The organism is Candidatus Dormiibacterota bacterium (assembly GCA_035635555.1).
In the GTDB taxonomy this organism is placed as follows: domain Bacteria; phylum Acidobacteriota; class Polarisedimenticolia; order Gp22-AA2; family Gp22-AA2; genus Gp22-AA3.
In genome coordinates this window covers 1-57,671 of record DASQAT010000043.1, presented here as the reverse complement: position 1 = coordinate 57,671, position 57,671 = coordinate 1, and the positions used below count along the sequence as shown (strand labels likewise).

The 57,671-nt window shown below is 66.9% G+C and carries 45 protein-coding genes; 38 read left to right on the top strand and 7 right to left on the bottom strand.

Annotated features, from left to right (window positions below):
* Positions 1-4 precede the first annotated feature (4 nt).
* The 3 genes from VEW47_12275 to VEW47_12265 all read left to right on the top strand — a co-directional run bounded on the left by VEW47_12275 (position 5) and on the right by VEW47_12265 (position 5,000).
* A complete protein-coding gene (locus VEW47_12275; protein HYS05960.1) occupies positions 5-1,372 on the top strand; it encodes a lipopolysaccharide biosynthesis protein in 1,368 nt (455 codons plus the stop codon).
* 1,409 nt (positions 1,373-2,781) lie between these two features.
* Positions 2,782-3,876 carry a glycosyltransferase family 4 protein gene (locus tag VEW47_12270; protein ID HYS05959.1) on the top strand — a complete coding sequence of 365 codons (1,095 nt, stop codon included), beginning with the start codon at positions 2,782-2,784 and terminating at the stop codon, positions 3,874-3,876.
* A gap of 5 nt (positions 3,877-3,881) precedes the next feature.
* Positions 3,882-5,000 carry a glycosyltransferase family 4 protein gene (locus VEW47_12265; protein HYS05958.1) on the top strand — a complete coding sequence of 373 codons (1,119 nt, stop codon included), beginning with the start codon at positions 3,882-3,884 and terminating at the stop codon, positions 4,998-5,000.
* A gap of 226 nt (positions 5,001-5,226) precedes the next feature.
* Here VEW47_12265 and asnB read toward each other — a convergent pair whose 3' ends face one another.
* On the bottom strand, positions 5,227-7,224 hold the full coding sequence (gene asnB, locus VEW47_12260) for an asparagine synthase (glutamine-hydrolyzing) (protein HYS05957.1): 1,998 nt from the start codon (positions 7,222-7,224) through the stop codon (positions 5,227-5,229).
* Between the two features lie 48 nt (positions 7,225-7,272).
* Between asnB and VEW47_12255 the strand changes: the two genes are divergently transcribed.
* From VEW47_12255 to VEW47_12215, 9 genes are all read left to right on the top strand, one after another.
* Positions 7,273-8,571: a hypothetical protein gene (locus VEW47_12255; GenBank protein ID HYS05956.1), complete on the top strand. Its 1,299-nt coding sequence runs from the start codon at positions 7,273-7,275 to the stop codon at positions 8,569-8,571.
* Complete coding sequence (locus tag VEW47_12250) at positions 8,568-9,611, top strand: DUF354 domain-containing protein (GenBank protein HYS05955.1); 1,044 nt, start codon at positions 8,568-8,570, stop codon at positions 9,609-9,611. The genes VEW47_12255 and VEW47_12250 overlap by 4 nt, the downstream gene beginning before the upstream one ends.
* A gap of 136 nt (positions 9,612-9,747) precedes the next feature.
* Positions 9,748-10,113, top strand: a complete 366-nt coding sequence (locus VEW47_12245) for a response regulator (GenBank protein ID HYS05954.1) — start codon at positions 9,748-9,750, stop codon at positions 10,111-10,113.
* A gap of 9 nt (positions 10,114-10,122) precedes the next feature.
* Complete coding sequence (locus tag VEW47_12240; GenBank protein HYS05953.1) at positions 10,123-11,655, top strand: sugar transferase; 1,533 nt, start codon at positions 10,123-10,125, stop codon at positions 11,653-11,655.
* An 11-nt stretch (positions 11,656-11,666) separates the two neighbouring features.
* Complete coding sequence (locus tag VEW47_12235) at positions 11,667-12,689, top strand: Gfo/Idh/MocA family oxidoreductase (protein HYS05952.1); 1,023 nt, start codon at positions 11,667-11,669, stop codon at positions 12,687-12,689.
* 38 nt (positions 12,690-12,727) lie between these two features.
* The gene (locus VEW47_12230; GenBank protein HYS05951.1) at positions 12,728-13,378 is read left to right on the top strand and encodes an acyltransferase; all 651 of its coding nucleotides are present in this window, start codon (positions 12,728-12,730) and stop codon (positions 13,376-13,378) included.
* Between the two features lie 67 nt (positions 13,379-13,445).
* Positions 13,446-14,576 carry a nucleotidyltransferase family protein gene (locus VEW47_12225; protein ID HYS05950.1) on the top strand — a complete coding sequence of 377 codons (1,131 nt, stop codon included), beginning with the start codon at positions 13,446-13,448 and terminating at the stop codon, positions 14,574-14,576.
* On the top strand, positions 14,566-14,844 hold the full coding sequence (locus tag VEW47_12220; GenBank protein ID HYS05949.1) for a PqqD family protein: 279 nt from the start codon (positions 14,566-14,568) through the stop codon (positions 14,842-14,844). The genes VEW47_12225 and VEW47_12220 overlap by 11 nt, the downstream gene beginning before the upstream one ends.
* 2 nt (positions 14,845-14,846) lie before the next feature.
* Positions 14,847-15,227, top strand: a complete 381-nt coding sequence (locus VEW47_12215; GenBank protein HYS05948.1) for a lasso peptide biosynthesis B2 protein — start codon at positions 14,847-14,849, stop codon at positions 15,225-15,227.
* A gap of 1,343 nt (positions 15,228-16,570) precedes the next feature.
* On the opposite strand, the gene VEW47_12210 is transcribed toward VEW47_12215, so the two are convergent.
* Complete coding sequence (locus VEW47_12210) at positions 16,571-18,244, bottom strand: asparagine synthase-related protein (protein ID HYS05947.1); 1,674 nt, start codon at positions 18,242-18,244, stop codon at positions 16,571-16,573.
* Between the two features lie 244 nt (positions 18,245-18,488).
* Between VEW47_12210 and VEW47_12205 the strand changes: the two genes are divergently transcribed.
* The 17 genes from VEW47_12205 to VEW47_12125 all read left to right on the top strand — a co-directional run bounded on the left by VEW47_12205 (position 18,489) and on the right by VEW47_12125 (position 39,246).
* A complete protein-coding gene (locus VEW47_12205; protein ID HYS05946.1) occupies positions 18,489-20,573 on the top strand; it encodes an HNH endonuclease in 2,085 nt (694 codons plus the stop codon).
* A gap of 145 nt (positions 20,574-20,718) precedes the next feature.
* Positions 20,719-21,171, top strand: coding sequence for a response regulator (locus tag VEW47_12200; protein ID HYS05945.1), 453 nt, complete (start codon positions 20,719-20,721; stop codon positions 21,169-21,171).
* A 14-nt stretch (positions 21,172-21,185) separates the two neighbouring features.
* Positions 21,186-21,584, top strand: a complete 399-nt coding sequence (locus VEW47_12195) for a response regulator (GenBank protein HYS05944.1) — start codon at positions 21,186-21,188, stop codon at positions 21,582-21,584.
* Positions 21,585-21,662: 78 nt separating this feature from the next.
* Positions 21,663-23,198, top strand: coding sequence for an ATP-binding protein (locus tag VEW47_12190; GenBank protein HYS05943.1), 1,536 nt, complete (start codon positions 21,663-21,665; stop codon positions 23,196-23,198).
* Positions 23,179-24,855, top strand: coding sequence for a radical SAM protein (locus VEW47_12185; GenBank protein HYS05942.1), 1,677 nt, complete (start codon positions 23,179-23,181; stop codon positions 24,853-24,855). Before VEW47_12190 ends, VEW47_12185 begins: the two co-directional genes overlap by 20 nt.
* Positions 24,846-25,820, top strand: coding sequence for a DUF2334 domain-containing protein (locus tag VEW47_12180; protein HYS05941.1), 975 nt, complete (start codon positions 24,846-24,848; stop codon positions 25,818-25,820). Before VEW47_12185 ends, VEW47_12180 begins: the two co-directional genes overlap by 10 nt.
* Before the next feature lie 71 nt (positions 25,821-25,891).
* Positions 25,892-26,725, top strand: a complete 834-nt coding sequence (locus tag VEW47_12175; protein HYS05940.1) for a GNAT family N-acetyltransferase — start codon at positions 25,892-25,894, stop codon at positions 26,723-26,725.
* Entirely contained in the window at positions 26,722-28,128 is a 1,407-nt protein-coding gene (locus VEW47_12170) for a glycosyltransferase (protein HYS05939.1), read from the top strand. The genes VEW47_12175 and VEW47_12170 overlap by 4 nt, the downstream gene beginning before the upstream one ends.
* Positions 28,125-28,928, top strand: coding sequence for a class I SAM-dependent methyltransferase (locus VEW47_12165; GenBank protein HYS05938.1), 804 nt, complete (start codon positions 28,125-28,127; stop codon positions 28,926-28,928). Before VEW47_12170 ends, VEW47_12165 begins: the two co-directional genes overlap by 4 nt.
* Positions 28,925-30,175, top strand: coding sequence for a right-handed parallel beta-helix repeat-containing protein (locus tag VEW47_12160; protein ID HYS05937.1), 1,251 nt, complete (start codon positions 28,925-28,927; stop codon positions 30,173-30,175). The genes VEW47_12165 and VEW47_12160 overlap by 4 nt, the downstream gene beginning before the upstream one ends.
* On the top strand, positions 30,172-31,197 hold the full coding sequence (locus tag VEW47_12155; GenBank protein ID HYS05936.1) for a hypothetical protein: 1,026 nt from the start codon (positions 30,172-30,174) through the stop codon (positions 31,195-31,197). Before VEW47_12160 ends, VEW47_12155 begins: the two co-directional genes overlap by 4 nt.
* On the top strand, positions 31,191-31,997 hold the full coding sequence (locus tag VEW47_12150) for a hypothetical protein (GenBank protein ID HYS05935.1): 807 nt from the start codon (positions 31,191-31,193) through the stop codon (positions 31,995-31,997). Before VEW47_12155 ends, VEW47_12150 begins: the two co-directional genes overlap by 7 nt.
* Positions 31,987-34,236 (top strand): bifunctional diguanylate cyclase/phosphodiesterase, encoded by a 2,250-nt coding sequence (locus tag VEW47_12145; protein HYS05934.1) that lies wholly within the window; start codon positions 31,987-31,989, stop codon positions 34,234-34,236. The genes VEW47_12150 and VEW47_12145 overlap by 11 nt, the downstream gene beginning before the upstream one ends.
* 96 nt (positions 34,237-34,332) lie before the next feature.
* Entirely contained in the window at positions 34,333-35,526 is a 1,194-nt protein-coding gene (locus tag VEW47_12140; protein ID HYS05933.1) for a DegT/DnrJ/EryC1/StrS family aminotransferase, read from the top strand.
* Positions 35,523-36,647, top strand: a complete 1,125-nt coding sequence (gene wecB / locus VEW47_12135) for a UDP-N-acetylglucosamine 2-epimerase (non-hydrolyzing) (protein ID HYS05932.1) — start codon at positions 35,523-35,525, stop codon at positions 36,645-36,647. The genes VEW47_12140 and wecB overlap by 4 nt, the downstream gene beginning before the upstream one ends.
* Positions 36,648-36,757: 110 nt before the next feature.
* A complete protein-coding gene (locus VEW47_12130; protein ID HYS05931.1) occupies positions 36,758-38,533 on the top strand; it encodes a GAF domain-containing sensor histidine kinase in 1,776 nt (591 codons plus the stop codon).
* Positions 38,534-38,544: 11 nt separating this feature from the next.
* Positions 38,545-39,246: a response regulator transcription factor gene (locus VEW47_12125; GenBank protein ID HYS05930.1), complete on the top strand. Its 702-nt coding sequence runs from the start codon at positions 38,545-38,547 to the stop codon at positions 39,244-39,246.
* On the opposite strand, the gene VEW47_12120 is transcribed toward VEW47_12125, so the two are convergent.
* On the bottom strand, positions 39,243-40,709 hold the full coding sequence (locus VEW47_12120) for an HD domain-containing phosphohydrolase (GenBank protein HYS05929.1): 1,467 nt from the start codon (positions 40,707-40,709) through the stop codon (positions 39,243-39,245). The two genes, VEW47_12125 and VEW47_12120, sit on opposite strands and share 4 nt — an antisense overlap.
* Position 40,710: 1 nt before the next feature.
* Positions 40,711-42,951 carry a HEAT repeat domain-containing protein gene (locus tag VEW47_12115; GenBank protein ID HYS05928.1) on the bottom strand — a complete coding sequence of 747 codons (2,241 nt, stop codon included), beginning with the start codon at positions 42,949-42,951 and terminating at the stop codon, positions 40,711-40,713.
* Between the two features lie 555 nt (positions 42,952-43,506).
* On the opposite strand from VEW47_12115, the gene VEW47_12110 reads away from it, so the two are divergent.
* The 9 genes from VEW47_12110 (at position 43,507) to VEW47_12070 (ending at position 55,593) form a co-directional block, all read left to right on the top strand.
* A complete protein-coding gene (locus VEW47_12110; protein ID HYS05927.1) occupies positions 43,507-45,090 on the top strand; it encodes a putrescine aminotransferase in 1,584 nt (527 codons plus the stop codon).
* Positions 45,087-46,358, top strand: a complete 1,272-nt coding sequence (locus VEW47_12105; protein ID HYS05926.1) for an aminotransferase class III-fold pyridoxal phosphate-dependent enzyme — start codon at positions 45,087-45,089, stop codon at positions 46,356-46,358. The genes VEW47_12110 and VEW47_12105 overlap by 4 nt, the downstream gene beginning before the upstream one ends.
* A gap of 39 nt (positions 46,359-46,397) precedes the next feature.
* Positions 46,398-47,870, top strand: coding sequence for an aldehyde dehydrogenase family protein (locus VEW47_12100; protein HYS05925.1), 1,473 nt, complete (start codon positions 46,398-46,400; stop codon positions 47,868-47,870).
* 12 nt (positions 47,871-47,882) lie between these two features.
* A complete protein-coding gene (gene gabT, locus VEW47_12095) occupies positions 47,883-49,304 on the top strand; it encodes a 4-aminobutyrate--2-oxoglutarate transaminase (protein ID HYS05924.1) in 1,422 nt (473 codons plus the stop codon).
* A 25-nt stretch (positions 49,305-49,329) separates the two neighbouring features.
* Entirely contained in the window at positions 49,330-50,094 is a 765-nt protein-coding gene (locus VEW47_12090) for an enoyl-ACP reductase (protein HYS05923.1), read from the top strand.
* A gap of 44 nt (positions 50,095-50,138) precedes the next feature.
* Positions 50,139-51,047: an ABC transporter ATP-binding protein gene (locus VEW47_12085; protein ID HYS05922.1), complete on the top strand. Its 909-nt coding sequence runs from the start codon at positions 50,139-50,141 to the stop codon at positions 51,045-51,047.
* Positions 51,044-51,937 (top strand): ABC transporter permease subunit, encoded by an 894-nt coding sequence (locus VEW47_12080; GenBank protein ID HYS05921.1) that lies wholly within the window; start codon positions 51,044-51,046, stop codon positions 51,935-51,937. Before VEW47_12085 ends, VEW47_12080 begins: the two co-directional genes overlap by 4 nt.
* Before the next feature lie 49 nt (positions 51,938-51,986).
* Positions 51,987-53,207, top strand: a complete 1,221-nt coding sequence (locus VEW47_12075; protein ID HYS05920.1) for a hypothetical protein — start codon at positions 51,987-51,989, stop codon at positions 53,205-53,207.
* Between the two features lie 484 nt (positions 53,208-53,691).
* A complete protein-coding gene (locus VEW47_12070; GenBank protein HYS05919.1) occupies positions 53,692-55,593 on the top strand; it encodes a sigma 54-interacting transcriptional regulator in 1,902 nt (633 codons plus the stop codon).
* On the opposite strand, the gene VEW47_12065 is transcribed toward VEW47_12070, so the two are convergent.
* Genes VEW47_12065 through VEW47_12055 form a run of 3 tightly spaced genes read right to left on the bottom strand, consistent with a single transcriptional unit; the run spans position 55,583 to position 57,387 of the window.
* Positions 55,583-56,158: a hypothetical protein gene (locus VEW47_12065; GenBank protein HYS05918.1), complete on the bottom strand. Its 576-nt coding sequence runs from the start codon at positions 56,156-56,158 to the stop codon at positions 55,583-55,585. The genes VEW47_12070 and VEW47_12065 overlap by 11 nt on opposite strands.
* Positions 56,159-56,165: 7 nt before the next feature.
* Positions 56,166-56,726 carry a dCMP deaminase family protein gene (locus tag VEW47_12060; GenBank protein HYS05917.1) on the bottom strand — a complete coding sequence of 187 codons (561 nt, stop codon included), beginning with the start codon at positions 56,724-56,726 and terminating at the stop codon, positions 56,166-56,168.
* Positions 56,713-57,387 carry a peptidylprolyl isomerase gene (locus VEW47_12055; GenBank protein HYS05916.1) on the bottom strand — a complete coding sequence of 225 codons (675 nt, stop codon included), beginning with the start codon at positions 57,385-57,387 and terminating at the stop codon, positions 56,713-56,715. The genes VEW47_12060 and VEW47_12055 overlap by 14 nt, the downstream gene beginning before the upstream one ends.
* Positions 57,388-57,671 lie beyond the last annotated feature (284 nt).

The window sequence follows — 57,671 nt, the reverse complement described above, 5'->3', positions numbered from 1 at the left end:
TAGCTTGAGCTCACGACCAGATGACCTGGCGATTAAGTATCAGTCCGAGGTGAATATTCAGAATGCCCCACTGAATTCTTCACTCCACCAGACCTTCGCATGGACGCTGGGTGGCAATATCACCTACGCAGTCTGTCAGTGGGGTATTCTTGTCGTCCTTGCAAAGGTGGGCACCCCAGAGATGGTGGGGCAATTCGCCTTAGGCCTTGCAATCGCTGCCCCGATTCTGATGCTTGCAAATCTCCAGCTCCGTCCCCTCCAAGCGACCGATACGCAGAGCATGTTCGAATTCTCGGATTACCTTGGACTCCGCCTAATTACCGCGGTCTTGGCATTTTGCATGATCTGTTTCAGTGTGCTGATGTGCGGTTTGTCCCCTTCCACGGCAAGTGTCGTCCTGGTCGTAGGCATTGCGAAATGTATCGAATCGGTGAGCGACGCTCTGTATGGCCAGCTCCAGAAGGCTGACCGAATGGATCGGATAGCGATGTCGATGATGATGAAGGGGCCCTTGTCGCTCGCGGCGATGGCGGTTGTTGTGTGGTCAACCGGGCGAGTAGTGTGGGGTGCGACAGCGTTGGCCGCCGTATGGTCATTTCTCGGTGCTACGTTTGACTGGACATCCGCCACACACAGCCTGCGGCAGACGCACGTCAGGCCCATTGAGGTGGTGAAGGATCTAAGAAACGCTGACCGGCATGCAACAGCGACTCGGTTCTCTCTCCGTTGGCGACCACGCATACTTGTGGAACTTGTTCGCCTCGCTCTCCCAATGGGCGTCGCTATGATGCTTCTTGTGTTGGCGACGAATATTCCAAAGTATCTCGTTGAGCGTGATTTGGGAGAAGGCGCCCTTGGGTACTTTTCTGCATTAGCCTATCCGGGATATGGAATGTCCTTGCTCGTTGCTGCCCTGGGCCAGTCTGCCAGCGCTAGGTTGGCGAGGGCTTACGTGAGCGGAGGCAAAGCGTTCGGCCGGCTTCTGTTGATGCTGGCTACCATTACCTTGCTAGTTGGAGTCATTGCCGTTGGTGTAGTCATCGTGATGGGGCGCGACATTCTCTCAATGTTGTATCGTCCGGAGTACGCTCAATACTCGGGCGTGTTCGCCATTCTCATCGTGTCCACGGTCATCTGGTCGCTTGAGTCGATCCTGGGATACGCGGCAACTGCAAGTAGGGCGTATCTGGGGCAGGCGTGGGCGGGAGGCATTGCGGCGGGAGTGTCAATGATCTCAGGGATTGTCCTAGTCAGATCGTACGGGCTGCTTGGCGCGGCGTGGGCGACGGTAATTGGAGGCATTGCCGCGTTGGTAGCATTTCTAATTGTGGTTCTCAAGGCGACGCGGCGCCGAGCGTATCTGTGTCTGTGATCGCGTGGTCCTCGCGGCGCAGCCTGATCAAGTATGGACCGCTCTCAATCATTACGGGGACAATCATTGGTGCGTGCCTACTTAGCCTGCTTCTCGTGTTCGCAGGGGGTGAAATCGGCCTAGCGTGCGTAGGCCTCTGTGGCCTGTTGGTAGGACTGTTGCTTCTCCCCACGCACGTACGCATCGGCATCCCATTCACAGTTCTGCTCCTAGTGCCATTCGATCACATCTTGGCGACGGCGGGCGAATGGTTGGGGTGGCCGGTGCTCATGATCGGCTTGGCGTTGGCGATAGCAAGTGCTATCAGATGGCAGTCATTCCTCATTGTACCGAGAGACTGGGACATTCATGTCCTTCTGCTCTCAAAAGGCGTATCCGCTATCGCAAATATAGGAGCGGGTCAGATCAGAACGATGCTGTTCTGGCTTGCGGCAGGAGCTATTGTGATCTGGCTCCGGGCGGAAGAGCGCGGAGTTGGGTCGGTTCGGAATCAAATAATGCTTGCCATAGTCATTGCTGGCGCAGTTCAAGGGGTAGTCGCGATTCTGGAGGCACTTCAGATTGTCGACTTGCCTGGGCTGTTTGCTAGTTATGAACCAAACATTAGCGAACTCACGGGGACTTTCGGCATTCGTTCTGTCGGTCTGGCGGGGGATCCCCTCAGGTTGGGTACGTTAACGATGTTGAGTGGATTGGGGAGCTTTTCGCGATTGACCTCGGCGGGTCACCGCAAGTGGAGGAGAGGCCTTTATGCGGCAGCCTTGCTGTTATCCGTAACTGGGCTCATCCTCAGCGGAGCTCGCGGGTCATGGCTTGGTTTTGTTGTAGGAGCGTGTGGGATGACTGCAGCGCTCCTATCCAAGACGAGGCTTCGGAGGGCAATTTGGGGCCTGTTGGCAATTGTGACGATCGCCGCCGTGGTAGGAACTACGGACCTGGGGGCGAGGATCAGAGAGAGACTCTGGGGCAGCTCGGTGCATCCGGCGAGCGTGGAGCAACGACTTCAGGCGATGGAGGCTGTCGGCATGGTGTGGCGTCAGGCTCCAATTCTGGGTGTGGGACCTGGTGGCATGGGCGATGCGGTTCGGTCGGTTGGCTTGAGTGTTGTCAATATCGAGAATGAATATTTTATTGCACTGTTGGGTGGGGGAGCCGTGGGCCTCCTTGCATTGAGTACCCTGGTTGTTCGTAGAAGCGTTCTTGCGTGGTATCAAAGGAAACTCCCGTTCGGTCTTGAAACAATGGGGACCGTCGTGGCCCTCGTTGTCAACTTGAGCACTTACAACTTATTGTCGTGGTCCGCTGGGGCCTCCCTTCTCGTGGCAGTGTGTCTTCCCGCGACGTCGCTACTGAAGCGTTCCTCTGCTATTAAGACCCCCTAGTGCCGACTTGGTTATCAGGGGAGCGAGATGCAGCTTGCACTAGTCCTGTGGAGCGGGAATATCGGAGGTGCAGAGCAACTTACGATTCAACTTGCACGTCAGATGCGTGAGTTCAACTGTGATGCACGAGTCGTTTTCGTCTGCACACAGGAGCCGCTCGCAAGAGATCTCATCAAATGGGGCGTGCCCTTCTTGACCCTCGGGCTTTCGCGTGGCGTGAACGTCCTGTGCCGACCGCGAGCCTTTGCCCGTCTGGTCAACGAAGCAGGCATCGACGGCGCACTTCTGGATTCCGGCGGATATCTCGCGGCTGCCCTAAGGGTAGGAGGCTACAAGGGGAAGATAGTCGCGGTGGAACATGGGAGCATTATCCGTGACGAGGAATCGTGGGTTGTCAATCGGGCGTTTCGGCGTCTACTTCGCATGAGTGGGACATGGGCCATTGACGAGGAGGTTGCAGTCTCAGACTATGCCCTGAATCGACTCCTCGCACATTCGCACGCGGCGAAGGTTTCGCGGATCTACAACGGAGTCGACTTCAATGAATTCTCGCGAGGCGATCAGGGAATGCCTACGCATACCCGGCATGAGGGTGACCGAATCGTCCTTGGCCATGCGAGCCGATTGATTAACGAAAAAGGTGCACAGGACCTCATCATTGCCCTGAGTGATCTTCGCAGATCGTTCGACTGCGTCCTCACAATAGCAGGGGATGGTCCCATTCGCAAGGAACTCGAAGCGCTGACCGTGAGACTGGGGATTCAAGGTTCAGTTGAATTCCGAGGATGGGTAGACAAGATGCCAGAGTTCTGGCAGGGGTGTGATATCGCGGTAATCCCTTCCGTTTGCGAGGAGTCATTCGGGATGGTCGCGATCGAGGCGATGGCCTGTGGCAAGCCGGTAGTGGCGTCCGACAGCGGCGCGCTTCCGGAGATTGTTCTCCACGGCCGCACGGGTATCATCTATCCGAAGGGAAATGTCGCGGCGCTGGGTGATTCTGTGCGGGCGTACGTCTCGGACCGTGATCGGCGTCTCGCAGATGGCGGGGAGGGTCGGGCGCGGTGCGAGGCAATGTTCGACATCAGGCGATGTGCTACAGCATATTGTGAGTTGTTCAAGTGATAGGAATGGTCCTGGTCATCGCGCCGGATCTCAGAGCACGCGGCGGGATTTCAGCCGTAATGCGGGTGCTGAGTTCTGGTGGCCTTTTTGATGCCCGCAGGGGACCACACCCACGGGCGTGCGTCCCGAGCGTGGATGCTAGAGAGCCGAAGGAGACCTTCGAGGTGCGGCACTTTGCGTCAGCTCGCGACGGCTCATTGGCAGGAAAATTCTTGTTTAGTCTTTACCGGCTCGCGATCTTTGCCGTAACGCGACTTTCCAGGCCGAGTCTTGTTCACGTCCACACCTCGACAGGTGTGAGCTTTCTGCGAAAGAGCGCTTATGTGTGGTTGGCATCGCTCAAGGGTGCCCGGATTCTTCTCCACATACATCCTGGCGAGTTCTGGGATCAGCTTGAATCCGCGGGTGTGCTACGGCGAAGAGCTGTCATGTCGGCCCTAAGGAGGTCAGACGGAATAGTCGTGCTCACGGAGGTAATTGCGCGAAAGGCGCGCTCTGTTACAACTGGTGTGGAGATCTCGGTTCTTCCCAATGCCGTGAATCTTAAGGAACTGGCGATACATCCGCGTCCAGCACGAGAAGAGGCTCTAATTGCATTTCTCGGGTGGTATGTGAAAAGCAAAGGGGCCTTCGATCTATTGGAGGCTTTGGTAACGGTGCACATTCGATGTCCGGAAATGCGGGCGGTGTTCGGGGGATGGAAGGGTTCCTCGACGCTCAAGAACCGCGTTAGGACCTTGGGTCTCGCAGATGTGGTTGATATTCAGGGATGGCTTGGCCGGGATGAGGTGACTAGTCTCCTTTCACGTTGCACGGTCTTCGTTCTGCCCTCGTACACGGAAGGAGTGCCGATGGTGATCTTGGAGGCGATGGGATGTGGTGCGCCGATCGTGACGTGTCCGGTCGGCGGCATTCCGGATGTGGCAATCGAAGGACGTAACGCAGTGTATGTTAGACCTGGTGACATACAGGCGTTGGCTGAGACATTGCTCCACATTCTCAACGACGAGAAAGCGCGAACCGAAATGTCCCGCGCCAACCTGATGGATGCACGTCGATACGATGTGACCGTCGTCATCAAAGAACTACGCGGCAGGTACGAAAAGTACTTGGTTGGCAACTGAATCAGGCGTGAGGGCCAATTCGGGGACCGTAGTAGGTGTTTGCGGGACTTCTCTGGACCTTGTCCTCGCCAGACTCGGATGGGGGAGCGGTCGCCTGAAAGAGGCAATCGTCTTCAATTCCCGTGTTCAACGCGAGTGGTCGATTCTACCCATGAACGCTGTTTAGCAGGTGACCAAGCATCAGTGGCTCACGGTGTATCGGGATAGTGTTGACCTCGGAAGGTGTTCATACTTGTTTGCTGATTGTGTCTTCCAAGTCGGCGGGCGCGGCTCGGAAGGCCTGGAGATTCGTGTTGAAGGCTAACCTTGCTTGCTGCAGAGCTCTGCCGCCTTGGTCGATAAGCTCGCGAAACCACAACTCGCGGCAGAGAAGGTTCCAGATGAAGTGAGCGTTATCCTGGCGTCCGTGGCGGTCGGCATTGATTCGTGCCCAGACCGTTTCTGGACGATACAGGCCGCGGTCGCGGATTGCCTTGGGAGAGAGAAGGTCATCGACCATTTCGCGGAGGTCATTCCGAATCCATGCGCGCAGTGGGGCGCTGAAGGAAGCCTTCGATCTATTGACGACAGCACCCGGCAGCCATGGTCGAGTGACTTGCCGCAGAAGCGCTTTTTGTTGGGTGCCGCGAATCCGACATTGGTCGGGAAGGCGGAAGGCAAGTTCTACGATGCGATAATCTATCAGAGGAGCGCGAGCCTCGACGCCTGCGGCCATCGTTGCCTTGTCTACATATAGGAGGTTGTGATCCGGAAGAAATGTGGTTGTGTCAGAGAGGCACATTTGAGTTAGGTATGAAATATCACGATTATCAAAGGGGGCACGTCTGGCCGTGACCTCGGCGAGAGATTCGTAAGGCCGGTCCTGCGAGTCTGTGTAGAGCTCTGAATAATCCGCCGGAGATAGAGACAGATCGGAGCGGAGGAATCTTTCAACCGGAGGAAGCGAGGCGAAGCCTAGGAAGCGCTTGGCCCATCGCGCGACCCTGAAGCCAGTGGTGGGGCCGGCCACGGGAAGGCGGGTGGCTGCGCGCTCAATAACTGGTCTCATGCGGGATGGAAGGAATGTCTGGTAGCGTCCGGCCAAGATGCAGGCGTAGTGCTTTCGGTAGCCACCAAAGATCTCGTCCGCCCCCATTCCGTTGAGGAGGACGGGAATTCCGTTGCTTCGAGCTTCCTTTGCAATCACGAAAGTATTGATAGCTGCCGGGTCAAAGATGGGCTCATCGAGGTGCCAAATCATGTGTGGAAGGAGATCCAGTATCTTCGGGGCTATCTTGATCTCAGTATGAACGCACCCGAATCGATCGGCGACCAATCTAGCAAAACGATTGTCGTCGGGCATGGCTTCGAGACGACGATCCCCCTCTCTGAAGCTGATAGAGAAGGTGCGAACCGGGTGGGAAGTGAATCGACGCATCAGGGAGACGATCGTGGAAGAGTCGAGACCCCCGGACAACATTGCCCCGACCGGGACATCGGATGTCATCTGCAGCCGGACGGCATCAACAAGGAGGGAAACGAGCTCTTCCGCGGCGTCCTTTGGCTGGATCGGGTTCTCCGCTGGCCTGATTTGCCACCACTGTTTCAGGCTGACAGTACCATTCCTCCAGGTTAGGGATGTTCCCGGGGGAAGTTTGTGAATGTTCTTGAATCCAGTTCTAGGAGTCGTAGGGTAATGCCACGGATTATGAGAGACTTCTTGATCGGCCTCGATGGGGACACGACCGGTTGCGAGGATCGCCTTGATCTCGCTTGAGATGAAAAGCGTCCCGTGGGAATTGGTCCAGTACAACGGCTTGATCCCGAGGCGATCGCGCGACGCGAAGAGTACCCGTTCCTGTGTGTCCCAGATCGCGAAGGCGAACATGCCATTCAGGCGTTTGAGGCAATCGGGTCCCCATTCCTCGAAGCTGGCCAGCACTACCTCGGTATCGCTCTGGGATCGGAAGTTGTGACCCCGTGACTGGAGAATGGCGCGAATCTCTCGAAAATTGAAAACCTCGCCGTTATATGTGATCAAGAAGCGACCTGACGGGTCGGACATGGGTTGCGCGCCCGCTGGTGATAGGTCGAGGATAGAAAGGCGACGATTCCCCAGGCCGAAGCCTGAGCCGGATGGGCAAATCACCCCACTCCCATCGGGGCCGCGGTGTGCGAGAATCGCGGTCATGCCTCGGACTAGATCGGGATCAGACTCGCCAACGACTGCTACAATGCCGCACATGTCGTGATGCCCCCATGAGACGCGCGCACGCTTCCAGCATCGAATTTCATGTTTTCTGTGGACTGGTTCTATTTTGTCTATCCCAAAGGGCAGTCAAGTCTAATCGTGATGGTATTCAGTTTCAATGAGGGTGCAGGGGTGATTGCTACTCTGCGAGCGGCCGAGACGCGGGCAGGTTCGGGCTTTTCACGACAGGCGGAGATTATTGCCAAATTGAGACAGGGCTTCGCCGTCGCGTCGCGTAGTGGCTGGCGTGGCTTTGACCCATACGACGGGCTGCTCTCGCCGATTGTGCGTCTGCCCGTTGTTGGCCGCAGCCGTTCATTCAGGCTAGTGCTCACCCAGGTGGTAAAGCGATCCCCGGTCAACCTCAGACCGGTGCTCGGCATCAAGGAAGGACTTAATCCCAAGGCGTTGGCCCTGCTGCTTTCAGCGGCGGCAAGAACCGGGGAGGGGAGCGAACTTCGACCGTACGTACAGCCCCTCGCGGCCGCACTAGAAGAGTCGCAATCCGCGTTCCATCCCGGCATGAGCTGGGGATACAACTTTCCCTGGCAGGGACGATCCTTCTACCTCCCAGCAGGAACACCAACCGTGGTGGTGACCTCCTTCGCAGGGGAGGCGTTCCTAGATGCACATGCTGCCACAGGTGTGGGGCGCTATCTCGAGAATGCCCAGGAATCATGTGACTTTGTACTCCGCGGGTTGAATCGCACTCGGGACTCAACTGGTACGTGTCTCTCGTACTCACCACTAGATCGGAGCGTCGTTTACAACGCCAGCCTCTTGGGCGCGCGCCTTCTGCTCCTTACAGGACAGCGCGCCGGGCGCAAGGATCTCATCCGGGAAGCGTCGCCGCTGGTGGCGTATGCTTTGGCGAAGCAACGGCCCGACGGCGCTTGGATGTATGGTGAAGCTCGAAACCAGCAATGGGTAGATTCGTTCCATACTGGGTTCATTCTAAGGGCTCTGAACGCCTATCGGCGAATCACGAATGACGAGAGGACAGGAGAGGCGGTTCGGAAGGGCGGCGCGTTCTACTCGTCGAGTTTCTTTGGGAGCGCGGGTGAACCATACTTTGGATTGGGGAAGAAGTACCCGTTGGACATCCACAGTGCGGCCGAAGGAATCCTGACGTTCCTGGAGTTGCGCGATGTTGAGGCAACTTGCGAGGCTCAGGCCGCCGCCGTTGGTCGCTGGATGATAAGCAATCTGCTCGACGAGCATGGTCTTTTCCATTATCAGGTTCGGCGCACATACCTAGCAAAGATCCCATTCATGCGCTGGTCGCAAGCGTGGGGCATCCGTGCCCTAGCGGAATTGGTCCGTTGTGGGATTGAGCTGTGAAGGTCTGGATCGATCTGGCCAATTCCCCGCACGTTTTGTTTTTCGCTCCCATCCTCAAGGAGATGGAGAGGCGCGGGATCGAGGTGACCTGCACGGCGCGCGACTTCGCGCAGACGCTCGGTCTCGCGCGCATGCACGGGCTTCGGGTCGAGAGCATCGGCCGGCACGGCGGACGGTCGGCACTTGGGAAGACGCGGGAGATCGTGGCCAGGGCCGCGGCGCTGCGCCGCTTCGCCCGGAAGGCGCGGCCCGACATCGCCGTCAGCCACAATTCGTACGCGCAGGCTCTGGCGGCGCGCTCCCTCGGCATCCCGTTCGTCACGCTGATGGACTACGAGCACACGCCGGCCAACCACATCAGTTTCCGGATGGCCAGCCGGATCCTCCTGCCGCGCGCCGTGCCGGACGGGTCGGTGGCCCGCTACGGGGCGTCGTCCCGAAAAGTGAGGCGGTACGCGGGCTTCAAGGAACAGGTCTATCTTGAGGACTTTGAGCCCGAGGCCAGCGTTTTCGACGGTCTTCTGGCGGAAGACGTGGTGCGGGGCTGCGTCGTGGCGGTCGCGCGACCTCCGGCGGATTTCGCGATCTATCACCGCTTCAAGAATCCTCTCTTCGACCTCTGGCTCGATCGGGTGGGCCGGGATCCCGGCGTGCGAGTCGTGCTGCTGCCGCGCACCCGGGACCAGAGGGACCGGGCGCTCGCGCTCGGGCTTCCATCGGTGGTCGTCCCCGATCGGGAGATCGATGGCCCGAACCTCGTCTATCACGCCGATCTCGTCGTCAGCGCGGGTGGGACGATGAACCGGGAGGCAGCGGTGATGGGGGTTCCAACCTACAGCCTGTTCACGGGGCGACAGGCGGCAGTCGATACGGCGCTCGAAGCGCTGCACCGTCTCGTCTTCGTGCGCGGCGCCGAGGACCTCGGGGCGATCCGGATGGTCAAGAGCGCCGCTCGATCGAGACTTCGCAACCCGGAGCTGCGAGGGCAGATCGTGGCGGAGATCCTCGGCGCGGCCGTCCGCCTGGCCGCTGGCGATTGACAAGGCGGATCGGGCGCACCTATGATGCGCCTCGTTCGCTCTGGAGGTGGGTGTGGAGGCCTTCTCGCCAGAGCGGTGGCGTCTTAGACCTCAGGCCGCCGCGAGCAGCAAGTCCCTCGAAAGACCGAAGGCGCTCGTGGTCGATGCCGATGACGCGAGCCGTGCCTTCGCCGCCGAGGCGTTGAACTCGTTCGCCCCGGGCTTCGACGTGGCGACCGCGCGCGACTCCCGGCAGGCGCTGGCCTGGATCGACACCTTCCCTCCCGACCTGCTGGTGACCGATCTGGAGTTCGCCACGGACGGGGCGAGCGCCCTGCGCGAGAGGCTCCGGGCCGACGCGCGGACCCGCGCCTGCCGGGTCGTGGTGCTGTCGCTGTCTGCGGACGATCCGAGGATCGAGGGCGCCCGCCTCGAATCGGACGCCGTCCTCATCAAGCCGGTCGCCCTGCCGTTCCTCCTGGAAACCGTCCGGCGCGTGATGAGCCGCGACGAGTCCCACTAGGTACGCCGGATGTATTCGAAGGACATCTTCCTCGAACGGGCGCAGCAGGCCCTGCTGGACGGCGGGATCGTGTTCTCCACGTTCCTCGGGGCGGCCATCCTGCGGCACAGCGGCGTCATCCTTGACCCGGTGCCGGGGCACCACTTCGAGATCGGACCCTACCTCTTTCCGGCGACCCTGCTGGCGGTCATGTTCATCCTGCTGTTCCGCTACGAGAGGCTCTATTCGGGGCGCTTCGGGCGCTTCGCCGAGGCGTTCCGCATCGCGCGCGGAGCGGCCGGCGGCACGATGGCGGCGCTGGCGCTGACCTTCTTCTATCGCGGTCACTCGTACTCGCGCGCCACCGTCCTCATCTTCTACCCGCTCGTCGTAGCGGCGCTCGTCCTGACGCGCAACCTCTATCGCCGCTATCGGGCCGCCGTCCAGGCCAACCCCGCTGCGCGCCGGCGCGTCCTGATCGTCGGCTTCGGCCGTGTCGGGCAGCACCTCGGCGGCGTGCTCCTGGGGCGACCGTCGTACTATGAGCTCGTCGGATTCCTCGACGACGACCCCGGGAAGATCGGCGCCTCGCTGGAGGGCCGGCGCGTCCTGGGCACGACCGGCGACCTCGATCGCCTGGTGCGTGAGAACGGAGTCGACGAGATCATCATCGCGATCCCTTCGGCACGTCGCGAGCGGGTGATGGAGATCGTCGGCGCTTGCCTGCGCATCAAGGTGAAATGGAAGGTCGTGCCCGATCTCTACGACATGCTCCTCGAGCGGCTGACGTTCGACCAGGTCGGGGACCTGCCGCTGGCCGGTCTCCGCGGCCCGGCGATCGTCGGTTTCAACTGGGCGCTCAAGCGGGCCTTCGATCTCGGGCTCGCGTCGCTTCTTCTGCTGCTGGCGTCGCCGATCTTCCTGCTGGCGGCCGCGGCCATCAAGCTGACGTCTCGCGGACCGGTCTACTTCCGGCAGACGCGCGTGGGTCTGCGAGGCCGCACCTTCACCTTTCTCAAGTTCCGCTCGATGCGAGTCGGCAGCGACGCCGGCATCCACAAGGACTACACGAGCGACTGGATCTACGGACGGACCGGCGGGGGAGGGCGGGCGGTCCCGCGATCCGTCGGTGCCGCTGCGCTGGAGCCGACTCCCCAGGTCGCCGCGTCTCCTGTGGACGCCGCCGGCCGCTCGTCCGCCGTCGCCGCCGGCGTGCACAAGATCGTCCACGACCCGCGTGTGACGTTCGTCGGCGGCCTTCTCCGCCGCACGAGCCTCGACGAGCTGCCGCAGCTGTGGAACGTGCTGCGCGGCGACATGAGCCTGGTCGGCCCGCGTCCCGCGATCCCGTACGAGGTCGAGCGCTACACCGAGTGGCACAAGCGCCGCCTCGAGACGCTGCCGGGCATCACCGGTCTCTGGCAGGTCAGCGGGCGGAACGCGCTGTCGTTCGAGGAGATGGTCCGCCTGGACATCCAGTACATCGAGACCTGGTCCCTCGAGCAGGACATGAAGATCCTGCTCAAGACGCTGCCGGCCCTGTTGTTCGGCCGGGCCTACTGATCGGAGGAGCGGTGGCCGGTTCGATCCGGATCGGGGTGGTCGGCTGCGGCTACTGGGGCCCGAACCACGTCCGCGTCTTCTCGACGCTCGGTCGCCTGGGGGCGAAGATGATGGCCGCGGCCGATCGTTCGGAGGAGCGCCGCGCGCACGTCAGCGAGCTCTATCCCTGGCTCCGGATCGAGACCGAGGCCGAGACCGTCCTGCGGGACCCGGACCTGGACGCCGTGGTGATCGCGACACCGGTCCACACGCACTATCCCTTCGCCCGGATGGCGCTCGAGGCGGGCAAACACGTTCTGGTCGAGAAGCCCTTCGTCACCGAGGTCGAGCAGGCGCAGGAGCTGATCGCTCTGGCCCGCAAGCGTGGCCTCGTGCTCATGGCCGGCCACACTTTCGAGTACGCCGCGGCCGTCAACCGCATGCGCGAGATGCTGGCCGAGTCGGCGCTGGGCGAGATCCTCTACATCCGCAGCGAGCGCGTGAACCTGGGGCTGTTCCAGAAGGACATCAACGTCCTCTGGGATCTCGCGCCGCACGACGTCTCGATCCTGCTCTACGTGCTCGGGATGATGCCGACCCACGTCTCGGCGATCGGCAGCGCGCACGTCACGCAGGGGGTCGAGGACGTCGCGATCGTCACGCTGGAGTTCGGTCCCGCGCTGATGGCCAACCTGCTGGTGTCGTGGCTCGATCCCCGCAAGGTCCGTCAGATGACGCTGGTCGGCAATCGGCAGATGCTGGTCTACGACGATCTCTCGAGCAACGAGAAGCTGCGTCTGTACGACAGGGGAGTGGACGGACCGAAGCACTACGACTCGTTCGGCGAGTTCCACTATTCGTACCGCTACGGCGACATCGTCACGCCCATGCTGAAGGAGTCGGAGCCTCTGCGCGCCGAGTGCTCGCACTTCCTCGAGTGCATCGCGCGCGGCGCCTCTCCCCGCAGCAGCGGCGAGGTCGGGCTGAAGGTGACCCGCGTGCTGAGCGCGGCGCAGCGTTCACTGCGTAACGGCCAGGTGCGGGTCCCGGTGTGAGCACGAGGACACGGCCCAGGGGGAGCGCACGGCGAAAGGTGTCCTCGCGGCGCCGGCGCGGCGGGAACGGGAAATCGGCCACGCCGGGCGGCGCGTTCTACAAGCATCCGCTGGCGCTGGTGGAGACCGAGGCGATCGGCCCCGGGACGCGCGTCTGGGCCTGGGCGCACGTGATGTCCGGAGCGCGCGTCGGGGCCGACTGCAACATCGGCGAGCACTGCTTCGTCGAGAGCGGCGTCGTGCTGGGCGATCGCGTGACGGTCAAGAACGGTGTCGCGGTCTGGAACGGCGTCGTCGCGGAGGACGACGTCTTCCTGGGCCCGAACGCCGTGCTGACGAACGATCTCCGGCCGCGCAGCAAGGTCTATCGCGGCCCGGTGCAATCGACCCTCCTGAAGCGCGGCGCGTCGGTCGGCGCGAACGCCACGCTCCTCTGCGGCATCACGGTCGGGACCTGCGCCATGATCGGCGCGGGCGCCGTGGTGACCCGGAACGTGCCGCCCCACGCGCTCGTCGTGGGGAATCCCGGCCGCGTCGTCGGCCGCGTCTGCGAATGCGGAGCCCGCCTGAAGGGGCGCGGCGCGACCATGCGCTGCGCGGAGTGCTCTGGACGTTACCGGATTTCCGGTCACGCCGTCAGGCGTGTCGGACACAGGACTTCCGCCGCATCGTCACGATCCGAAGACTAGGGTCTCGACCCCTATTGACGCCCCCGCGCCTCGGCTCTACTCTCCCCTCAATCTGGGATCGTACATCGTGCTCAATACGACCGCACATCCGCGCACAGGTCATGACCTGCTGTTGGAGGTGCTGCGGACGCTCTTCGGCAAGGATGAGCGTCCGCCGGCTTGCGGGGAGGTCGCGCTTCCCGGGGAGAGGGAGATTGTCGATCTTCTTGCGCTGTCGAGGCGCCACGAGATAGCACCGCTGGTCGCGCGACAGTTATCGACGACGCAGGGGCTCCCGCACGCCGCCGTGCGGGCGGCGAGAGAGATTTACGAGCAGAACCTGGCGCGAAATCTCTTCCTCCGCGGCGAGACTGCGGATTGGATCGCGCGGTTCCGGCAGGCGGGGATTCCCTGCCAGGCGCTCAAGGGAGCCGCGTGGTCGCAGCTGCTGTTCGGAGACCTCGGGGCCCGGACCAGCGCCGACATCGATCTCCTGGTGCGCCCGCAACAGAGGGACGAGGCGATCGGGCTCGCGGCGCGCTGGGGATTCGAACCGTTTGACCCGGGCCGGCCCCTTCCCGATCCCGATGCGAAGGCGGTCCTCCTCGAGTCACGGGACGAAGCGGCCTGCTACACGCTCGACCTCCACTGGTACGTCGAGCTCCCGCGGCTCGTGCCACTGGACCACACGGTGTTCTGGAGCGGGCAGTGGGAGGAGGACGATCTCCCTCCCGACCTGGTCGGCCTCGTGCTCTGCCTGCACCTGTGGCGGCACGCCGTGACGCTGAAGACGCTCGTCGACTTCGCGGCGTACGTGGGTCGCTTCGACGAGCAGGTGCCCGAGGTGAGGCGCCGTCTGGCGGAGGCCCGCGCGGTCGACGGGCTGGATCTCGCCCTGATGCTGGCCCACCGGGCGCTCGGCGTCCGCTCGCGTTTCACGCCGGAGCGGCACCCCAAGGCGATTCTCCTTCCGTGGCTGGAGCGCTGTCTGCGTGTGCCGTTCTCCGACAGGGGAAGGTACTTCTCGTGGCTGGTCTTCCCGCTGCAGTTCGACGGGCTCGCATTGCCGGTGCGGCGCTGCGCCGCGCACGTCGTCCGGCCGGCTGCGCGCGACGGACGGCTGCACGTCGGCTCGCGGGCCCGGCGCGTCGCGGGTGTGGTCGCGCGGGTGGCGTTTTCGCGCGGGCGCCTCGCCGCCAGGAGAGACGATGGCCGCTGATATGCGGCGCTGGCGCATCGGCCGCGATGTGGCGTTCGAGTTCGTCGACGACGAAGCGGTGGCTCTCAATCTGAAGACAGGCGCCTACTACAGGCTCAATCCGACCGCCGCCCGCGCCTGGCGGCTTCTCGAGAAGAGCCCCGGCATGGATGCGCTCGTGGACGACCTCCTGGAGGAGATCGAGGTCGAGCGCGGGCGTCTGGAAGCCGACCTGGCGGAGCTCTTCGCCGATCTCGAGAGACACGGGCTGGCGATCCGGGAGACATGAAGGTGCCCTCCCGGACCGCGCTGACCATCCGGGCCCTGGCGTGGGTCGCGCGCGTCGAGTGGGGACGTCGCCGCCGCCCGTTCGGGGAGCTGCTCGAGCGGCTGGAGCGGCAGCCTCTGGGAAGGCCACGATCGATCTCGGCGCAGAGCGCGCTCGCCGCCGTAGGCCGCGCCTACGAGCTGACGCCGTTCCGCTCTTCGTGCCTCAAGGAGTCGCTGGCCGGCGTGGGTCTCCTGCGCAGCCTCGGGTACGAGGCGCGCCTGGCCATCGGGGTGAGAGGCGCCGGGACGCCGGTCGACGCGCACGCCTGGGTCGAGGTGGACGGAGCGCCGCTCGACCGCGGCGCCGCCGGTCATGTCGTCCTCAGGCGGGCGAGCCGCTGATCCACTCCGCGGGCCGCCGCGTCGACGTTGGTCCTCTCGCTGCGCTTGCGTCTGGTCTCCATTCGGGAACTCGTGTTTGAAGATTGCTCATGTGGCTCTGGCGCTGCTACGTCGAGGAGGGTGTTCGGCGCCCCTGGCGATCGGCGTACGCGCTCGATCCGCTTGCGTCGGACTACGTGCCCTTGCGCCGGCGCGAGGCGATGGATGGGTCCCGTCACCATCCCTGACAGTATCGAATCGATCTCTCCCGCCGCCGCGAGGACGTGTTCGAATCCCTGGCGTACGGACAGGCGCCATGCCGGAACTGACCGGGCGAGCGCCGCGCAGGCGCGCAAATGGCGGCGTCGCTCGGGTGGAGATTGCACCCTCCGGTCAAACGTGCTCTGGAGGAGCCCCAGCAGCGCCTCTGCGGCCGAGATTCGTGAGAGGCGAAAGGCCGGTCCTCGTTCGGTGAGCCGGGGGCCCAGGAGGAACAACAGGTGGAGTTGATTCATTCCTTCAGCGCAGCACCATTCGAATCGCCGCACGTCGAGGACCAGCTTGGATTCGCCCGGCTGGTTTCTGCGTGCGTGACGGAGAGCAGTCGCCACCGGTTCGGGCCAGCGGGCAGAGTGCGACGGGTCGACCCGGATGAGCGGGTTTCCCCCGTGACATGTGAAGATCTTTGCCCGCCGTCTGAACGGCACGATCTCGTCCGAGATTACCTCCATGCCGCGACAGGCACCGGCAAGAGTCAAGCTCGATTTGCCGGCCCCGGGCGGGCCCAGGATGGCTGCGCACCGTCCGCGCCGGGCGAGCCCCGCGGCATGCAGCAGGTGGTGGCCGCGTCTGGCGAGGAGCAGCGCGAGGCCGAGGTTCAGGATTTCGAGAGCGGCTGGATCGGTTCCGGGAGCGGTGTCGATTCGAATTCCGTTGCGATCGGAAACGCGCAGGAGCGCCTTGGCTTCCCAGAGGATCGAGCGCGTTGCTCGGGACCGCTTCCAGAAGAGCCGGCCGAGGGGCGGGGCCTGAGGCAGTGGACTGAATCCGCGCGCCGGCGGGATCAAGCCCACGCGGCGCCGCACCAACACCGCGCTGCGACTCGCAGCGCGGTCAGATCGCCGTTCTGCCAGAGAGACGCCGAAGACGGGGGAGGGGAGTCTCCAGTCCCTGCGGCGGCCGTTCAGAAGGTCTCGACCTAGAGCAGCCCGGAGCCGCTGAGCGCGTCCTTACCTGACCCTCCGAGCGCTTTCGTTCGCTCGAAGACAGAGCCCCCCAGTTCGACTCGCGGTGGAAGGTAGGGACGCTTGGCGTTTCGTCGTGTTGTGCTCGCACGCGTGCCGGAATCACGCTTCACGTTCTTGTCACGCGACTGTTGTTTCATCGGAGACCTCGTGAGTGACGTGCTTGTCGGAGCGTAGCATAAGCCAGCGCTCCAGGGCAACAAGCCTCCAGATCGCCATCCGATCGCTTGGACGGCCCGCGAGCAAATCAGCGATCATCGGGCGGGCGTGGCGCCAGTCGACATAAGGATCGAGCCAGACCGAGCCGCGCTCCGCGAGGGCGGCAAGGTGACGTCCGACATGGGTGCGCAGGGACCAGTCGAGATAGGGCACGTAGTTGGTCTTGTCGATCCTTCCGCGTGACGCGGGGGTCAGCATTTCGGCGAGGGCACGGCGCAGGAGGATCTTGGATTCTCCGGACCGGTAGCGCGTTTCGAGAGGTAGCGAGAGCACGAATCTCACCAGGTCTGGATCGAAGAAGGGGTGCCGGCCCTCCACTCCGTACATCCGCTCGAGGCAGCGAGTGACCTCGAGCGCCAGGCCGACGGACGGCGCCAGCGCACGATTCGCCTCGGATTCATGAAAGTCCGCCGCGGGCGGACGAGGCTGGAGCCGTTCCTCGAGCCCCGTGCGACGTGCGACATCCGGGCGAATCCAGGCAGGGACTCGTCGGCGGAGGCGTCTCACTCCTCCCGGCACGAGAGGCGTGACCGCCGAGCGCAAGAGCCGCCGGAGCGACAATTTGTGATGACGCTTCAAATTGACGAGTTCGCTCGTGAGGCGTCCCCAACGCAGATCATGCAAGAGCAAGGCGAGGTAGGCCGCCGATGGCGTAAAGAGGGCATCGGCGTCGTGTCCGTCGAGCAGGGCGACGAGTCCTTCCTCGCGGGCGGTCTCGAAGAGAATCGCTTCCAGGCCGAGGTTGACGGAGCAGGGCGGCTCGCCGAAGCGGAGAAGAAATTCCTCCAGTCCGTGCAGTGGCGATCGATCCTCGACGCGGACGGGACGCCAAGGGACGCCGTGCAGAGTGGCGGTCTGGCGCGCGCGCTCCCCCTCGTCGCACTGGCGGACCGCGTCGAAAACCATGGTGAGCGCGGCCCGGGGCGACTCCAGATCTTCCGGCGCTTCTCGTCCCAGCCGAGCGGCCATGCCCAGCACGGCCGACGAGTCGGGGCCTCCGCTAAGGAGAACACCCAGGGGTCCGGGGCCGGCGAGGGTGTCCGTGACAGCGCCACGAAAGAGTCGGCGGAACTCTTCGTCGAGGGCGCCGGGGTCGCGATCGCCTTGCCATGGTCCGGTCCAAGGAGTCCAGTAGCGCTCGATCCGCAGACCACCCGGGCCCGCAACCAGCCGTGAGGCTGCTGGGAGGCGGCGTATGCCTTGATGGAACGTTCGGTTTTCGGAGAGCACGCCGGTGACGACGTATTCGACCGCCGCAGCCTCGTCGAGAGGTGCAGCGGACGGGAGGTAATCCAGGATCGCGGGCAGCTCGCTTGATAGAACCAGGCGCCCCGGCACCTCGCGATAGTAGAGGGGTCTTGCCCCGTAATGATCCCTGTAGGCGTGCAGCTCCTCTCGGGTCCGGTTCCAGACTGCGCATGAGAAGCCACCCCTCCAGGAGGCGAGGGCCGGTTCCGCGCACGAGGCTGAACGCGGCCAACCGCGTAACTGAGGCAGTCCGTCGAGGGAAATGAATGTCTCGTCCGGGAATTCTTCAACTGTCACGATAGTGGAGGCTCGCACGACGTCGGCCACCGATCCATCCGTGCGCAGCCTTGCCTCGAGCATTGCGGCGAGCCTAGCACGGATCAGAGGTCAGTGGCTTTCGCTTCGAAGTGGAGGGCGATCCGACACCACGCGCGTGGTCCCGGGTCCCGCGAGGCGCGGCCTCCCTGACCGCTTGAACTTTTTGCAGACAGTTGTTGACTCCGGATTTTCTCTTATCCATACTTACACTGACCCGCGTCGACTCCCTTGGCCTCTTCGAAAGGAGGTCACGGTGCTCCGGCCAGGCGTCGATGCTTCCGCGATCCGTGCTCTCTCCACTCAGCAGCCGCCGGCCGCGACCTTGCAGCCCGCACCGGCCGGCGTGTCCCGCCTGCTCGCGGCGCATCTCCTCGAACGCACTCTCCTTCGTATCGGTCGTGCCGGCACGCTCGTCGATCGTCGTCTGGCGCCGGGCCTGCAGCGCCTGCGTTCGCAGCGGCTCTACCGTCTTCTGGGATATGTCCGTCTCGGCGACTACCTGACCGAGCGGCTCGGGATGAGCCTGCGTAGATGTCAATCGATCCTCCGTCTCGAGCGGATCGTCGAATCTCTCCCTGGCCTCGGGCTGGCGCTGCAGGCGGGCGAGGTGTCGCTCTCCAAGGTAGAATCGGTCGCCGGCGTCGCGACGGCGGAGTCGGAGGCCTTCTGGCTCGAGCGGGCCCGTAGTCTGACCGTCACCCTCCTGCGGGACGTGGTCCGTGCGGCGGGCGCCGGCGGCGACACGACTGCCGGGGCGGTGGCGCCCGCGGACGGGCAGGCTCCACCGGCCGGGGCGGCGGTCGCGTCCGCATCGGAGACCATCGAGCAGGACGAGCCGGGCCGTCTCCTGTCTCTCTCGGCGCCGGCGTCGGTCGTCGGCGTCTGGCACTGGACGCTGGATCTGGTGCGGCGGGTCGCCGGGCAGCAGGAGCCGGCCTGGCGCTGTGCCGAGTATTTGGCGGCCGAGTTCCTCTCCGGAGTGCCCGACGTCTCCTGTATCCAGCCGAAGGCTTCGGCATCGGGCCTCGCCCAGGCGTTCGACGCCGCGGTTGACGCCAAAGGTCCGCACGGCGCGACGGGGGAGGACAGGGGGAGAGGGGCGGAGCCGGACTCCGGCGTCGCCGGTCCGGATGCCTCGGAGCCGGCGGCGTGGATCGAGGCGTGCGACGCGGTGCGGGAGGCCCTCGCTTCGCTCGGCGCGGCGGCTGACCTCGAGGCGATCATGTCGGTGCCGCCGCCCGGCGGCGGGGACGACGAGGTCGACGCGTGGGATCTCGACGCGCTGCTCCGGAGGCTGGTGCGGCAGCGGCAATCGCTCGCTTGGCGGCAGGGGCGTCTCCTCGCGGCGTTCGCCTCATCGCGCCTGCACCGCGAGCTGGGGTTCGCCTCCCTCGACGACTGGATCGGCAACCGTCTTCCGATGTCACTCCGCCGCGCCCGCTATCTGATGGCGCTCGATCGGCGGCTGCGTGGTCTGCCGCTCGTGGCCGACGCCTACCGCCGCGGAATCGTCTCCTGGTGCCAGGCGCGACTCCTGGTGCGCGTCGTCTCTCCGGCCACCCAGAGTCGCTGGATACGCTACGCGCGTCAGGTGACGGTTCGCCGTCTCGAGGAGGCCGTCATCGTGTGCGAGGTCGAGGGCGCCGGAGCTGCACACGTCGGCGCGTCTCCGCTCCCGCCGGTCGATCCTTCACCGGGTGAAGTCGGCCGCGCGCCGGCCGATCCTGCATGCCTGCACACATCGGCGCCCGATCGACCCGGCGACACGCATCTGCACACGTCGGCGCCTCTGTCCGGTCCCGAGGGGTCGGTCGTGGCGTCGATCGGCCGGCAATCCTGGCGGCGGATCGCCTTCTGGGCCCCTCTGGATGTCGCGGCGCTCTGGGACAGCGCCCTGCGCGCGTGTCGCGCCGCCGCCGGGACGAGGCTCGACGACTGGGAGTGCTTCCTTCTCTTCGTCCGCGCGCTGCGCGACACCTGGGACAACGCGGACGACCCTCAATTCAAGAGGCGCTATCGGATCTTCGAGCGCGACGGCTGGCGCTGCAGGGTGCCCGGCTGCACCTCGCGTAGCGGCCTGAACGAGCACCACATCATTTTCCGGTCGCAGCAGGGGAGCGATGACGAGGACAACCTGGTCACGCTCTGTGTCGGTCACCACCAGGAGGGGCTGCACGCCCGCCACCTGAGCTGTTCCGGCCGGGCGCCGGACCATCTCTGTTGGGAGCTGGGCATCCGGCCGGGCGGCGAGCCGCTGGCGCGCTATTTCGGTGAGAGGGTCATGACGCGCGGACCGCGCGTCCCGCTGCCGGCTCGCGTGTCGGCCGGCGCCGCCTGAGCGATCGTTCTGAAGGGATCGCAGTTCTGAAATCTATCGTTAGTTGCATAGTCATATTACAAATTATGCATTGCTATTTTATCAAATATGCATATGTTATAAATTTACCCATTTGAATACAGAAGAGAGAGGAGCGAGAGAGACCATGACAATCCAGGCGTTGATTGAACCTTGGCTCCCGAAGGGCGTTCGAGTCCGTCGGGACCGGCCCCAGGCGCTCAGCCAGCAGCGGCGTCGCGTGCTCATTGTGGACGACGATCACGCTGTCGCGGAAGTCCTGTCTCTTGGCCTTGGCGTCCACGGTTATGACGTGGACATAGCCCGGACCTGCCGCGAGGCAGGGGAGAAGCTGGCGTCGAACCAGTATTCCTTCGTAGTTCTGGACCTCGCCCTCCCGGACAGCACCGGGATCCTCTTCTACTACCGGCTCAAGGCCCACTGGCCCGGCCTGGCTCGCCGCGTGGCCTTCCTCACCGCCGCGGCCGATCGCTATCCCGAGCTGGGCCTCATGAGGGAGGAAGGCTGTCCTGTCCTGCTGAAGCCCAGCCGGGTCTATGAGGTTGTGGCGGCCCTTCAGCAGATGGAGCTCGAGTCATGATCGGAGGAGAAACGATGGAACGAGACGCGACTCAATCCGAACGTCCGAGAAGGGTCCTGCTCGTCGACGACGAGTCGTCGATCCGGGACTGCCTCTCGGAATTTCTTCTGCACAAGGGATTCAAGGTGGACCCCGCCTCGGACTGCCTGGATGCCATCGTCGAGGCCATGACCAAGTCGCATGATTGTCTGGTCCTCGACCTGAATTTCCCGGACATCAACGGTGTTTTCCTGTTCCACCAGATCAAACGAATCAACCGGGAGCTCGCGGAACGCACGATCTTCATCACGGGGCTGGACGAGCGCCATCCGGTGCATCAGCGGGCGCTGGAGACGGGTGTCCCTGTCCTGGCCAAACCGTTCGATTTCACGCGTCTGTCCGACATTCTCGACGGCTACTGCGAGTCGACCTAGGTATTTCTACTCTCTGGCGGTCGCCTGATCCCGGCTCTATCTTGATCGCCTTGGGCGCAACCGCCCCAAGGAGAAGCCTTGGCAAGAGTATCGAAACCACGACATCGTCCAGTACCAGAGGCCTCGCTGGATGATGCCGCCATTCTGTCCCGGATTCTGGACTTGATGCGCGAGTGCGTCGTCGTGGCGGATGCATCGGGGCACATCGTGTACGTCAGCCGCGCGGCCGAGAACCTGCTGGGCTATCCGCCTGACGACCTGCTCGAGAAGCACCTCTCGACCCTGGGGCTCCATCTCGGTCAGCCCCGGCCGGTTCGAGCCGGAGAGATCGATCCGGAGACATCCGAACGGACCGCTCCCTTCAAGCGAAAGGACGGCCAGCAGATCTCCATCTCGGTCGCCTCGCACTCGCTTCCCTCGGCATCCGGAAACGGTCCGTACTTCGTCAGCATCCTGCGCGACGCGACCAGCGAGTGGCGTCTGAAAGAACAGCTGCTTCAGAGCGAGAAGATGTCGGCGCTGGGGCAGCTGGTCTCCGGAGTCGCGCACGACTTGAACAACCCTTTGACCAGCATCATGGGGTACGCGCAGCTCCTCAGCGCGCAGAACGGCGACCCCGGGTTCCGCCGGGCGCTCGAGGTCATCTCGTCCGAGTCGATGCGGGCCTCCCGAATCGTCAAGAACCTTCTGACCTTCGCCCGCAAGTCTCCGCCGGAGCGGATGTATCTGGGTCTGAATGGTCTGGTGCTGAAGACCCTCGAGCTCAAGGTGCACGACTTCCAGATGAACCACATCGCGCTCCAGACGGACCTCGAGCCGGGACTTCCCCTGACGCTCCTCGACTTCCATCAGATTCAGCAGGTCCTGCTCAATCTTCTCAACAACGCCGAGCAGGCGATGCGCTCGCAGAAGGATGCAGGCACGGTGCGCATCGTGACGCGGAATGCGGGGATCGGGATTCAGGTGACCATCGAGGACGACGGACCGGGAATTCCCCGCACCGCTTTGCAGAAGGTCTTCGAGCCGTTCTTCACGACCAAGCCGATCGGGATCGGCACCGGGCTCGGCCTGGCCATCTGCCACGGCATCATCGCCGAGCACGGGGGGACGATCTGCGCGCAGAACCGTCCCGAGGGGGGCGCGCGCTTCGTCATCGAGCTGCCGATCCTCAGGCCGGCCAAGGCGCCATCCGATGGCGAGGAGGTGAAGGGGTCCCCCAGTCCGGCGGCACGCGCCATCGATGTCCTGGTCGTCGACGATGATCCGGCGATTCAGGACATGCTCGTCGCCTTCCTGACCTTCGACGGCCACAAGGTCGACACGGCGACCTCGGCGGAGGTGGCGATGCAGAAGGTCGCGGCGCGGCGCTACGACCTCCTCCTGACCGATCTGCGGCTGGGCGGCATGACGGGTATCGAGTTCTACAAGCATCTGGACAAGCACGATCGGGCGATGGCCGAGCGGGTGGTCTTTATTACCGGTGACCTGGTGAATCCGGAAACTCTCGAATTTCTGGACTCTGTCGAGAACTCCTGCCTTTCGAAACCGTTCACCCTGGACGACCTGCGGACGATTCTCCACCGCCTCGATCACCATGTCCCCGATCAGCAATAGAGAGCCGCTCTCCCCTCGACCTGCGCCAGGTTTTCTGCTCGTAGGTCCCTACGATCCCACCGGCGGCGAATTCACCTTCCTGGCCCCGCCCCTGGGTGTGTGGCGGCTGGCCGGAACGCTGGAGGCAGCCGGGTTCGAGGTCCAGGTATTCGACCCGAATTGTGCCGGTGAGGCGCCGGAGAAGGCGCTCGAAAAACGGCTGCGGGCCCGTTCCTGGGACGTGCTGGGGTTCTCCACGACCGGCATGACGCTGCGCTACGACCTGGCCCTGGCGCATCTCGCCCGCAGGGTGCTGCCGGAGGCCCTGCTCGTCGCCGGCGGCATGGAGGCGACCTTCAAGCCGCGGGAGTTGTTCCGCCTGGCGCCGTTCGATCTCGTCGTGCTCGGAGAGGGGGAGGGCCCGCTGCTCGAGATCGGCCGCCGGCTGCGGGCGGGGAGCCTCCTGCACGGCATCCCTGGAACGGCATTCATGCGCGACGACGGAGATCTCGCGAGGCTGCCGCGCACCGCCATGGAACGCCCGGCGCTGCGCGACGCGATCTTCCGGATCCCCTATGAAAAGATGCCGTACCGCTCGTACTGGGACAAGCTGGAACGCTGCTACCGCGTCGGCGATCTGCCGTACAAGGCCGAGAGGGAAGCGCGCCTGGCGGAGATCCGCTCGGTCCGGCTGATCACCCTCAACTACTGCCCCATGGGATGCACCTTCTGCTCTTCGACCAATTTCCTGCACGCGGCGCAAGGGGGGACGGCGCGCATCGCCCGGCTCGAGGCGGAGGAATGCCTCGCCATGTTGCGCCGTATCGTCGCGGCCCAGCCCGGAGTGCGGACGGTCATCTTCCAGGACGACATCTTCGTATTCCGCCAGGACCAACGCATCCTGCCGCTGTGCGAGGCGATCCTGGCGGCCAAGCGATCCGGCGATCTCCCTGACGACCTTCAATTCATCAGCACCAATCGTGTCGACGCGATGAACCGTGAGCGGCTCACGGCCATGCGCCGGGCCGGATTCCGCGTCCTGGGCTTCGGCATAGAGAGCTTCTCGCTCGAGGTCCTGAAGGAATTCAACAAGGCACAGATCCACCCGCATGTCCGGGAGGTGCTCGCCACGGCCCTGGAGCTCGGGATAACGCCGTTCCTGGACATCATCCTGACTTCGCCGAGAAGCCGCCTGGACGATCTGGCGGAGACCATCCGGCAGGCCTTCCAATGGATGGTCGCCGGCTGCGAGGTGGGGATGTATCCCTACGTGATCCCGTTCTCGGGCGCCGTCATGGCTGGCGACCCGGAGCTTGTCCCGTGGACGGTCTTCACGCGCCAGAGCATCGCCGGCACCGGCATCTCCTGGGACCAGCCGGCGAAGATCCTGCCGATCGACCCGGAGGCGCGCGGGGTGATCGTGGCGATCGAAGCCGCCTTCGAGCTGCAGCGCCGGAGTCTTCAGAGGCATGCCGCGCACATGCCGTCGCGCCTGCGCTCGTTCCTGTGGATCCTGTGCGCGATGCGCGTCCTTTCCGAAGCGGGGCACTCCACTCCCGGAAGCGAAGAGATCGTGGACGAGCTTCTGGCGCACCTGCCCGGCGCCCCCACCGGCGCCGGAATGAAAACGCTCCGGGGCGCTCTCCTGTCGCCGCGCGAGGCGCTCGCATGTCCATGAGCATGCGGCCGCCGGCGCCGGACGCCGTTCGCTGGCTCCCTTCCGGGAAGACCGCCGCGGTCTGCTTCAGCGTCGATGACATCCATCCCTCGACCTCGACCGACCCGTACGAAGCGGGCGGCGACCTCGGGCGGGGAGCGCTGGGCCGTCTCGCCCGCCTTCTCGACAGGCATCCGAAGCTGCGGGCCACGCTGTTCGTCACGCCGGACTGGCGTCCGCTCGGCCTGCATCCGACCCGCCGGCTGCTGGCGCGGATTCCGATCGTGAGGCGGCGGATGCATCTCGCCCCGGTCCGCCCTAAAAACGAAATGCGGATCGATCGCTTCCCGGAGTTCGTCCGCTATCTGAGCGCCCTGCCCCGCGCGGAGGTGGCGCCGCACGGGCTGCATCACCTCCATCCCGGACAGCGCCTCACCGTCGAATTCCAGGAGCAGGACCGCGAGGAGTGCTGCGGCATGCTGCGGCGGGCGCTGGACATCTTCGATGCCGCCAGGCTGTCCTACGTGCGCGGCTTCCAGCCGCCGGGTTGGAATCTGACTCCGCCGCTCGCCGGGGCGCTGGGGGACCTCGGGTTCACGTTCGTCTGCTCGGCCCGCGATCTCACGACAGCGGCCACCCCGGAGGCGGTCACGCGCTCCTGCGCGCTGCGCGACTTTCCGCTGCTGCGCCCGGGCATCATGGACGACGGCCGGCTCGTGCACTTCACCCACAACTTCCAGGCGACGTCCCGGCTGGAGCGCGCCCTCAGCATCGTCGGGTGCCGCGGTCTGCTGGCGATCAAGGCGCACATCTTCAAGAGCGGGGGCGGGCACTCGATGCTGGACGGTCTGGACGACGCCTATTGCAACTATCTCGATCTCCTGTTCTCGGAGCTCGATCGACGTTTCGGGGAGGACCTGTGGTGGACCTCGTTCGGGCAGATCGCGGACCGGCTGCTGAGCCCGGAGCGGGCGCGGTCGAATTGAATCCGCCGGACCTGGACGATCGCTACCTCCGATCTCTCCGGGCCGGGTCCGGGTTGTGGTGGACGCGCTCGATGTACCGGTTCTACCTGCGGCGCGCCTTCGCGGGGCGGCCTCCCGACCTGCTGGTCATGCGCGAGGGAGGACGCATCGTGTCGGGCGTCGGGGTGAACTACCGGTCGGTCCGCCTGGCCGGCGGCGGGACGGTCGCCGCGGCGATCCTGACCGCCGGATGGACGGCCCCGAAGGCCCGGGGCCGCGGCCTGTTCAGCAGGCTGATCGAGTCCGCCATCGGCGTCGTCGCCCGCCGGGGCCGCGCTCTGGCCCTGGCGTTCGTGAGAGAGGACAACTCCAGCGGCCGTGTTCTCAGGAGGCTCGGAGCGCACATGCTGCCGACGTCTTACATCTCGTTCGAGCCTGCGAGCTCGCGGCTGCCGGCGATCGGTAAGACGCCCCGCGTGCGCTCCGTCCCGCCTGCAACGATCCAGTCCGCGGCCGCGCGCGAACCCGTAGAAAACGCGGCGTGCTTCGACTATCCGGGTCGTCTGGATTGGAGGGGGCAGTTCATCGAACGTCCCGACCCGGTGGAGACGCTCGCGATCGGCGACTGCGCGGCGATCGTCGAGCGGACCGGCGACACCGACCGGCTGCAGCTGCTGATCGGCCCGCCGGCGGAAAGACGGGCGGCACTGGAGGCCCTGGTCCTGCGCGCCCGGAGAGCCGATCGAGGCTTCCTCGCTTTCGCGCTCGAAGAGACGGCACCGGAGAGGACAGGGCCGCCGGGAATGACCAGCAAACCGGGCCACTTCGCCCTGCTCGTCACCGGCCGCGCGAAGCCGGCCGCCGCATCGCCGGGCAGCCCCTGGCGCGGCGTGGAGTGGCGGATCCAGCCGGGAGATCGAATGTGACGTCCCTGCCCGAAGTCCTGCGGCGGCGTGTCGTGCTGGGGTCCGGATGCGCGGCGCTCGTGCTGGCGATCGTCTGGGTCACTTCGTTCGCGGGGCCGCTCTATGCCGGCGTGTACTTTCTGGCCAACTTCATGCTGTTCGCCGATCTGTTCGATCTGATCGTGCGCCGCGTCCTGCTCCGCGTGCACACGGGACGGCCCCGCGGCGGTGCCTGCCCGACATCCGTGCCGGTCGGCATCGGCAGGTTCACCGATGCCCAGGTCGCACTTCACCTGAAAGGGTATGCGTTCCTGCTGGCCGTCCACGACATGGCCGACCAGGTGGAGGACTTCATCGAGGCGATGCTGCCGTTCAAGGACCGGGTCTGGATCATCGACGACGCCTCGACCGATTCGACGGCGCAGGTCCTGCTGCGCGCCGGGTTTCGCTGCGTGCGGGGCGCGCAGAACCAGAAGAAGCCGGGGGCCATCCGCCAGCTGCTGCGCCAGGTCGATCCGGCGGTGCGGACGGTCATCGTGATGGATCCCGACTGTCGCCTGGCGGACGACGTCCTCATGCTCGGCGGCCTGGAGCGCCGGATCTTCGAGTTCCAGCGCAGCGGCATGGCGGCGCTGACGCCGCGCATCCGCATCGTCGAGGCGGGGCTGCTGCCGACTCTGCAGGCCCTGGAGTACGGCCTGACGTTCTCCGTGCTGCGCAAGAGTCTGGGGGATCACTGCGTCACCTCCGGTCTGTCGATCTATCGGCGGGACGCCCTCGAGTCGGTGCTCGACAAGCACGATCTCACCGTTTACGCGGAGGACTTCGAGAACGCGATCATCCTTCTCTCCGGGAAGGAGCGCATCTACTACGACGAAAGGCTGGTCTTCGAGACGGTTCCCAAACGGACCTGGAGAGACCTGTTCTCGCAGCGCGTCGGCTGGTATTTCGGCCTGCTGCACGTCTACGCGACGCAGCTGCCGCGCATCCGATCGTTCTGGCGCCGTGACGCGTCGACGACCTACCACTTCCTGGTCTACGCCGCCGGTCTCTCCATCGCGCTTCACCCGATCCGCCTGCTCATGCTGCTCACGCTGCTGCTCAGCACGTTGAACGGCGTCGATGTCCTCTTCGGGCTCGATCTGGTCCCGGACACTCCGATGACCGATCCGTCCCATTTCGTGATCGCGTACGTGCAGTACACCCTGCTGATGACGGTCCTGCTCCTGACCGCGATCAAGCGCCCGGAGCGGGCCCGCCTCGGTCCGGCGGTGCCGCTGTTCTTCTTCTACGCGCTGGCTCTCGTCGTCCCGACCACCGTGGGGTACCTGAACTGGCTGAGCCTGCGCCTGCGCGGGCGGCGGGTGTACGACGATCATTACGACCACCCCGGCTCCACGCACTCGGTGCTGTCGAGCCCATGAGCAGCCTGCCGGTCGCTTCGCTCGCGGAGTACTGGGAGAACCGGGCGCGCAGCTTCGCGGGGGCCGGCCGGGGACTCGCGGCCGTCTGCTCCTTCGGGATGCCGGCATTCTACAACTCGCTGATCCACCACAGTCAGCGTCTGGCGCTGCTCCCCTGGCTCGATATGCCGGAAGGGAGCACCGTCCTCGATGCGGGCTGTGGAGTGGGTCGGTGGAGCCGCCTGATGGCGGCGCGCGGGGCCCTGGTGAGCGGCGTCGATCTGTCTCCGGTCATGATCGGCGAGGCCGCGCGGCGGGCCCGGCGTGAAGGAGTCGCCGACCGCTGTCGCTTCAGGGTCGGCGACCTGGCCGCGCTGCGGCTCGATCGGACCTTCGATCGGATCGTGGCAGTGACCGTCCTGCAGCACATCCTCGATGAGGCGGCCGCCGGCGAGGCGATTCGCCGCCTGGCGGAGCACCTGGCACCGGCCGGCCGGATGGTCGTCCTGGAGGCCGCGCCGGCGCGCGAGGTGCGCGATTACGACCACGCCGCCTTCAGGGCGCGTACGTCGGGGACCTACCTGTCCTTGTTCTCGCGAGCCGGGCTGGCCTGTCTTCACATGACCGGCGTCGACCCGGCCCGCTTCAAGCTGCCGGCCGTCGTCCTGTACCAGCGGCTGCCCCGGCTTCTCGGCTGGCCGCTGCTCGCACTGGCGTCGGCGGCGGCGGCTCCGATCGATTGGATAGCCGGACGACGGCTCGTCGCCCGGTCCTGGCACAAGCTCTTCGTGCTGGCCCACGCGCAGGAGGGTGCCCCATGAGACTCGACGGTCGGAACGTTGCCGCACTCGCTCTGCTTCTGGTCGTCGGTTTCGTCGGGATGTCCGCGCAATGGCTGACGGATGCCGGCGAGCCCGGACCCGCTCTCGCGACCTCGCGCCTGATCCTCGTGACCAACGGCGACGACGTCGGAGTCGGCAGTCTGCGCCAGGCGATCTTCGATTCGAATCTGGCGAACGGGCGCGCGCGCATCCAGTTCCAGACACGCAGCATCACCGTCCGGACCCCTCTGCCGCCCCTCGTGAATCCCGCCGGGGTCGTGATCGACGGCGGGAAGAACACGGAAATCCGGGCCGATCTGTCGAAGGATGGCCCGCTGTTCGACGTGGTCAGCCCCCATGTGTCGTTCTCCGGCCTGAAGCTGGTCCACGTGGGCGGAGCCGCGATCCTGATCCGCGGCGGCGCGGTCGCCGTCACCAACGTCGAGATCTCCGGTTGTGGCATCGGCATCCAGATCGGCGATCAGGTCCGGGAGCTGATCGTGGACGGCTCGCGGTTCGAGGGGAACGGGACCGGCATCCAGATCGCCTCGGGGGGCACGGTCACGGTGCAGAAGAGCTCCTTCGCGCGCCAGCTCTCGGCCGGGATCTGGGCGGTGGGGCCGGCGGACGCCGGCCCGGGGGAGCCGCGCCTCATCGTGCGCGACAACGAGTTCGTCGAGAACCGGATCGGGGCGGGCATCATCAACGTCGGCGCGCTGTTGTCCAACAACGGCTTCACGAAGTCGCGCGAGACGGCGGTGTTCGTGAGCGGCCGCGGGGCCGTGATCCAGCACAATCGGATAGGGTCCGGGGCCATCGGCGTGCAGGCGGAGGACACGCACGGATTGTCGCTCGTCGACAACGAGATCGACCACAACGCCAGCATGGGCGTGCTGCTGCGCTCGTCGTCGAGCGCGATGGTACGCGCCAATCGCGTGCACTCGAACGGCTACGGCATCGCCATCATTCTGGGAGCCGTGGGCAACCCCAATCTCATCGTGGACAACGTCCTGATGGGCCAGACGGTCGATGGCCTGTTCATCGTCGGCAGCTCTCCCAGCCTCCGGAACAACCGGGTGATGAGCAGCAGCGCGGCCGGAGTGCGTGTCCTGACGTACGTTTTCCCGCAGGGCCGGCAGGTCGCCGCCAACCCTTCCCTGGAGAACAACACGCTGCAGGGCAATCTGCAGGACGGCCCGGTGCTCGGCGAATACCGCGTCGCTCCGGCCAAGAGTCCCGGGCCGTGACCGGTCTCGAGCGTCTGCGGAGCGACCGGGCGATCCTGGACTGCGTCGTCCTGACTTCGGCGACGGTGGGGTTCGTGCTGGCGGTCGTGCCATTTCTCTGGCGTCTGTACCGCCTGCCGCTCGGCAGCATCACCTCGACGGTGGCCTGCTTCGGCGTGGCGTATTGGGGGGGTGCCAGGCTGCTGGACCGCGCCGCCGGTCGATCGATCATGTTCGCCGGGACGCTGTTGATGCAGGTCGGCGCCGTCGTCACGTTCGCCTGGATCTGGCACCTCGCCGGCGGCGTCGACAACCCGGCCTTCCTGTGGGTGTTCGCGCCTGTCCTGCTGGCGAACGTCCTGCTGCTCCCGGGGTGGCATTCCTACGGCATCGCGGCCACGTCATGGGTCGCGGTGACGGTGGTCGCCCTGGCCGAGTCGGAGGGGCTGCGCTGGCTGGCCTTCCGGGTCGGCCTGCCTCTGGCGGAGCTCGGTGATCTCCTCAAGATGCGGCGCGACTCCGAGGCGTTCACCGGCCTGTCGACCACCCCCTCCCAGATCGCCGTGTCGCTCCTGCTGTTTGCCGGCGCCTCTCTGACGCTCGTGTGCGTCGGCGACTCGCTGGCGCGGCGCGCCGGCCTCCGAGCCCGGCCGGAGGATGTCCCCAATCTGTTCCGGCAGGCGGTCGAGACCGATCCGCTTCCCAGGGTGATCGTACAGCCGGGGGACGGGGGGATCGTTCACATGAGCGAGAGCTTCCGCAGGCAGATGCTGGTGGACAGGCAACCGGCCAATCTGTTCGAGGTCGTCCGGTTCGTCGAGCCGACCGACCCGCAGCTCTTGATGAGCGGGGAGGAGGCCGAGCTGCTGCGCTGCCGCTACGGCATCGGCTCCGAGTACCGGGTCGGCCATCTGCGCTCCCACCGGATCCTCCAGGGGGTCGAGCCGCTGGTCGTGGTGACGTTCGAGGAGATGCTGCTGGCCCAGAGCGGGCCTCCCGGCTCCGCGGAAGCCGCTCCCGGACGCGGGAAGGCTTCGTGTTGACGAATCGCCTGCGCGCGGGCGCCTGCGCCCTGCTGGTGGCGGCGATCGCGGCGCCGGGTACCGCGCTCGCGGCCGACGGCAGCCTGATGCTCAACGCCGATCTCTACGACGGGAGCGCCGAAGTGAAGGGCTGGGGGACCAGCGTCGTCTGGATCGGCGCCGGCCGCGGCGGCTCCTACCGGATCGGCGCGGCGGGTGTCTCCATGGAGGACGCCCACTGGGCCTATGTCTCGGGCGGCCGCACCTTCCAGTTCGGCGCGCGCCACCATTTCGACGCCTCCATGCGCCTGGGGAAGGCCAGTCTTCCCGGGCAATCCGACGACTTCAATGAGGTCAGCGCGACACTGTACGCGGGCCTCGCGCCGGGCCGGGTGACGCTGGTGCTCGGAGACAGCTGGCTGGACATCGGCGACACCGAGGGGCAGCTGCTGCAGGGCGGGCTCGACATCACCGCGGCGCAGCGCTGGGGCGCCGGCCTGCGGCTGTACACCGGGATGAGCGGGGACCTCGACGACAAGTTCGCGACCGGAAGCGTCAGCCTGCGCGGCACCTCCGCCACCTGGACCTTCGGGGTCGCCGTCGGCCGCACGGTGCCCTACAGAGGCGCGCCGGGCAGCGAGACGCAGAGCTCGACGGAAATCTACATGACCGTGGCGCTGACCGTGGGAAGGCACCGCATGAATGTCGCCGCCTCCAGTTTCCAGGGGGAGAGCACCAGGCGACGGATGCTGTCGACGGCCTGGTTCATCCCGTTCTCCGGCCGGCCGGCCAAGGGCGGGGTGGTGGCCGATGACGACTAGGAAAGCCTCGACCCGCGCGCTCGTGGCCTCCCTGATCGCCGTGCTCTGCGGATCGGCTCTTCTCCGGGCGACGACCGCGCGCGAGGCGGAGACCCGGCGCGCGCAGGCCCGGACCATCGGCGCCGCCTTCGGTCACCGCCTGGAGACCGAGTTCGAGCGGCTCGGCGCCGTGAGCGAGACGCTGGCGCTCGTGGCGCACGATCGCGACTGCGATGCGCTGCGTCCCCTCTTCCAGAGGCTGATCGAGACATCCGCCTCGATCCAGGGGGTCTGGCAGGCGCGTGGCGGGCGCACCTGCGCGTTCGTGGATCAGACGCGGTTTCCCGAGCGCGACACCCGGTTCTGGCGATCCGACGGCTCGGTCTTCCGGGGTGAGGGGGCGACGGCGGTGCGCGGCCCGTTCGCCTCTTCGCGCGGCAACACGGTCGTGCTGGTGGTGCACCGGACCGAGGCCACGGCCGAAGGCCCGCCGGTCTCGACCACCCTGCTGGTCGACCTCCTTCAGGTCCTGAGCGCGAGCGGGCTGGACCTGCTGGGGAACGCGGGGTACCAGTTCGCGCTCCGGCGATCGGGGGAGGAGTCCGACGGCGGGCCCCCCTTCCTCGGGGCCCCCAGCCTGTCCCGGAGCGCCCTCGATTTCGAGCTGAACCTTCCGGGCGCCGCCTGGCGGCTGGCCGTCGCCGGCTCGGGAGGATGGTACGCGACCGGGACCCTCGCCGCGGGCCTGGCGCTGGTTCTCGCCTTCGGCGCCGCGATAGGCCTGTCGACCTACGGCCTGCTCCGTCAGCCGGAGCTGCTCCTAAGAGAGGTCGAGCTCCGCAAGGAACGGCTGTCGCGGGCGCGCCTCGAGATCGACCATGAGGCGACCGAGAGGGGTGTGGCGGAGCAACGGCTGGAGCAGGAGCTGACGCGGGATCCGCTCACGGGGCTCTACAATCGCCGCTCGTTCGCGGAGCAGCTGCGGCGCGCCCTGGGGGACGCGGGGTCGCGCCCCGGGTGTCCCCTGGCCGTCCTGACCCTCGACCTCGACGGGTTCACACGCTTCAACAACACCCTCGGGCACGCCTTCGGAGATCGCTTCATCTGTCACGTCGCCGACCAATTGCGATTGACCCTGCGCGAGGAGCACGCCGCCGCCCGGATAGGCCCCGACGAATTTGCCGTCCTGATCCTCGATTGCAAGAGCGCCGACATCGTCGGGCGCTTCGCCGGCCGGCTGCAGAGCGACCTGGGCACGCTGTTCCGGTCCGAGGGGGAGGAGACCTCGATGACCGCCAGCATCGGCATCGCGATCGGCGAGGGGGATGGCGCAGGCGCGGGGGATCTCCTGCGCGACGCCGGCATCGCGATGGTCCAGGCCCGCGACCAGGGAGGGGCCCGCCACGTGCTGTTCGAGCGCAAGATGCACTCGCTGGCGATCGACGAGATGCGTCTGGAGAAGGAGCTCCGCTCCGGCATCGGCAAGGGGGAGCTGCGGAGCTTCTATCAGCCGATCCTGAACCTCGACACCTCCGGTATCGTCGGCTTCGAGGCCCTGATTCGCTGGATGCACCCGCAGCGCGCCCTGGTCTCCCCCGCGGAATTCCTCCCCCTGGCGGAGAAGACGGGATTGATCATCGACATCGACCGCTGGTGCATGAAGGACGCCCTGGGCTGGCTCCAGGCCATGCACGCTCGCTTCCGCTCCGAGCCGCCGCTCCTGATGAACGTCAACCTGTCCGGCAAGGAGCTCAGCCAGGCGGACCTCGTCGATGTGGTCGAGCGCATCCTGCGCGAGACGGGTGTCACCCCCGCCTGCGTGAGCCTGGAGGTCACGGAGAGCGTCATGATGGAGGATCCCGAGCGGGCCATCGGCATTCTGACCGGCCTGAAGAAGCTCGGCGTCAAGCTGTCCCTGGACGACTTCGGGACCGGGTACTCCTCCCTGGGTTATCTGCACAAGTTCCCGCTGGATTCCGTCAAGATCGACCGCTCCTTCGTGTGGAACATGTCCGCCAGCCGGAAGAATCTCGAGATCGTCCGGACGGTGCTCCGCTTCGCCGAGAACCTCGGCATGCGGGTGGTGGCGGAGGGGATCGAGACCAGGGAGCAGATGCAGCAGCTGCTCGATCTCGGCTGCCGCTACGGACAGGGGTTCCTGTTCTCGAAGCCCGTGGAGGCGTCGCAGGCGGAGCGCCTCTTGAGCACCGGCTTCGAGCGCCAGGGACCACCCGGGCGGGTTTCGTCGGCCGCGGGGTGATAGTCCGCGGCACCCCTCTCCTGCACGGACCGCCCGCGCCGTTGACTTGAACCTGCGGCTGCCCCACAATCTGCCCTTCGCGGGAGGAGGGGGAGAATGGGCGTTCTCCGCAAGGCGCAGGATGAAGGCAAGCCGGCCGGCCGTGTCCCCGCCATCGACCTAGGCGCGACATTCACCGATCTCAGGCAGGAGATCCTGGCGGCGGTCGAGCGCGTGCTCGCCTCCGGCCGTTACATCGGCGGCCCCGAGGTCGAGCGGCTCGAGAGAGAGTTCGCCGCCTTCTGCGATGTGCCGCACGCGGTCGCGGTGTCGAGCGGCACGGACGCCCTCCGCTTCGCGCTGATCGCCGCGGGCGCGGGCGGCGGCCCCCGCGACGAAGTCATCACGTCCCCCCTGACCTTCATCGCCACCACGGAGGCCATCTCCCAGGCCGGCGCCCGGACGGTGTTCGTGGATGTCGATCCCGAGTCGCTGACTCTTGACCCGGGGCTCGTGCGGAAGGCGATCACCGACCGCACCGCGGCGATCGTTCCGATCCACCTGTACGGTCAGACGGCCGACATGGGCCCTATCCTCGAGATGGCGCGGCCGCGCGCTCTGGCGGTCGTCGAAGACGCCTGCCAAGCGCACGGGGCGCTGTACCGGGGAGGCGCCGCCGGGGCGGGACGCTCCGCCGGGTCGCTGGGGGACGCGGGCTGCTTCTCCTTCTATCCGACGAAGAACCTGGGTGGCTGCGGCGAAGGGGGCATGCTCACGACCGCCCGCGCGGAGATAGCAGAGCGCGCGCGCAGTCTGAGGGATCACGGCCAGTCGGAGAAGTACATCCACGCCGAGGAGGGGTACAACGGGCGTCTGGACGCGCTGCAGGCGGCCATCCTGCGGGTCAAGCTGAAGCGGCTGTCCGGCTGGAACGCGCGGCGGCGGGCGCTCGCGGCGCTCTACACCGAGCGCTTCAAGGAGATGGGGCTCGCCGGGACGGCGCTCCGTCTTCCCGTCGAGAAGCCCTGGGGGACGCACGTCTATCATCTTTATACGGTGCGCGTCCCCATCGACGCCCGCGACCGGGTGCGCGCGGAGCTTCTCGAGAAGGAGATCGAGACCGGCATCCACTACCCGATCCCTTTGCACCTTCAAGCCTGCTACGCCTCGCTGGGCCTGCGCGAGGGGTCCTTCCCGGTCGCCGAGCGGGCGGCGCGCGAGGTGCTGTCGCTGCCGCTCTTCCCGGAGATGACCGACGCCCAGGTCGAGAGGGTGTGCGAGGCGCTGCGCGTCGTCCTGGGACGGGGATGAAGAAGCGCGCCCCTCTCCGTCTTCTCCTCGTCGCCGGGGCCCGCCCGAACTTCATGAAAGTCGCGCCGCTCCTGCGCGAGCTCCGGGCGCGTCCCGGGCTCTTCGAGGCCCGTCTGGTGCACACGGGGCAGCACTACGACGAGGCGATGTCGGACATCTTCTTCGAGGAGCTGGAGATCCCGAAGCCGGACATCCATCTCGGTGTCGGCTCCGGGAGCCACGCGGTGCAGACGGCGCGCATCATGGAGGCGTTCGAGAAGGTTCTGGTGGCCGACCGGCCCGACTGGGTGGTGGTCGTGGGGGACGTGAACTCGACCCTGGCCTGCTCGGTGGTGGCGGCGAAGATGTCGCCGCCGGTGCGCGTGGCGCATGTCGAGGCGGGGCTGCGCTCGCGCGACCGGTCGATGCCGGAGGAGGTCAACCGCGTCGTCACCGACGCCCTTTCGGACCTGCTGTTCACCACGAGCCCGGACGCCGACGTCAATCTGCGCCACGAGGGGATCGAGCGCCGCAGGATCCACCGCGTCGGCAACGTCATGATCGACACGCTGCGGCGCTTCCTGGCGCGGGCCGACTCGTCGGACGTGATGCGGCGGCTGGGGATCGCGGCGCCGTTCGCCCTCCTGACGCTGCACCGGCCGTCGAACGTGGACGACGAGGCTGCGCTGCGGCGCATCTTCACGGCGCTCGAGACGGTGGCGCAGGACATCCCGATCGTCTTCCCGGTGCACCCGCGCACCGTCAAGATGATGCGGGAGCTGGGTGTCGGCGCGGACGGCGGCTCCGGTAGTCTGCGGCTCATCGAGCCTCTGGGGTATCTCGACTTCCTGCATCTCCAGAAGCGTGCGCGTCTGGTCCTGACCGATTCGGGCGGCATTCAGGAAGAAGCCTCGATCCTCGGCGTGCCGTGCCTCACCCTCCGTGAAAATACCGAGCGGCCGATCACGACGACCCGCGGCACGAACGTGCTGGTGGGGAGCGACACGCGGGCGATCGTCACGGCGGCGCGGAGGATCCTGCGCGCACGGGCCCGGCGACCCCGGTCGATCCCGCTCTGGGACGGCCGTGCGGCGGGGCGCATCGCGGCGGTGTTCGCCCGTATCGCCCGCGAATCCAGTTGACACGGGCACTTCCTGTGACCAGAATGAGTCGAGCGCAGGTCACACCACAACAACTTGGCTGTCTGCCGATGAAACAAGCCCTGGCTCGAGGCGAAGACTCTCAGGGAAGCATGCGTCGGGGGAGGTCTCCGCTCCAGGCCGCGCGCCGCGATCATGACCTGAGGCTGATGCGCTCCTTCTACCGCATCTCGCTTCTGAGCTCCGCGCAGGGCAGGCCCTTCGAGATCGCCACCCGCGTGCTGCGCGAGTTCGCGCGCACCATGCGGTTCCGGCGGGCCGAGATCATCCTTCTCGACCGCCGCCATCGTCTTCTCAGGCTGGCGTCCTGCGGGCGCGTTCGCGCGGCGTCGCTCGACCCGCCGGGGGAGCGTCTGCGCGACTGTCCGTTCGGGCGGAGCCTGGTGCGCCGCCGGCAGGCGGTCCTGCACGTCGGCGGCGGCTCGGGTGCGTCGCAGCGGCGCATCTGCCACGTTCGGTGGCTCGGCGTGACCTCCCTGTTTGGCGCCCCGCTGCGCGGTCCGGGGCGGCCGCTCGGGTTCCTGCTGGCGGATCGGGGCGGGCAGCCGTTCGACCTGGGGGCGACCGAGCTCGAAGTCGCGACCGCGCTGGCCGGTGTCATCACCGAAGTCGTGAACGGGGCGCTGGCGCGCGAGGCCGAAGCGCGGCGCCAGTCGGGGCTGCTCCTGCTCAGCCAGGTGGGGCACGCCATCAGCGCTGAAGAGAGCCTTCCGGTCCTGCTGCCGCGCCTGGCCCGCGTGGTGCGGGGGGTGACGAAGGCCCTGGGGGTCGTGGTGGCGCTGCACGACGAGCGGGCGGGGGAGATGGAGGTCGCCGCCATGGCGGGACCGCCGGGGCAGTACTCGCGCGGATACCGGTTCTCGGCCCGCCCGAGCTCCACGACTTTGAGCCCGCGCGCCCTGCGCTCCGGCCGGCCGGTCGTGGTCCCCGATCTCCGGGAGGCGCCGGACATCTGCGCCTACTGGGCGGAAGCGCGCACGGTCCTGGTGCTCCCGATCCGGTGCAGGGGGAAGATCCTGGGGACGCTGAGGCTGGAGGACGCGCGGCCGCGGGCCTTCGAGGAGGAGGACATCCGGCTCCACGCCACGATCGCCGACCAGATCGGCCACGCCGTCAGGAAGGCGCGCGTCATCGAGGCGCTGAGCCGCAAGCAGGCCGACCTGCGGGCCGTGTCGGAGAGCCTCGAGCGCCGGATCGAAGAAGACCGGCGCCGCATCGCGCGCGAGCTGCACGACGAGCTGGCCCAGTCGATGACCGCGGCCAAGATCAACCTGGGGCTCCTGCGCAACCTGACCCGGGGCGGGGCGCCCGAGGTGGGTCGCGCCATCCGGGAGACGGAGAGCGTCGTGCTTCGCACGATCGCCGAGACGCGCCGCATCGCCATGGACCTGCGTCCGTCCATCCTGGACGACCTGGGGCTCGTGCCGGCCCTGCGCTGGTACTCCGACACGTTCTCGAGGCGCACCGGCGTGGGCGTCGAGCTGCAGGCGAACGGCAACGGCGCGCCGATCGACAAGGACGTCAACACCCTCCTGTTTCGCTTCTTCCAGGAGGCGCTCACCAACGTCGCCCGCCACGCGCGCGCCCGGCAGGTCCGCATCGGCCTGAACGGCCACAACGGGACCCTGCGGGCGATCGTCTCGGACGACGGCATCGGGCTGAGGCAGGCGGGGATGTCCCACCAGGGTCTGGGTCTCATCGGCATGCGCGAGCGGATCGAGCGGGCCGGGGGGGCGCTGCGCATCCAGTCCCGCCCGGGCCGGGGGACGCGTCTGGTCGCCGAGATCCCGATCCACGCGGCGGCCGCGGGGCGGGGACGGTCGAGCCGTCCGGCACCCGTCCAGGCGTACGAGGCAGGGTTTCCATGAGGCGCGTCAACATGCAGAGCCACAGAAAGACGCGCGTGCTGGTGGCGGACGATCACACGATCGTGCGCCAGGGCCTGCGGGCCATTCTCGAGGCGGAGAGGGACATCGAGGTGGTCGGGGAAGCCGCCGACGGGCGTGAGGCGGTGCGCAAGGGGCTGACGCTGAAGCCGGATGTGGTGGTCATGGACGTGAGCATGCCGCGCATGAACGGCCTCGAGGCCACGACGCGCATCGTCAAGGAGTGCCCGGCGATCCGGGTGGTCGCCCTCACCATGCACAGCAGCGAGGAGTACGTCTACTCGCTCCTGAAGGCGGGAGCGCGGGGTTACCTCCTCAAGGAATCGGTCTCCTCCGACCTGGTCGAGGCGATCCACGCCGTCGTGGGGGGAGGAACCTACCTGCACCCCTCGATATCGACCAAGGTGGTCGACGGCTACCTCAAGCGGCCGCACCCGCGCACGCGCACCGGGATGCTGGATGTCCTGACGCCGCGCGAGCGCGAGATCCTGCAGCTCATCGCCGAGGGGCACACCAACAAGGAGATCGCGAGGGTCCTGGTGCTGTCGGTGAAGACGATCGAGAACCACCGCACGCGCATCATGGACAAGCTCGAGATCCACAATGTCGCGGGGCTGACGCGCTACGCCATCAGCCACGGCATCGCCACGGCGGCGCCGCGGCCCGAGCGCCAGCGCGCGCCGTCGTCCGACTAGACGCCGGCCCCCGGAGAGCCTGCGGGGGCCGCGGCCGGCGGACGGGATGGTGGTGCCTGCGCCTTGATCGACGACAGGACGTTGCGCGCGAAACGCCCGCCCACCCGCTCCTTCTCCATCAGGTCCACGATCTCCAGACGCTGCAGCATCTGGCCTGTATTGTCGCGCAGCATCCGCACCACCGGCCGGTAGGGGTTGGCCGGATTGACGCGCACGACCACCGCCTCCTCGCCGGTGTCCATGCGCACGCGGGTCCCGGGCGGGTAAGCCCCCATGATCTGCAGGAACGCCAGGGCGAGCTGCGGGTGGAAGTCGACGCCGGCGCGGTCATTGATGATGGACGCGACCTTCTCGGGCGGGGACTCTTCCTGGTACGAGCGGCGGCTGCGCATGGCGTCGTAGGTGTCCGCCAGGTTGGTCATCAGGCTGCAGGGATGGAGCGGCCGCGGGTGGCGCGGGCGCGGGTAGCCGCCATGGTTGTAGCGCATGTGGTGCTCGAGGGCGACGAGAAGCGCCAGGTCCGGCACGCCGGGCGTCTCGCGCAGGATGTGAACTCCGTCCTGAGGATGCCTCTGCACCAGGAGGAGCTCTTCGGGCGTCAGCTTTCCAGGCTTGCTCAGGATTTCGCCCGGCAGAAGCGTCTTGCCGATGTCGTGCATCATCGAGGCGAGACCGAACTCCTGCACCGCCCGCGCGTCGCCGCCGAGCGCCTCGATCTGCGCCACGGTCAGGATGCAGACGTTGATGATGTGCGTGAAGGTGTAGGCGTGGTGCGACTTCAGGGCGGTCAGGATCAGGAAGGGGGAGCGATCCTGCTGCATCTGCTTGGCGACCGTGGTCACGAACGACTCGGCCTCCTCCAGACTGATGCGGCGTCCCTCCCGCAGCGAGCGCATCGCCTCCTCGATGAAGGTGAGTCCGTTGTCGTACGCCTCCAGGACCTCCGGACCGGTCTCGTCCAGCACCGCCTTCTTGTGCTCGGTCTCCGCCGGTTCGTCGATGACGAGGCGCCCGGCCTCGATCGACACGATCCCTTCCTTCGACATCAGGTCCGGCAGCCCCCGCCCGGCGAACCATTTCGGATCGAGGATCATGAGGGAGATGAACCGGCGCAGCTCCTCGACGCCGACGCCGCGCTTGAAGACGATCGTCTCGATGCCGCGGGTCTTCAGGCCGTCGATGAACGGGACCAGCCCCTCGCCTCCCTCCTCGACCTGCCGGCCCGAGGCCAGGAGCTTCCCCCCGACCAGCGCCAGCCGCCAATCGGGCACCAGGGCGAGGATGCGCTCGAGGTACAGCATCAGCGACTGCAGGGCGCGCGCGGCGATCGGGTGCTCGGGCGGGTACATGCGGCGCTGCGCGAGGGCGGCGCCGAGCGAGCGCGCGGCCATGGCCGACAGTCCCTGGACCTGCGCCTCCGGTCCCGCCGGCGGCACCTGCTCGGGCTGGCTCGAGTGGCTCATCTCATGTCCTCGCGGTGCGGCTGCCGGGGGCCGATCGCTGCCCGACGATCTCGGAGCAGACCGCGCGCACCGGCCATCTCCACAGGCGCGCCCCCTGCATGAGGGCGCCGAGCGCCGGGTCGGTGCCGATCTTCTCGAGCGCGCGGGCGGCGGCGATCCGCAGGGTGTCCCCCGCGGAGGGGGGGAGCCAGAAGCCGCGCATCAGGATCGAGCGCAGCCGCGGCACCGCCTCGTTGCTGCCGAGAAGGCCCAGGGTGGCGATCGCCTCCTTGAGCCGTCCGTGGCCCCGCCCGAACAGGTCGGCCTTCTCGGTCATCTCCAGGAACGTCGTGATCGTCCGGCGCCTGTCGATCGTCGCCAGGGAGCGCATCACCACATCGTAGACCTCGGCGTCGGCCAGGCAGTCCTTGAGAAGGGCGAAGGCGCGCGGGCCGCCGATCTTCCCGAGCGCGGCGACCGCGTCGCGGCGCACGCGCGGCTCGGGATGCTTCAGCGTCGTGGCGATCGTCGGGATCGTCGCGGGGTCGGCGATCTCCCCCAGGACGAGCAGGATGTTCCGGACCAGGTACCAGGACGGGTCGTTGAGCCGCCGCACCAGGGACGGCACGGCCACCTTGCCGCGCGCCGCCAGGAGCCCCAGGAAGGGACGCCGCACCTCCCAGTCCTCCTCCTGGGCGAGACCGTTCAGGAGACTCGGGACGGAATGCTCCCCCAGCGCCTCGAGCGCCTTGCCGAGCGAAGCGTGGTGCTCCGGCTCGAGTCGATGAAAGTCCCGCCGGTACGACCGCACCAGCCCCTCGGCGGTGGCCGCGAGGGCGCGCTGCGCCGCCTCGCGGATGTGCGGCTGCGGCGGCGGGTCCGTGGCGAGGAGGCCGCGCACCGATTCCACGACACCGGCGCTGTCCGCGTACCAGCCGGGGTTGAGCGAGACGGCGCGCTTCTCGATCTGATCGAGCGCCACCCACTGCCGGGCCGGCTCCTGGTCGATCGCGACCAGGTCTCCGAACAGGAGCCAGGCGCGGCGACCGATCCCCCCGGGTGTGAGCGCCTCGACGAAGTCCGGGATCGCCATCAGCTCGTTCTTCAGCCCCTCCTCGAGAGGCGGCGCGTTCTCCCCGATCATCTCCAGGAGCCCCTTGTACTCGCGCGAGATCCAGTCGTCCTGCGACTCCTTGAGCAGATCCTCGACCGAGTCCCAGACGTCCTTCGGCGGCGGCTCGTTCTGCCGGGCGGCGCGCAGCGCCTCCTGGAGCCCGCTCTTCTCCAGGTCGCTCACGCCCCGGTCGATGAAGACCTTGCGGATGACGCTCGACAGCCGGGCGTTGAGGTTCCCCTCCGTCTGGACCAGGGAGACGATGAGCTCCCCCAGCTTGTCCTCGGGGATCCGGGCCCTGATGGCCGTGCCGAGGTCGACGTCGGTCCCCGGGATCGGGATGTTGGCGCCGAGCAGGTCCCTGCGGGAGGCGGGATCGAGCGCCATGAGGGCGGAGGCCAGGTTCTGCGCCAGGGAGGCCATCGCCTCGGGCTCGCTGGCAGCGACCTCGGCGGCGATGCTCTTGAGCGCCGCGGTCAGGAGGGCGACGCGCTCGGGGCCGGCCGAGACCAGGATCTCGCGCAGCGACGTCATCAGCTCCCAGGCGGCGCCCGGGTCGCCGGCGACGCGGCGGATCAGATGCTGGCCGCCGGGGGGGAGCGGTCCTCGTCCGGCCAGGTAGCGGGCCAGAAGGTCGCTCCAGCTCAGGCTCTGCTTCGGCTTCTCCTCCACCGGGGCGTCGCCGGTGTCGGTGCGGGCCGACTTGAGGGCCGCCGAGGCGTCGAACTCGATGACGGCGATCCCGCCGAGCCGCCTCTCCTCCAGGCTCTTCCTGGGGCCGCCTCTGGCCCGCAGCGTCCCCGGATCGAGGGCGATGACCTCGAGGAACCCCTTCAGCGAGTCCCCCTCGATCGGTGAGCGGAACAGGAGCGCGCCGAGATCCCTCCGGCTGAGATAGCTGGCGAAGCCGGCCAGGATCCGATCCCCCTCCGCCAGCGGCGCGCCGTCCAGAAGGAAGGATGTCTCGCTCACGCCCACCGTCAGGGCTTCCGTGTCAGACATCGCCTCTTTCAGCAGGAGGGCCGCCTTGTCGAGGGCCGACACGACAGTCGGGTGCTGCGCGGGGTAGAACGACAGGACCTTGGTGGCGGTCGCCAGCTGTTTGAGGGCTCGCGCCAGGGGACTGCTAGGCTCCGGCGAGGTCGTCATCTGCATCCCGGCCGCGCGCGGCCTGAAGCTCCAGAAGCCGGGTAAATATGATGTAGGAGAGACCGGAAAGCAAACCGGTGCCCCTGGCCATTGCCATCGACCTAAATCTATTTGTGTCAGCGCTTTATGATTACTTCAACGATCCCGTGAACGGGGCTCCGTCCCGACCGGGACCCGCATGCCAGGGTCATGCGCCGGACCCCGCCTTGACGAGGATCGGCCCGGGCAATTACAATCTCCTCACCTTCAGGAGTCTTTCACATGCTCACAAGCCCCCGCACAGTCCGGAATCGACGGCCAGGCCGACCGGTTTCCGCCGTCATCCAGGGGCGTCGGATCCTCCTGAGGGGACCCGCCGGCAGTCTCCGCAAGACCCGGCCGTTCCTGACCGACACCTAGTAAGCCTCGCCCAAGCCGGCGACACCCCGACAAAGGCCTCAGGGCCGTCCAACACAGGTCGCTGTCTTGGCTCATGGAGCCCGGGGGGGAGTCTTGTCTTTTCTGGATTCGCTGGAACGAAAGAGGCCTCATATGAAAAACACAATGAAGCGGGACATGAGATCGAAGGGGGGGAGCGGCGGCGGAGACGTGGTGCTCCTGTCGAACGTCCGCCTGGCGTCCGCCGGCAAGCCGGCCGGCAACGGCGCCCGCAAGGGGGATCCGCCGCCGACGGTGACGATGAAGGTGGCCCCGCGGAGCGCCGACCCGATGCCGGTGAGCGCTCCTGAGAAACGCGCCGCCGTCCGCAAGAGCCTGAAGGCGGCTGCCAAGGCGAGGGCGCGACGCGGCGCGCGGCGCTTCACGGCCGAAAAGGTCATCAAGGAGTCGCAGCGCTGGCTCAACATCATCGCCAACGCCAACAAGCTGAACCTGGCCAGGAAGAAGACCGTCGTCAAGGAGACGGTCAAGTCGTTCAACGCCTATTTCAACTCCGGATTCCTGGAGTACCGCAAGTCGGTGGCGGAGGCCGAGCAGTACGCCGCGATCGAATGGACCGGCCAGGGCTCCTACATCGAAGACATCATGGGGCGGCAGTACATCGACTGCCTGGGCGGCTTCGGGATCTACAGCGCCGGCGTCCGTCACCCGAAGATCGTCGAGGCGGTGCGCAGCCAGCTCGATCGGATGCCGTTGTCCAGCCAGGAGCTGCTCGACCCCCTGCGCGGGGCGCTGGCGGAGCTCCTGGGGGAGATCGCCCCCGGCAATCTCCAGAAGTGCTTCTTCATCAATAACGGCACCGACGCGGTCGAAGGGGCGATGAAGCTGGCCCGGCTCTACACGGAGAAGTCCGGATTCATCTCCACGATCCGTGGTTTTCATGGCAAGTCGTACGGATCGCTGTCGCTCATGGGCAAGGCGGAGTACCGGGTGGCCTTCGAGCCTCTCCTGCAGGACGTCTATTTCGTGGAGTTCGGCGACGCCGACGAGGTCGAGTGGCAGCTCAAGAAGGCGCGCGACGTGGGGCTGGACATCGCGGCCGTGGTGGCCGAGCCGGTGCAGGGGGAGGCGGGGGCGATCGTACCCCCCGACGACTACTGGCCGCGCCTGAGGGAGATCTGCGACGAGTACGACGTCCTCCTGATCGCCGACGAGGTGCAGACCGGCATGGGGCGCACCGGCAAGCTGTTCGGGGTCGAGCACTGGGACGTGATCCCGGACATCATGTGCCTGGGGAAGGCGCTCGGGGGCGGGGTGATGCCGCTGTCCGCCTTCATCTCGACGCCGGAGATCTGGAAAGTCCTTGAGGCCAACCCGTTCCTGCACTCGTCGACCTTCGGCGGCAATCCGCTCGCCTGCGCCGCCGGGATCGCCGCGATCAATGTGACCCTGGAAGAGGACCTGCCGGGCCAGGCCGCCGTGTCGGGGGAGTACTTCCTGGCGGGGCTGCGCGACATCCAGTCCCGCTACCCCGAGCACCTCGTCGACGTGCGCGGCAAGGGGCTCCTGATCGGCGTCGAGTTCGACAACACCGAGTTCGGCTACTCCGTGGCGGCCGGGCTGTTCCGTCGCGGCGTCCTGGTGGCCGGCACGCTCCTGAACGCCAAGACGATCCGGATCGAGCCGGCTCTGTCGATCCCCAGGAAGCTGATCGACGAGGTCCTGGGGCATCTCGACGACACGCTGAAGAGCCTTTCGTGAAGCTGCCGATCGAACGCGACCTGACCCGCGCCGAGCAGGAGGCGATCGCCGCGGAGGGGATCGACAACTGGAACGCCTACCTGCGCCGCTTCCCGAAGACACGCGACCGTGACCGCGATCGCGCCCAGGTCGAGTGGAGCGGCGAGGGCTCGGTGATCCGGAACATCTACGGCGACGAGTACATCGACTGTCTCGGCGGTTACGGGATCTTCTCCCTGGGGCACCGGCACCCGGAAGTGGTGCGCGCCGTCAAGGACCAGCTCGACCGGATGCCGTTGCACAGCCAGTACCTGGTCAACCCGATCACGGCCGAGGCGGGGCGCCGGCTCGCCGAGGTGGCCCCCGGCGGACTGAAGCGGACCTTCTTCTGCAACAGCGGCACCGAGGCGGTGGAGGGGGCCCTCAAGCTCGCGCGCCTGTACACGAAGAAACGAGGATTCATCTCGACCGAGAACTCGTTCCACGGCAAGTCGATGGGCAGCCTGTCGGTCACCGGCCGCCCGGTGTTCCGCGAGCCGTTCCAGCCGCTCCTGCAGGACGTGTCGTTCGTGCCGTACGGGGACGCCGCGGCCATCGACAAGGCGATGCGGAAGGACACCGCCGCCGTCATCCTCGAGCCGGTGCAGGGGGAGGGGGGCGTCATCGTGCCCCCCGACGACTACTGGCCGCGCGTCCGCGAGACCTGCACCAGGAACGGCGTCCTCCTGATCGCGGACGAGGTGCAGACCGGGCTCGGCCGCACCGGCGCCTTGTTCGGGGTGAACCATTGGAACGTCGTGCCGGACATCCTCTGCCTGGCGAAGGCGCTGTCCGGCGGAGTCGTCCCCTGCGGCTCGTTCACGACGACGGACGAGATCTTCGCGTCGTTCCACGCCAACCCGATGTGGCACTCGTCGACGTTCGGGAACAACCCGCTCGCGGCCACCGCCGCCGCCAAGGCGATCGAGATCACCGTGCGCGACCGCCTGAGCGAGCGCTCCGCCCGCCTCGGCGCCCTCCTCCTGGACCGGCTTCGATCGCTGCAACGCAAGCATCCGTGGGCGATCGACGAAGTCCGGGGGAAGGGTCTGCTCATCGGCATCGAGATGCGCGACGAGGCGCTCGGGGCCACGGTCACCGAGGTGCTCTACGAGAAGCGCGTCCTGGTCGCCTATGCCCTGAACCGGCCGCGGGTCATCCGCGTCGAGCCGCCGCTCAACATCCCGGAAGAGCTCCTCGACCGCCTGGTCGAGTCGCTGGACGCGGCCCTCGCGGGCCGGAACGGCTGACCCTTCCTGTCCCGCGGATACGCAGGGGTATAATGCGCCATGCAGCGCATGTGGATCGACGGCCAATGGACCGGGAGCGTCTCGAAGAAGTGCTTCCCGATCGACAATCCCGCCACCGAAGAGATCATCGACGAAGTGCCGCGCGCCAATGCCCAAGACGCCGATCTGGCGGTGGAGTCCGCCGCCGAGGCGTTCGGCGACTGGCGCGGCGTCCCCGGAATCGAGCGGGCGGCCCTCATGCACGACTTCGCCACGCGCCTGCGGGGGAAGGCGATGGCGGTGGCGCGGCGGCTCACCCTCGAGGGAGGGAAGCCGCTCATCGAGAACCTGGACGAGGTCGAATGGTGCGCCGCCTGCTTCGATTACTACGGCGAGCTGGCGCGCGACCAGGGGGGAAAGGTCCCCTCGCCGGTCTTCCGGCACCAGATCAACTTCGTCCGCAAGGAGCCGTACGGCGTCGTCGTCGCCATCGTCCCCTGGAACTACCCGCTCCTCCTCCTGACCTGGAAGCTGGCGCCGGCCCTGGCGGCGGGCAACACCGTCGTCATCAAGCCGTCGAACGAGACCCCTCTGTCGACCCTGATGCTGGCCGAGGATCTCGGGATCTTCGGCAAGGGGGTCGTGAACATCCTCACCGGCTTCGGGACCGAGGTCGGCGATCCCCTGGTCGTGCATCCCGACGTCCAGCTCATCGCCTTCACGGGGAGCATCGCCACCGGCAAGGCGATATCGACGGCCGCGGCGCCCCACCTCAAGAAGCTGAACCTCGAGCTGGGCGGCAACGACCCGTTCATCGTCTGCGACGACGTCGATCTCGAGGTCGCGGCGCGCGGCGCCGTCTGGGCGGCGTTCCTCAACATGGGGCAGGTCTGCACCTCGGGGGAGCGCTTCTACGTGTTCGAGAGGGTCTATGAGGAGTTCACGAAGAAGTTCGTCGCCCTGGCGAAGAAGCTGAGGCTCGGGAACCCGATGGGGCCGGACATCGACTGCGGGCCGCTCATCCGCGAGGCGCACCGGAAGCAGATCGAGGCCAGGATCGAGGAGGCGGTGTCGCAGGGGGCCCGGGTGATGTGCGGCGGGCGGCGGCCGCCGGCCCTCAAGAAGGGGTACTTCTTCGAGCCCACCGTCCTGACGAATGTCAGCCATAAGATGTCGATCATGAAGTCCGAGACGTTCGGCCCGATCGCCCCGATCATGCCTGTCAAGGGAATCGAAGAAGCCGTGCGCCTGGCGGACGACTCGGAGTACGGCCTGGGGGCGAACATCTACACCAACAATCTCGAATACGCCATGTACGCGATGGAGAATGTCCACGCGGGAACGTTCTGGATCAACGATCCGTTGACAGACAATGACGCCGCACCGTTCGGCGGCATGCGCAAGAGCGGCATCGGCCGGGAGCTCGGCATCGAGGGGCTGGACGCCTTCCGGGAGCCGAAGCACGTCCACATGGACTACAAGATCGAGGCGAAGCCGTACTGGTACCCTTACCGCTGGAGCGACCTCAAGTAAGGAATCGCAGGAATGACGAAGCACATCGTCCTGAAGACCGCGATACCGGGTCCGCGCTCGCAGGAGCTTCTGAGGGCCCGCCAGGCCGCGGTGCCCCGCGGCCCCTACAACATCACGCCCCTGTTCATCGCCCGTGGCGAAGGGGCCGTGCTCGAGGACGTGGACGGCAACCGCTACCTCGACTTCGCCGGCGGCATCGGCGTGCTCAACACCGGCCACGCGCCGAAGAGCGTCGTCCGGGCGATCCAGCAGCAGGCCGAGAAATACATCCACTCCTGCTTCCATGTCACGATGAACGAGCCGTACATCAGGCTGGCCGAGGTCATGAACCGCATCACCCCCGGGTCGTTCCAGAAGAAGACCTTCTTCGCCAACTCCGGGGCCGAGGCGGTCGAGAACGCCGTCAAGGTGGCGCGCAACTTCACCCGCCGGTCCGCGATCGTCTGCTTCGAGGACGCCTTCCACGGTCGCACCCTCCTGGCCATGTCCCTGACCAGCAAGGTCCATCCTTATAAAGACCACTTCGGACCGTACGCCGCCGAGATCCACAGGATGCCCTTCTCCTACTGCTACCGCTGCCCGTGGGGGAAGCGCTACCCGGGGTGCAACATCGAGTGCGGCACGTTCCTGGAGGACTTCTTCAAGCGTTACGTCGATCCGGCCTCGGTCGCGGCCCTCATCGTCGAGCCGGTCATGGGGGAGGGGGGCTTCATCATGCCGCCCCAGGAGTACTACCCGATCCTGGTCAACATCTGCCGCAAGTACGACATCCTGGTGATCGCCGACGAGGTGCAGACCGGGTTCGGGCGCACGGGGAAGATGTGGGCCTGCGAGCACTGGGGGATCGAGCCGGACATCCTGATCGCGTCGAAATCGATCGCCGCGGGCCTGCCGTTGTCCTCGATCACCGGCCGGGCCGAGATCATGGACGCGCCGATGGAGGGGAGCCTCGGCGGCACCTTCGGCGGCAACCCCGTGGCCTGCGCGGCGGCCCTGGCGGTGATCGAGACGATCGAGAAGCAGACCCTCGCCGAGAGAGCGGCCCGGATCGGGGAGAAGGTCCGCGACCGGTTCGAGGCGCTGTGGAAGAAGTGCCCGTCCGTCGGCAACGTGCGCGGCGTCGGGGCGATGCGGGCGATCGAGTTCGTCAAGGACCGCGCCACGAAGGAGCCGGCGAAAGAGCTGGTGAACCGCATCGTGCGGCTGTGCTACGAGCGTGGTCTCATCGTCATCGGCGCGGGGACCTACGGCAACGTCATCCGGACGCTGATGCCCCTGGTGATCACCGAGGAGCAGCTGGAGGAGGGGCTCGACGTCCTGGAGGGGGCGATCGTGGAGGCGGCGCAGTCGCTGCAGCCCGCCCCGATCGAGACCCGGGCGCCGGCCCCGATCGGCCCCCGCCCGGGCGGCGAGGGGGTCACCGGAGTCGTCTGAGGGTTTTCGTGGGAGGGGACGCGGCATGCTCCTGGAAGGGAAGAAGGGTCTCATCGTCGGGGTCGCCAACAAGCGCAGCATCGCCTGGAGCATCGCCGAGGCCCTGCACCGCGAGGGGATGCGACTGGCGTTCAACTACCAGGGGGACCGCCTGGAGGAGAACGTGCGCTCCCTCGCCGCGACGCTCGAGGGGTCGGTCGTCCACCCCTGCGACGTCACCCGGGACGACGAGATCGACGGCCTGTTCGCGAAGGTGAAGCAGGATTTCGGCCGGCTCGACGCCCTGGTGCACTGCGTCGCGTTCGCCCGCAAGGAGGACCTCGACGGCGAGTGCCTGGCCACCTCGCGCGAGGGTTTCAAGACGGCGCTCGACATCAGCGCCTACTCCCTCGTGGCCCTGGCGCAGCGCGCCTCCTCCCTCATGGAAGGGGGGGGCAGCATCCTCGCCCTGACCTACCTCGGATCCGAGAAGGTCGTGCCGGGGTACAACGTCATGGGCGTGGCCAAGGCGGCTCTCGAGGCGAGCATCCGCTACCTGGCGCACGACCTCGGCAAGAAGAACATCCGCGTCAACGGCATTTCCTCCGGACCGATCAGCACTCTCGCGGCGCGCGGCGTGCCGGGATTCACCAAGATGCTGTCGATCGTGCGCGAGCGATCGCCGCTGCCGCGCAACACCGAGCCGGCCGAGGTGGGGGACGCGGCGCTGTTCCTCTGCTCCCCCCTGTCGCGCGGCATCACCGGCGAGGTGATCTTCGTGGACAACGGCTACCACATCATGGGGATGTAGGCGGAGGATCTCCGACGGACGCCGCCGCTCCCGCCCTCGCCTGCGTGTCCCTGGCCAAGACCTACCGCGCGCCGTTCGCGCGCGCCGGGGTCGTGGCGCTGCGCGGGCTCGACCTCACGGTCCCGCGCGGCCGCACGTTCGGTCTCCTGGGGCCGAACGGAGCCGGCAAGACCACTCTCGTCAAGCTGCTCCTGGCGATCGCCTTCCCGACCTCGGGCCGGGCGTCCGTCCTAGGCCGTCCCCCCGGCGACGTGCGTGCGAAGGAGCGCATCGGCTATTTGCCCGAGAACCACCGCTACCCCGCCCACCTGACGGGGGAGCAGCTCCTGCACCACTTCGGCCGACTGTCCGGTCTCAGGGGGGGCGAGCGCTCGCGGCGGGTCGAGACGCTGCTCCGGCGCGTGCGCATGGAGGAGTGGCGCTCCGTGCGCGTGCACAAGTACTCCAAGGGGATGATGCAGCGCCTGGGCATGGCCCAGGCGATCCTCAACGAGCCGGACCTGCTGATCCTGGACGAGCCGACCGACGGGGTCGACCCGATAGGACGGCGCGAGATCCGCGACCTCCTGCTGGAGCAGAGGGAGAGGGGCGCGACGATCTTCCTGAACTCGCACCTGCTGTCGGAGGTGGAGCGGCTGTGCGATCGGGTGGCCATCCTGAAGGAGGGAGTCCTCCTGCGCGAGGGACTGGTCTCCGACCTGACCCGGCCGCGGAGCGCCTGGCAGATCGACCTGCGTCCCGCGGCGCCGGGGGTCCTGGACGCCGTCCTGTCGAGCGTGCCGGATCTGCGGCCCGCGGCGGCCGGGCTGGAACTTTCGGGGGACGTTCCCGCGTTGAACCGGGCGATCGACGCGCTGCGGAGCCGCGGCCTCGAGATCGTCTCGGTCCTGCCCCGCAGGGACAGCCTCGAAGAGGTCTTCGTCCGTGTCCTCGAGGAAGGGGAGCCGCAGTGAGGTTCGCCGCGATTCTTCTCGACACCGGGCGCGAGCTCCTGTACCGCCGGACGATCATCGTCTATTTCGGCATCGTCACGCTCGTCCTGCTGTTCTTCCTCCTCGCGCTCAGGACCGACGTCGCGGGCGGAGTCATCGCCTCGCTGTCGGTGGCGGGGATGCAGGGGAGCACGTCGCCGCACGGCTTCCGGCTGGGGGACGACCCGGACGTGGCGGGGATGGGCGGCCTGACGGCGGAGACGTTCGTGCGCTACGTGCAGCTCGGCGTGGCGTTCCTGCTGTTCCCGCTCGCCATCCTGATGTCGGTCTTCGCCACGGCGAGCCTGGTGCCGCGCATGCTCGAGAAGGGGGCGATCGATCTCCTGCTGTCGAAGCCGGTCACGCGACCGGCCCTGCTCCTGTCGCGCTATGCCGGGGGGCTTTTGACGGCATCGCTCAATCTTCTGTATCTCACCTGCGGCCTGGCGGCCATCCTGGGGCTCAAGACCGGAGTCTGGAACGGCGGCTTCGTCCTGTCCGGTCTCCTGATGTCCCTCTTCTTCGCCTGCCTCTTCGCCTTCATGGTGCTGGTCGGCGTTCTCCTGCGCTCCACCACGGTGTCGATCATGATCACGGCGGCCCTGTTCTTCGTGAGCCTCCTCGTCCGCCTTCCGCACGCCAACCGCGACTGGCCGCTCCTGATCACGTCGCGGGTGGCGCGTTTCCTGGCGCAGGCGACCGTGGAGACGCTGTACCATGCCCTGCCGCAGAGCTACGACTTCGTGCGGTCGACGATGACCCTCATCCGGCACGACGGGGGAGTCGCGTGGGGCTCTGTTCTCGGCTCGGTCGCGTCGGGTGCCGTGGCGCTGGCCGCCGCGGTCGTCTATTTTTCGCGCAAGGACTACTGAGGGACGCCCGCGCGGCTTCGACCGCGCCCGCCCCGGAGGGAAGGACACGATGAGAACGAAACGTCACGCGGTCCTCGCGATAGCGCTCGCTCTGCTGGCGGCTGCCCCGGGCTGCGGGGGCCGGAAGGGGGCGGCGGGCCTGGTGCGCTCGAGCGCTCTCGGGACCTACCCGCGGGAGACCGCCGCCCTGGTGGTCATGGAGGTCAGGAAGATCCGCGCGCTTCACCCCGACACTCCCTGGCTGAAGGACATGGCCGCGCTCTCCGGTCGAGACGGGGGAATCGTCACGGAGATCGTGCACCGCCTGGGCCCGGACTTCCTGGCGACCCTCGACCGGCTGAGCCTGGCGGTCGTACCCGGGCCCGCTCACACCATCGCGTATGGCGTGCTCGCGGAAGGCACGTTCGACGGCGCCAAGGTTCGGGAGGCCCTGGGAGGGGACAAACTCCTGACCCTGGTCGAGGTCGGCACCCTGGACTTCAGCGTCGTGCTCCTCAAGGACGGCAGCATCGCGCTGGGGCCGAAGAGCGTGCTCGAGACGATGCTGGCGAATGAAAAGTCCCGCGGACACGGCCTGGACGGAAGCCCGACGATCCTGACGCCCCTCGAGGAGGTGCGGCAGGAGGCGCAGTTCTGGGGTGCGATCGATTGCAGGAGCCTGCAGTCGCTGCTCAAGGACGCTCCCGGACCGACCGATCTGTCCGGCCTGACTTTCAACTCCGCACCGGTCCAGTCGCTGGTGTCGATCGCCTTCCGCGGCGTGGCCGGAGACACGGTGGACCTCGATCTCTTCGGCCGCGCGGATGCCGAGGCGAACGCCAGGATGCTCGCCGACGCCGCCCGCGGCCTGGTCGCCCTCGGCCGGGTCGGCGCCTCGCGGGACGAGGCCAGGGAATGGCTCGAGCTCCTCGACGGCATCCGTATCAGCCAGGGCGGCCCCGGCATCGTCGTGCACGCTTCGATCCCGGCGAAGACTATGGAATCGTTCGTCGCCCAGATGATTGCGAGCCGGCCGCCCGCAGGAGAGGCTCGTGCTCCCGTTGCAGCGGCGGCACCCGCGGGACCGCAGACGCCGGCAGGACGGCCGGGCGCCGTGGCCCCTGCGGCACCGGGATCGGCCGCGTCGCAGGCGAAAACCGTTCCCCGGAAGCCGGTCGAATCGTCCCGAAAGGAGTCGCAATCGACGGTGTCTGCGCCGCCAGGGGACAGGCCCAGCAGGCCGGCCCCTGAACCACAGAGCACGCGAACGCCATCGGACGGCGCCCCCTGAGATAGGGCCGCGACGAGCCGAAGCGTCGCGCCGCCGCCAGGGCCCTGAATCCCGGCTCGCCGTTCGGAGCGGCATCACAGTGCTCCTCGAACGGGCAGGCCTCGGCCATCAAATCGACACCCCGCACGTCTTCGAGGGAGTGCACGAACGACCGGAAGCGGGCCCCCCCTCCTGCCACCCGACCGCTTCCGGCCTCTTTCCTGTGCATGACACCGCCCCTTCCTTCGTGTGAAGAGCGCCAGCATTGAACCGACAACCTCCGGAGGCTGTCCACCCTTCGTCGTTGCGCTTCTCTAAGGCAAGTGACGTGCCAGTCCCTCCCCGATTGCCGAGGGCCCTGGCGCGATCGCCGGAACCCGTGGAAATGCGCGGGGTTGATGGGATCCGCCCGCCGGGGGGAGGGGAGGGCGGTGCGGAAAATCGCCGCCCATCCGCTATCCAATCGGATAGAAGGACTATCCGATTGGGTATAATTTCCGAACCCATGGAACCGAAACTCGCGGCTGTGGCGGGACCGCGGCAAGGCACGGTCATCTCCCTGGGCGCCGTCCGCACCGGCGTGGGGCGCGACGCCACGAACGAGATCTGCCTTCAAAGCATGTGGGTGTCCCGCCGGCACTGCGTCTTCGAGAGGCAGGGGGCGGGGGTGACCGTCACCGACCTGGGAAGCCACAACGGAACGTTCGTGAACGGCGTCCCTGTGAAGGAACGCCCCCTCCTGCACGGCGATCAGGTCCGCATCGGCGACTCCATCTTCCTCGTCCTCCTGCTGGAGAACGAGCCAGTCCCCGCGGGCGCCCCGGTGGAGCTGAAAGAGCAGGGGATGGTCACGGGGTCGACGATCGAGCTGTCGAGGACGGCCGCCTCGAGGAGTCCCGCGGCGTCCTCACCGTCGTCGGGACGGGTGGAGCGGGACCTGTCGGCGCTTCTGCGCATCAACACCGCGATCAACTCGATCCAGGGGGTGCAGGCGCTCGAACGCGCGCTCCTGGAGTCGCTCTTCGAGGTCGTCCCGGCCGAGCGCGGCGCCGTGCTCCTCGCCGGCAGGGGGTCGGACGAGATCGCCTCGACCTTCGGCCTGGAAAAGGACGCCGGTCCGGTCCAGGGCATCCGGGTCAGCCGGACCATCGTGCTGCGCGTCCTGCGCGAGCGGGTGTCGATCCTGTGCAACGACGTGCGCGACAGCGACGACTTCGGGGCGTCCCAGAGCCTCCTGGGGGCGGACGTCCACTCGGTGCTCGCCGTGCCGCTGTCGTTCGGCGCGAGGCCCCTCGGTGTCGTGTACCTCGACACGAGCCGCCCCAAGATACGTTTCGACGAGGGGCATCTCGAGCTCCTGACCGCGGTCGCGGGGATCGCCTCGGTGGCGCTCGAGAACGCGCGGCAGATCGAGTGGCTCGAGGGGGAGAACCGTCGCCTGCGGCAGGACGCCGAGGTGTCGCACAACATGGTGGGGGAGGGCTCCGCGATGGCCGCCGTGCTCGGATTCGTGGCCAAGGCGGCCCCCACCGATTCGACCGTCCTGATCACGGGCGAGAGCGGCACCGGCAAGGAGCTGGTCGCGCGTGCCCTCCATCAGAACAGCCCGCGGGCCGCCAGGCCCTTCGTCGCCATCAACTGCGCGGCCCTGGCGGAGACGCTCCTGGAGAGCGAGATGTTCGGCCACGAGCGCGGGGCGTTCACCGGGGCGGTCCTGCAGAAGAAGGGGAAGATCGAGGTCGCCGACGGGGGGACGCTGTTCCTGGACGAGGTGGGGGAGCTGGCCCCGGCGCTGCAGGCGAAGCTCCTGCGCGTCCTGCAGGAGCACGTCTTCGAGAGGGTGGGCGGAACCCGGCCGATCAAGGTGGACGTGCGTCTCATCACCGCCACCAACCGCGACCTGAAGGAGATGACCAGGACCGGAGGCTTTCGCGAGGACCTGTTCTACCGCATCAATGTCGTGGCGCTCGAGATGCCGACCCTGCGCGCGCGCCGGGAGGACATTCCGCTGCTGGCGCGCTACTTCGCGTCGAAGTACGGCGAGCGCTGCAACCGCAGGATCGCCGGGATCTCGGGCGGGGCGCTCGACTGCCTGATGCGCTACGAATGGCCCGGGAACGTGCGCGAGCTGGAGAATGCCATCGAGCGCGCCGTGGTCCTGGGGTCGGGCGAAATGATCCGGCCGGAAGATCTGCCCGAGAGCGTCCTCGAGGCCGGGCCGCCGGGGGGGCCGCCCGTCACCCGGTACCACGAGTCTCTCCAGGAGACCAAGAAGCAGCTCATCGTGAAGGCGTTCAAGGAGGCGGGGGGCAACTACGTCGAGACCGCGCGCCTCCTGGACGTGCATCCCAACTACCTGCACCGCCTCATCCGGAACATGGACCTGAAGGGACTGCTCAGGAAGTAGCCGGGCCGCGATTTCTCTGGAACGTCTCCAGCAGCACCATCAGACGCTCGGCCTCGACCGCGAAGCGATCGATTGTCTGCCGGGCGGTCTCGTCCTCCGGCCTGAGCCTCGCGATGCTGCGGCTGAGGGCGTGGATGGTCGTGACCGGCTGGGCGAGATCGTGCACGAGGTCGCGGTAGCGGCGGTAGAAGACCAGGCGGCGCAGGAAGAGGAGCGTCGCCAGGATCTCCCCCGGCTGCGGAGGGCGCGCGACCGAGGCGAAGGCGTCCTCGTGCCAGCCGGCCGGAACAACGGGGGACGGGCCGCCGCCGAGCACCAGGAGTGGAAACGAGGCGGGGCCGGCGAAGGGGGCCAGGAGATCGAGGATCCGGGTGTACTGTTCGGACGGGAGGTCGCGGTCCAGGATCAGCGCGTCGCAGGGCCCGCCCCCCGGGGCCAGGAGCCCGGCCCCGTCCCGGCCGTCCGCTCCCAGGACGGTGTATCCCGCGCGCCGGAGCAGCGTCGCGAGCGGCTCGCCGACGTCGTCGTCCTCGGAAAGGACCAGGACGCGCGTCTCGGGCGTCACGGCCGTCTCAGTCCTCGGGACCCTGCCAGTCGCAGCCGCCCCCCCGTGCCCGTCCGCCCGCAGCGCCCTTCGCGGCGCGCACCGTGCCTGGGGCCGCCCCCGCCCCGCCCGAAGCGAGATCGATGAGATCGATCCCGAGCTTCCTGGCGACCTCGAGGCTCTTCCGATCGCGGTAGAACTCGCCGTAGTAGATCGTCGTGATCCCGGCGTTGGCGATCAGCTTGAAGCAGTTCCAGCAGGGGCTGGCGGTGGTGTACATCTCCGCCCCCTCGATCATCACGCCGTTCTTCGCGGCCTGCAGGATGGCGTTCGCCTCGGCGTGGATGGTGGCGACGCAGTGGCCTCCCTCCAGGTCGTGGCCGACGTCGTCGCAATGGGGCATGCCGCGGATCGATCCGTTGTATCCGGTGGACAGGATCGTCTTGTCGCGGACGATCACCGCCCCCACGTGCTTGCGGTCGCACGTGGAGCGGCTCGCCACCTGGCGCGCGATGTTCATGAAGTAGGTGTGCCAGTCGACGCGGCGCTCCGTCTTGCGGGCCGCGGCCTTCGCTTCAGCGCGTCTCAATCGTGACCTTCTCCATCACGACGTTCTGGAGGGGGCGGTCGTTGCGGGCCTTCGGGACCTGGGAGATCTTGTCCACGACGTCCATCCCCTCGAGGACCCGCCCGAAGATGGTGTATTGATTGTCGAGCCCCTTGTTGTCCGCCTGCATGATGAAGAACTGGCACGACCCGCTGTTCGGGTCGCTGGTGCGGGCCGTCGAGACCATGCCGCGCACGTGGCTGTACTTCGTCGTGAATTCGGCCGGCATCTTGCGCGGCCCGTCCCCCGAGCCGTCGTTGGTGGGGTCGTCGTCCTTGGAGAGCGGATCGCCCCCCTGGATCATGAAGCCGTTGATGACGCGGTGGAACGTGGTGCCGTTGTAGAAGCCGCTCTTCGCCAGCTCCTTGAAGTTCGCGACCATCTTCGGGGCCACGTCGGGAAGGAACTCGAACACGATCGTCCCGAGATTCGTCTTGATGACGGCGACTTCCTTCTTGCCGGCAGGCTTGTCCATGGACCCTTTCTCGGGCGCGGCCTTCGCGGCCGGTGGCGCGCCCGCGGCGGGCGTCGGGGTTGGGGAGCCCTGCGCGAGCGCGAGAGCGGTGCCGAATGCGGCGCACGCGACGAGCGGGGCGGCGAGCGCGGCCATGCGGCGCCCGCGAATCGAGACCGTTGTCATCATCAGTCCTCCACAGGAATTCGAATGCCCGTGACTGTCTCTCGGGGCGGTGGATTGTAACAGATGCTCCGGAGGGCCGCCAATCGGACCGCTTCCTGCCGGGCCTCGGTGCCCGGGTGGCGGGCCGCACAGGGGCGCGCCTCATGTTTCTGTGAAGTGGCTGGTCACTGTCAAGATCGTGTGCCGATCACCGCAGCTCCTTTCGGACAGACGAGCGTCAGGCTCAGCGAGGTTCCTCACCCTTCTGTTCGCGCTCCACGAGGGCGACACGTAGTCGCCGGCGCACG

Excerpts from the sequence above, each read along its gene's own strand:
- VEW47_12270 (HYS05959.1), top strand. The coding sequence starts at position 2,782 with ATGCAGCTTGCACTAGTCCTGTGGAGCGGGAATATCGGAGGTGCAGAG.
- VEW47_12265 (HYS05958.1), top strand. The coding sequence starts at position 3,882 with ATGGTCCTGGTCATCGCGCCGGATCTCAGAGCACGCGGCGGGATTTCA.
- asnB (HYS05957.1), bottom strand. The coding sequence starts at position 7,224 with ATGTGCGGCATTGTAGCAGTCGTTGGCGAGTCTGATCCCGATCTAGTC.
- VEW47_12255 (HYS05956.1), top strand. The coding sequence starts at position 7,273 with ATGTTTTCTGTGGACTGGTTCTATTTTGTCTATCCCAAAGGGCAGTCA.
- VEW47_12240 (HYS05953.1), top strand. The coding sequence starts at position 10,123 with ATGTATTCGAAGGACATCTTCCTCGAACGGGCGCAGCAGGCCCTGCTG.
- VEW47_12220 (HYS05949.1), top strand. The coding sequence starts at position 14,566 with ATGGCCGCTGATATGCGGCGCTGGCGCATCGGCCGCGATGTGGCGTTC.
- VEW47_12200 (HYS05945.1), top strand. The coding sequence starts at position 20,719 with ATGACAATCCAGGCGTTGATTGAACCTTGGCTCCCGAAGGGCGTTCGA.
- VEW47_12195 (HYS05944.1), top strand. The coding sequence starts at position 21,186 with ATGGAACGAGACGCGACTCAATCCGAACGTCCGAGAAGGGTCCTGCTC.
- VEW47_12185 (HYS05942.1), top strand. The coding sequence starts at position 23,179 with ATGTCCCCGATCAGCAATAGAGAGCCGCTCTCCCCTCGACCTGCGCCA.
- VEW47_12180 (HYS05941.1), top strand. The coding sequence starts at position 24,846 with ATGTCCATGAGCATGCGGCCGCCGGCGCCGGACGCCGTTCGCTGGCTC.
- VEW47_12175 (HYS05940.1), top strand. The coding sequence starts at position 25,892 with ATGTACCGGTTCTACCTGCGGCGCGCCTTCGCGGGGCGGCCTCCCGAC.
- VEW47_12165 (HYS05938.1), top strand. The coding sequence starts at position 28,125 with ATGAGCAGCCTGCCGGTCGCTTCGCTCGCGGAGTACTGGGAGAACCGG.
- VEW47_12160 (HYS05937.1), top strand. The coding sequence starts at position 28,925 with ATGAGACTCGACGGTCGGAACGTTGCCGCACTCGCTCTGCTTCTGGTC.
- VEW47_12145 (HYS05934.1), top strand. The coding sequence starts at position 31,987 with ATGACGACTAGGAAAGCCTCGACCCGCGCGCTCGTGGCCTCCCTGATC.
- VEW47_12140 (HYS05933.1), top strand. The coding sequence starts at position 34,333 with ATGGGCGTTCTCCGCAAGGCGCAGGATGAAGGCAAGCCGGCCGGCCGT.
- wecB (HYS05932.1), top strand. The coding sequence starts at position 35,523 with ATGAAGAAGCGCGCCCCTCTCCGTCTTCTCCTCGTCGCCGGGGCCCGC.
- VEW47_12130 (HYS05931.1), top strand. The coding sequence starts at position 36,758 with ATGCGTCGGGGGAGGTCTCCGCTCCAGGCCGCGCGCCGCGATCATGAC.
- VEW47_12125 (HYS05930.1), top strand. The coding sequence starts at position 38,545 with ATGCAGAGCCACAGAAAGACGCGCGTGCTGGTGGCGGACGATCACACG.
- VEW47_12120 (HYS05929.1), bottom strand. The coding sequence starts at position 40,709 with ATGAGCCACTCGAGCCAGCCCGAGCAGGTGCCGCCGGCGGGACCGGAG.
- VEW47_12115 (HYS05928.1), bottom strand. The coding sequence starts at position 42,951 with ATGACGACCTCGCCGGAGCCTAGCAGTCCCCTGGCGCGAGCCCTCAAA.
- VEW47_12110 (HYS05927.1), top strand. The coding sequence starts at position 43,507 with ATGAGATCGAAGGGGGGGAGCGGCGGCGGAGACGTGGTGCTCCTGTCG.
- VEW47_12100 (HYS05925.1), top strand. The coding sequence starts at position 46,398 with ATGCAGCGCATGTGGATCGACGGCCAATGGACCGGGAGCGTCTCGAAG.
- gabT (HYS05924.1), top strand. The coding sequence starts at position 47,883 with ATGACGAAGCACATCGTCCTGAAGACCGCGATACCGGGTCCGCGCTCG.
- VEW47_12090 (HYS05923.1), top strand. The coding sequence starts at position 49,330 with ATGCTCCTGGAAGGGAAGAAGGGTCTCATCGTCGGGGTCGCCAACAAG.
- VEW47_12075 (HYS05920.1), top strand. The coding sequence starts at position 51,987 with ATGAGAACGAAACGTCACGCGGTCCTCGCGATAGCGCTCGCTCTGCTG.
- VEW47_12070 (HYS05919.1), top strand. The coding sequence starts at position 53,692 with ATGGAACCGAAACTCGCGGCTGTGGCGGGACCGCGGCAAGGCACGGTC.
- VEW47_12055 (HYS05916.1), bottom strand. The coding sequence starts at position 57,387 with ATGATGACAACGGTCTCGATTCGCGGGCGCCGCATGGCCGCGCTCGCC.